This is a genomic window from Thalassobellus sediminis, from assembly GCF_044386045.1.
GTDB lineage: Bacteria > Bacteroidota > Bacteroidia > Flavobacteriales > Flavobacteriaceae > Thalassobellus > Thalassobellus sediminis.
The window spans coordinates 230686-288356 of record NZ_JBISCD010000040.1 but is presented as its reverse complement, the minus strand read 5'-3'; the positions used below and the strand labels follow the sequence as shown (position 1 = coordinate 288356).

The 57671-nt window shown below is 31.5% G+C and carries 43 protein-coding genes and 2 tRNA genes (1 of these 45 running past the window's edge); 18 read left to right on the top strand and 27 right to left on the bottom strand.

The features are described from left to right. Window positions 1-190: 190 nt before the first annotated feature. From bamA to ACH5TW_RS08020, 5 genes are all read right to left on the bottom strand, one after another. Window positions 191-2842 carry an outer membrane protein assembly factor BamA gene (gene bamA, locus ACH5TW_RS08040; RefSeq protein ID WP_439335990.1) on the bottom strand — a complete coding sequence of 884 codons (2652 nt, stop codon included), beginning with the start codon at window positions 2840-2842 and terminating at the stop codon, window positions 191-193. Further along, window positions 2775-3515, bottom strand: coding sequence for an undecaprenyl pyrophosphate synthase (uppS, locus tag ACH5TW_RS08035; RefSeq protein WP_439335989.1), 741 nt, complete (start codon window positions 3513-3515; stop codon window positions 2775-2777). Before uppS ends, bamA begins: the two co-directional genes overlap by 68 nt. A gap of 1 nt (window position 3516) precedes the next feature. Further along, window positions 3517-4203 (bottom strand): type IX secretion system protein PorG, encoded by a 687-nt coding sequence (gene porG / locus ACH5TW_RS08030; protein ID WP_439335988.1) that lies wholly within the window; start codon window positions 4201-4203, stop codon window positions 3517-3519. A gap of 99 nt (window positions 4204-4302) precedes the next feature. After that, on the bottom strand, window positions 4303-5187 hold the full coding sequence (locus ACH5TW_RS08025; protein ID WP_439335987.1) for an NAD kinase: 885 nt from the start codon (window positions 5185-5187) through the stop codon (window positions 4303-4305). 2 nt (window positions 5188-5189) lie between these two features. Beyond that, complete coding sequence (locus ACH5TW_RS08020; protein WP_439335986.1) at window positions 5190-5849, bottom strand: CBS domain-containing protein; 660 nt, start codon at window positions 5847-5849, stop codon at window positions 5190-5192. Window positions 5850-5940: 91 nt separating this feature from the next. Between ACH5TW_RS08020 and ACH5TW_RS08015 the strand changes: the two genes are divergently transcribed. From ACH5TW_RS08015 to clpX, 7 genes are all read left to right on the top strand, one after another. Next, the gene (locus ACH5TW_RS08015) at window positions 5941-6654 is read left to right on the top strand and encodes a pyridoxine 5'-phosphate synthase (RefSeq protein ID WP_439335985.1); all 714 of its coding nucleotides are present in this window, start codon (window positions 5941-5943) and stop codon (window positions 6652-6654) included. Then, a complete protein-coding gene (locus tag ACH5TW_RS08010) occupies window positions 6654-7415 on the top strand; it encodes an alpha/beta fold hydrolase (protein WP_439335984.1) in 762 nt (253 codons plus the stop codon). Before ACH5TW_RS08015 ends, ACH5TW_RS08010 begins: the two co-directional genes overlap by 1 nt. Before the next feature lie 68 nt (window positions 7416-7483). Then, a complete protein-coding gene (locus ACH5TW_RS08005; RefSeq protein ID WP_439335983.1) occupies window positions 7484-8758 on the top strand; it encodes a hypothetical protein in 1275 nt (424 codons plus the stop codon). Window positions 8759-8778: 20 nt separating this feature from the next. After that, window positions 8779-9126, top strand: coding sequence for a phage holin family protein (locus tag ACH5TW_RS08000; protein ID WP_439335982.1), 348 nt, complete (start codon window positions 8779-8781; stop codon window positions 9124-9126). Between the two features lie 128 nt (window positions 9127-9254). Then, window positions 9255-10586: a trigger factor gene (gene tig, locus ACH5TW_RS07995; protein WP_439335981.1), complete on the top strand. Its 1332-nt coding sequence runs from the start codon at window positions 9255-9257 to the stop codon at window positions 10584-10586. Window positions 10587-10748: 162 nt separating this feature from the next. Continuing rightward, on the top strand, window positions 10749-11423 hold the full coding sequence (gene clpP / locus ACH5TW_RS07990; RefSeq protein ID WP_439335980.1) for an ATP-dependent Clp endopeptidase proteolytic subunit ClpP: 675 nt from the start codon (window positions 10749-10751) through the stop codon (window positions 11421-11423). A gap of 73 nt (window positions 11424-11496) precedes the next feature. Further along, complete coding sequence (clpX, locus tag ACH5TW_RS07985; protein WP_439335979.1) at window positions 11497-12729, top strand: ATP-dependent Clp protease ATP-binding subunit ClpX; 1233 nt, start codon at window positions 11497-11499, stop codon at window positions 12727-12729. Window positions 12730-13024: 295 nt separating this feature from the next. Here the strand turns inward: clpX and ACH5TW_RS07980 are convergent, their stop codons facing one another. Then, window positions 13025-14539 (bottom strand): GH3 auxin-responsive promoter family protein, encoded by a 1515-nt coding sequence (locus ACH5TW_RS07980; protein WP_439335978.1) that lies wholly within the window; start codon window positions 14537-14539, stop codon window positions 13025-13027. A 42-nt stretch (window positions 14540-14581) separates the two neighbouring features. On the opposite strand from ACH5TW_RS07980, the gene ACH5TW_RS07975 reads away from it, so the two are divergent. Next, window positions 14582-15376, top strand: coding sequence for a DUF2797 domain-containing protein (locus ACH5TW_RS07975; RefSeq protein WP_439335977.1), 795 nt, complete (start codon window positions 14582-14584; stop codon window positions 15374-15376). A gap of 56 nt (window positions 15377-15432) precedes the next feature. On the opposite strand, the gene rpsU is transcribed toward ACH5TW_RS07975, so the two are convergent. The 3 genes from rpsU to ACH5TW_RS07960 form a co-directional block, all read right to left on the bottom strand. Then, window positions 15433-15627 (bottom strand): 30S ribosomal protein S21, encoded by a 195-nt coding sequence (gene rpsU / locus ACH5TW_RS07970; RefSeq protein ID WP_439335976.1) that lies wholly within the window; start codon window positions 15625-15627, stop codon window positions 15433-15435. A 200-nt stretch (window positions 15628-15827) separates the two neighbouring features. Then, window positions 15828-18509: an AsmA family protein gene (locus ACH5TW_RS07965; protein WP_439335975.1), complete on the bottom strand. Its 2682-nt coding sequence runs from the start codon at window positions 18507-18509 to the stop codon at window positions 15828-15830. Window positions 18510-18599: 90 nt separating this feature from the next. After that, window positions 18600-19304 carry a queuosine precursor transporter gene (locus ACH5TW_RS07960; protein ID WP_439335974.1) on the bottom strand — a complete coding sequence of 235 codons (705 nt, stop codon included), beginning with the start codon at window positions 19302-19304 and terminating at the stop codon, window positions 18600-18602. A gap of 155 nt (window positions 19305-19459) precedes the next feature. Here ACH5TW_RS07960 and folK point away from each other — a divergent pair, with 155 nt between their 5' ends. After that, window positions 19460-20587 (top strand): 2-amino-4-hydroxy-6-hydroxymethyldihydropteridine diphosphokinase, encoded by a 1128-nt coding sequence (folK, locus tag ACH5TW_RS07955; RefSeq protein WP_439335973.1) that lies wholly within the window; start codon window positions 19460-19462, stop codon window positions 20585-20587. Continuing rightward, the gene (locus tag ACH5TW_RS07950; protein ID WP_439335972.1) at window positions 20588-20917 is read left to right on the top strand and encodes a hypothetical protein; all 330 of its coding nucleotides are present in this window, start codon (window positions 20588-20590) and stop codon (window positions 20915-20917) included. On the opposite strand, the gene ACH5TW_RS07945 is transcribed toward ACH5TW_RS07950, so the two are convergent. Beyond that, window positions 20914-21573, bottom strand: coding sequence for a class I SAM-dependent methyltransferase (locus tag ACH5TW_RS07945; protein ID WP_439335971.1), 660 nt, complete (start codon window positions 21571-21573; stop codon window positions 20914-20916). The two genes, ACH5TW_RS07950 and ACH5TW_RS07945, sit on opposite strands and share 4 nt — an antisense overlap. Before the next feature lie 194 nt (window positions 21574-21767). On the opposite strand from ACH5TW_RS07945, the gene ACH5TW_RS07940 reads away from it, so the two are divergent. From ACH5TW_RS07940 to ACH5TW_RS07920, 5 genes are read left to right on the top strand one after another with little or no spacing between them, the layout of a single operon-like run. Beyond that, window positions 21768-22460: an RraA family protein gene (locus ACH5TW_RS07940; RefSeq protein WP_439335970.1), complete on the top strand. Its 693-nt coding sequence runs from the start codon at window positions 21768-21770 to the stop codon at window positions 22458-22460. A gap of 14 nt (window positions 22461-22474) precedes the next feature. Next, window positions 22475-23230, top strand: coding sequence for an SDR family NAD(P)-dependent oxidoreductase (locus ACH5TW_RS07935; protein ID WP_439335969.1), 756 nt, complete (start codon window positions 22475-22477; stop codon window positions 23228-23230). A 21-nt stretch (window positions 23231-23251) separates the two neighbouring features. Beyond that, window positions 23252-24550 carry an MFS transporter gene (locus tag ACH5TW_RS07930; RefSeq protein WP_439335968.1) on the top strand — a complete coding sequence of 433 codons (1299 nt, stop codon included), beginning with the start codon at window positions 23252-23254 and terminating at the stop codon, window positions 24548-24550. A 1-nt stretch (window position 24551) separates the two neighbouring features. After that, a complete protein-coding gene (locus ACH5TW_RS07925) occupies window positions 24552-24827 on the top strand; it encodes a UxaA family hydrolase (RefSeq protein ID WP_439335967.1) in 276 nt (91 codons plus the stop codon). Between the two features lie 29 nt (window positions 24828-24856). After that, complete coding sequence (locus ACH5TW_RS07920; protein WP_439335966.1) at window positions 24857-26041, top strand: UxaA family hydrolase; 1185 nt, start codon at window positions 24857-24859, stop codon at window positions 26039-26041. Here ACH5TW_RS07920 and ACH5TW_RS07915 read toward each other — a convergent pair whose 3' ends face one another. From ACH5TW_RS07915 to ACH5TW_RS07895, 5 genes are all read right to left on the bottom strand, one after another. Next, a complete protein-coding gene (locus ACH5TW_RS07915) occupies window positions 26042-27187 on the bottom strand; it encodes a DNA-binding transcriptional regulator (RefSeq protein ID WP_439335965.1) in 1146 nt (381 codons plus the stop codon). Window positions 27188-27241: 54 nt separating this feature from the next. Beyond that, window positions 27242-27676: a cupin domain-containing protein gene (locus tag ACH5TW_RS07910; protein ID WP_439335964.1), complete on the bottom strand. Its 435-nt coding sequence runs from the start codon at window positions 27674-27676 to the stop codon at window positions 27242-27244. 126 nt (window positions 27677-27802) lie between these two features. Then, entirely contained in the window at window positions 27803-29353 is a 1551-nt protein-coding gene (locus tag ACH5TW_RS07905) for a glycoside hydrolase family 28 protein (RefSeq protein WP_439335963.1), read from the bottom strand. Window positions 29354-29477: 124 nt separating this feature from the next. Continuing rightward, on the bottom strand, window positions 29478-30011 hold the full coding sequence (locus ACH5TW_RS07900; RefSeq protein ID WP_439335962.1) for an RNA methyltransferase: 534 nt from the start codon (window positions 30009-30011) through the stop codon (window positions 29478-29480). A gap of 67 nt (window positions 30012-30078) precedes the next feature. Then, a complete protein-coding gene (locus ACH5TW_RS07895) occupies window positions 30079-30519 on the bottom strand; it encodes a DUF1573 domain-containing protein (RefSeq protein WP_439335961.1) in 441 nt (146 codons plus the stop codon). Between the two features lie 202 nt (window positions 30520-30721). Between ACH5TW_RS07895 and mutS the strand changes: the two genes are divergently transcribed. The 3 genes from mutS (at window position 30722) to ACH5TW_RS07880 (ending at window position 33580) form a co-directional block, all read left to right on the top strand. Next, complete coding sequence (gene mutS, locus ACH5TW_RS07890; RefSeq protein WP_439337498.1) at window positions 30722-33301, top strand: DNA mismatch repair protein MutS; 2580 nt, start codon at window positions 30722-30724, stop codon at window positions 33299-33301. 98 nt (window positions 33302-33399) lie between these two features. Beyond that, a tRNA-Gly gene (locus ACH5TW_RS07885) sits at window positions 33400-33471 on the top strand. A gap of 25 nt (window positions 33472-33496) precedes the next feature. Continuing rightward, window positions 33497-33580, top strand: a tRNA-Leu gene (locus ACH5TW_RS07880). Between the two features lie 239 nt (window positions 33581-33819). Here ACH5TW_RS07880 and ACH5TW_RS07875 read toward each other — a convergent pair. The 12 genes from ACH5TW_RS07875 to ACH5TW_RS07820 all read right to left on the bottom strand — a co-directional run. Continuing rightward, window positions 33820-38142, bottom strand: a complete 4323-nt coding sequence (locus ACH5TW_RS07875) for a LamG-like jellyroll fold domain-containing protein (RefSeq protein WP_439335960.1) — start codon at window positions 38140-38142, stop codon at window positions 33820-33822. Between the two features lie 111 nt (window positions 38143-38253). Then, entirely contained in the window at window positions 38254-38424 is a 171-nt protein-coding gene (locus ACH5TW_RS07870) for a hypothetical protein (RefSeq protein WP_439335959.1), read from the bottom strand. Between the two features lie 155 nt (window positions 38425-38579). Then, the gene (locus ACH5TW_RS07865; RefSeq protein WP_439335958.1) at window positions 38580-39830 is read right to left on the bottom strand and encodes a DUF2264 domain-containing protein; all 1251 of its coding nucleotides are present in this window, start codon (window positions 39828-39830) and stop codon (window positions 38580-38582) included. Continuing rightward, entirely contained in the window at window positions 39823-41841 is a 2019-nt protein-coding gene (locus ACH5TW_RS07860) for a DUF2264 domain-containing protein (RefSeq protein ID WP_439335957.1), read from the bottom strand. The genes ACH5TW_RS07865 and ACH5TW_RS07860 overlap by 8 nt, the downstream gene beginning before the upstream one ends. A 96-nt stretch (window positions 41842-41937) precedes the next feature. Next, window positions 41938-44733: a LamG-like jellyroll fold domain-containing protein gene (locus ACH5TW_RS07855; protein WP_439335956.1), complete on the bottom strand. Its 2796-nt coding sequence runs from the start codon at window positions 44731-44733 to the stop codon at window positions 41938-41940. 275 nt (window positions 44734-45008) lie between these two features. Next, complete coding sequence (locus ACH5TW_RS07850; RefSeq protein WP_439335955.1) at window positions 45009-47177, bottom strand: glycoside hydrolase family 43 protein; 2169 nt, start codon at window positions 47175-47177, stop codon at window positions 45009-45011. A 6-nt stretch (window positions 47178-47183) separates the two neighbouring features. Then, window positions 47184-48353, bottom strand: coding sequence for a glycoside hydrolase family 88/105 protein (locus tag ACH5TW_RS07845; RefSeq protein WP_439335954.1), 1170 nt, complete (start codon window positions 48351-48353; stop codon window positions 47184-47186). Window positions 48354-48357: 4 nt separating this feature from the next. Next, window positions 48358-49683: a BNR repeat-containing protein gene (locus tag ACH5TW_RS07840; protein WP_439335953.1), complete on the bottom strand. Its 1326-nt coding sequence runs from the start codon at window positions 49681-49683 to the stop codon at window positions 48358-48360. Window positions 49684-49694: 11 nt separating this feature from the next. After that, on the bottom strand, window positions 49695-50720 hold the full coding sequence (locus tag ACH5TW_RS07835) for a family 43 glycosylhydrolase (protein WP_439335952.1): 1026 nt from the start codon (window positions 50718-50720) through the stop codon (window positions 49695-49697). A 2-nt stretch (window positions 50721-50722) separates the two neighbouring features. Continuing rightward, the gene (locus ACH5TW_RS07830) at window positions 50723-52297 is read right to left on the bottom strand and encodes a glycoside hydrolase (RefSeq protein ID WP_439335951.1); all 1575 of its coding nucleotides are present in this window, start codon (window positions 52295-52297) and stop codon (window positions 50723-50725) included. Window positions 52298-52311: 14 nt separating this feature from the next. Continuing rightward, complete coding sequence (gene lacZ, locus ACH5TW_RS07825) at window positions 52312-55476, bottom strand: beta-galactosidase, LacZ type (protein WP_439335950.1); 3165 nt, start codon at window positions 55474-55476, stop codon at window positions 52312-52314. A 145-nt stretch (window positions 55477-55621) separates the two neighbouring features. Further along, a protein-coding gene (locus ACH5TW_RS07820; protein WP_439335949.1) for a glycosyl hydrolase 115 family protein crosses the window boundary here: on the bottom strand, window positions 55622-57671 show its 3' portion. 857 nt of this gene lie beyond the right edge of the window; 2050 of the gene's 2907 nt are visible here — the last part of the coding sequence; the start codon falls outside the window, past its right edge; it ends in the stop codon at window positions 55622-55624.

Below are 57671 nucleotides of genomic sequence, written 5' to 3'. Positions count from 1 at the left end.
AGAACGTTGTTTCGCATCTGTTTAATGTTTTTTATAATTTATCAACTCATAAATTCTAAAAAAGACAGATGATTAATTATATATCTGTTACTTTTTTGAATTGTGTTTTCAAAATTAACGAATTTTAATCTTAAAAATTTCAATTCTCATTTAAATCATCATAATGTTATTAGAAAATATCGTGCCAAAATTAAAATTGTTGTCCAATTATGAAGTGAGTTTCCCAATTATTACTAGAACCTGGTTGTCCTGGAATATCATCGAAACGATGTCCAAAGTCGATACCTAATAGTCCGAATGCAGGCATGAAAATACGAATACCTAATCCTGCAGATCGTTTAATATCGAAAGGGTTATAATCTCTAAAATTATTATAAGAAGTACCACCTTCTAAAAACCCTAAAGCATATATTTTTGCAGAAGCAGCTAGCGTTATTGGATAACGAAGTTCTAATGAGAATTTATTATAAATAGTTCCTCCATCTTGATTTGATAAGGATTGATTTGGATAACCTCTAAGAGCAATTACTTCTCTACCATCTAAACTGAAATTACCAAGACCATCACCACCAAGAAAGAAGCGCTCAAAAGGAACTACACCTCTTGCATTATCATATGCTCCTAAGAAACCAAACTCTACACTTGGTCTTAAAACTAGTTTTTTTGCCAATTCTGTATACCATTCACCTTTAAATTTTACTTTATAAAATTCTAACCATTTATAACGTTCTTGATCTATTTCAGCTATTTTAGTTGAAGCATTACTTCTTTGAACATCAGTAGAAGTAGCATCATTAATGATAGATTGTTGCGCTTCACGATCATCTGCAATTGCTTTGTAATCTATACCATTAAATAAAGAATAAGGGGCTGAAAATTTTGCTGTTGCAGAAAAACTAGATCCACCAGTTGGAAAAATAGGATCTACACTCGTATTGTTTCTACTAAGGCCAACGGTATAGGATAAATTGTTAGAATACCCATTTCCGAAAGTAAATAAACCGGTGTTATAATTTTTTAAATCGTAACGTTGAAAACTGATGGCTTGAGATAATGTAAAGAAGTCATCTGGAACTTGTAAGCGTTTTGCTAAACCAAAAGTAATTCCTGTAATATTAAAGCTCTTGCTCTTATCAGCATTTCCAGTTTGAAAATCAAATAAAAATTGTTTAGTATGCGATATAGATGTTGAAAACTGTACCGGACGTTTACCTCCCATCCATGGTTCTGAAAAAGAAAAACTATAGGTTTGATAAAAACGACTTGCTTGTAAACGTAGTGATAGTTTTTGTCCGTCACCCATTGGTATGGGTTTGTAAGCTTCTTTTTTGAAGATGTCTTTTATAGAAAAGTTATTAAATGACAAACCAAGTGTTCCAATAAAACCACCGCCTCCATAGCCACCTTGTAATTCTATCTGGCTAGATCCTGTTTCTTTTACAGAATACTCCATATCAATTGTTCCTTCGTTAGGATTTGGGTTGATAAAATCTGGTGATATTTCTTGAGCATCAAAAAAGCCTAATTGTCCTAATTCTCTAACCGTACGAACCACATTCGCTTTACTATATAATTGCCCTGGTCTTGTGCGTATTTCTCTGTAAACAACATGATCATTAGTTTTGTCGTTACCTACAATAGTTACGTTATTAAAATAAGCTGGTTTACCTTCAGAAATTCTAATTTCTAGGTCTATGACATTATCATCTGCACTTACTTCAACAGCATTGATACTTGAAAATAAATAACCATTATTTTGGTATTGATTTGTTATATCAAAGGCATCTGGTTTACTATTATCTGCAATTCGTTTTTGTAATTCAACACCATTATAAGTGTCACCTTTATTAATTCTTAAAAGTCTACTTAAATACTCATTACTATAAACAGTATTACCTATAAATGTAATATCACCAAACTTATATTGTTCTCCTTCTATTACATCAATTTTAAGTGATATAGTTTTGTCATCATTTACAATAATACTATCAGATAAAATACGGGCATCTCTATAACCGTTTTCTTTATAGGTGTCTATAACATGTCCTAGGTCTGCTTGGTATGCCGAATCTATAAATTTAGATCGTTTTAATAATCGGATTCGATTGATTTTTTTTGTGGTTTTCATGCTCTTTCTAAGCTTTTTATCGCTTAAAACATCATTTCCGTTAAAAACTATATCTTTTATTTTAACTTTTTCACCCTTATCAATATTAAGTACCATATTAACTCTAGCTGTTTCTATAGAATCTTTTACATCTATAGTGTTAATATGTACTTTGGAGTTTAAAAATCCTTGTTTTTTGTATTTTTTTTCAAGGAAATTTTGTGTAGTTGTAATGAGGTTTTCGGTAACTTTAGTTCCCTTTTTTAATTTATTGTCACTAATAATACTTTCGAATTTAGATTTTTTTACTCCATTTATTTTTAATTCATTTAATTGTGGTAAATCTGAAAGACGTATTTCTAAATAAGCAACATTACCTTCAATTTTAGTAATATAAAGTTCGATGTCGCTAAAAAGTTTTGAGTTCCAAAGTTTTTTAATAGAGGCGCTTATTTCTTCACCCGGAATGGTTATTTCTTTTCCCTTAGTTAACCCTGAATAGGCTACAATAGTTTGTTCATTAAAACTTGTGTTGCCTAATACAGATATACCTCCAAGTGTGTATTTTTTTCCATTACTATATTCCAATTCTTGTGCATGAATATTAACACTACAAGCAAAAAAGAGCGTAATTAAAAAATACTTTAAATATGTTAAAGGTAAAATGCTAGTTAAGTTGTTCACTTGTTTTCCCAAATCTTCGTTCTCTTTTTTGATATTCAATAATAGCTTCATACAAATGCTGCTTTGTAAAATCCGGCCACAATACACTAGTAAAGTACAATTCAGCATAGGCAATTTGCCAAAGTAAAAAGTTGCTTATACGTTGTTCGCCACTTGTTCTTATAAGTAAATCTACATCAGGTAAATTTTGCGTGTAAAGATGCTCATTTATAATTGATTCATCAATTTTATCGGGCGAAATTATATTATTTTTAACTTTAATACTAATCTCTTTAACAGTATTTATGATTTCCTCTCGCGAACCATAGCTTAATGCTAGTGTTAGAGTCATTCTATTATTGTCTTTTGTTTGTTCAATAACTTCATGAAGCTCTTTAAAAACCTTCTTTGGCAAGGTGTTTAAATTACCAATAGCCGCTAGTTTTATGTTATTGTCTTGTAATGTTTTAATCTCTTTTTTTAGTGAAGAGACTAATAGTTTCATTAGTGTTTGTACTTCTAGTTTTGGTCTATTCCAATTTTCTGTAGAAAACGCATATAGTGTTAAATTTTTAACACCAAGTTCAGCACAAGCTTCAACAGTTAGTCTAACCGATTTTGTGCCATTTTCATGCCCAAAAGCTCTGAGCATTCCTTGTTGTTTAGCCCAACGACCATTACCATCCATAATAATAGCGATGTGCTCTGGAAGTCTTGTAATTATTATGTTTTCTTTTAAATCCATTTTAATTTACGCAATAGCATGGGTTTTCTCCAAAGGTGTAAGTTAGTGTAATACCAGAAAACACATACCAATCGTTATTGTTTATATTTCCAAATCTAAAAGGTTGAAGCGACTGGGTATCTGGAAGGCTACCGTCTAATTCATCTGAAAACGTATAGCGTGCACCTACTTCAATTCCTAAAATAAAATTACCAATAAAATTAGACTTAAAGCCTATAGCCATGGGAATACCAAAAGCCCAACTTGAATTGTTTTCTGAAGTTTGTACTCCATTTAAAAAGTAATGATTGTCATGCTGTGCAACACTTATACCTGTGTATAGGTAAGGTGTTGCTATTTTTTGTCCAGAATGCAAATTGAAATCAAGAAAAGTAAATTCCATACCTGCTGAAATCTCCATTATTTTACTTGAAAACTCATAACCTCTTTGAATACGTCTTGGGTCATCTGAATTCACGTCAATAGCTTCTAAATCGCTGAAAATTATTGAGGCTCTCCATGAATGTCTGGAACTAGCGTTCCACTTATAAATACCACCAAATGCTAACTGGTTTGGTGAAATATAATCTGTCGCTCCAACATCTCCAATAAAATTACTACCACCTACAAATATACCAATTTCGTTAATTTGAGAGTGGCTTAATTGGATGCTTAAAATGCTTAAAATCAATACGGTTAAATGCCTCATAGATATTCAAAAGTTTGCAAATATAATAAATAAGATTAGCCTATTATAATTTGAGCTAATTTGTATGAGTTTAAAACAGTATTTCTATTAAATTATTGTTTAATTTCTTTTGTCTTCGCCCCAAAGTAGTTTTTTACGGAGTGTAGAAAAAAAGCTTTCATCAAGTAAGTCAATCATCTTAATTTTAAAACCGGCTTTTTTTATTTTAATGATAGTACCATTTTCTAAAGTTGCAATTCTAGAATCTAAAGACATTAAATGGTGTTCTTCTCTTCCATTAACTTTAAGTAGTATTTCGGTAGAATCAGGTATAATTAGTGGGCGTGCGCTTAAATTATGAGGTGCAATAGGTGTTAAAACAAAATTGTTTGCACCAGGTGTAATTACAGGGCCACCACAACTAAGGGAGTAACCTGTAGAACCTGTTGGGGTAGAAACAATTAAACCATCACTCCAATATGAGTTTAAAAATTCATCGTCTAAATAGGTGTCTACAGTAATCATAGCAGTGGTATTTTTTCTGCTTACTGTTATTTCGTTCAATGCAAAATTCATTGAAACGATATCATCATTTTTTGGAGATGTTTCAACAGAAAGTAAGGTTCGTTCTGATATTTTATAATGGCCATCTAAAATATTTTGGATGGCTTGCTCTATAACATCTACCTGAATGGTGGCTAAAAACCCTAAACGGCCTGTGTTAATACCTATAATAGGAATGCCTAAATCTTTTACAAAGATGGTCGATCTTAAAATAGTACCGTCACCTCCAATACTTACAAGAAAATCGAACGATTGGTCTAATTCACTAAACATCTTATAAGTATCAAAGTTTTTTATCCCGTGAGATTCTATACTTATAAGTTTGTGAAATTGAGTTTCAATATAAGCATCTACACCTTGTTTACTTAAATAATTGAAAAGCGTTTCTACAGATGCAGAAGTTGTATCGTTATAATAGCGTCCAAAAATAGCAACCTTCATCATTACATGTTTAAATATTTATTTAAATAATCCGATCGTTCTTTCAAACTTTCAATATAGCCATCTTCTTCGTGTCCAGATATTATGTTGTAACTATATCTTCTAAATGTTTGAATAATATCGTTAAGGCCAGTGTTGCCAATTTTTAAAGTAATTTGAACTAAATCACTAGTCATTTTAGATACAAAGGCACCAAGAAGTTTACCATTATTAGATTCTATAATTTGGCTTACTTCACTAAATGAATAATCATTAACGCCTTTTTCAACAACTAATATGCCTCCAGCTTCAGAGAAGAAAGGTGATTCGCTAAATAAACTGATAATATCATTAAGCTCATAATAACCTAAATATTCATTGTCATTACTTAAAACAGGCATAATATTGGCAGAGTTTGTAGCAAAAGCTTCTAAAACATCTAACCATAAGGTGTTGTCACGTACAAAAAAAGTTTCAAGAGAATATAGATGTTCGCTTAAAGATTTTTCGCTATCAAAACAATGGGCGTCTGTTTCAAAAAAAGAGCCTAAAAATACGCCTTGATCATTTTGAACAGGGATATGAGAATAAGTTAACTGATTAAATAATAATTGCAAATCTTTAATTTTACTATTGCTATTTAATGGCTTAATGTCGTTAATAATGTATTCTGAAAGTTTCATTGTGTCGCTTTAATACCTGTTGCAAATTAATCAAAAAAAAAGTACATAAGCCTGTTCTACTTTGTATTTTTGTCATTTAAAACAGCGATAGATGACAAAGTTAAGTGTAAATATTAACAAGATAGCAACTTTAAGGAACTCTAGAGGAGGCGATATGCCTAATGTGGTTCAGTTTGCAAAAGATGTGCAACGTTTTGGTGCAGAAGGGGTAACGATTCATCCTAGACCCGATGAGCGTCATATTCGTTATCAGGATGCACGCGATTTAAAACCAGAAGTTTATACCGAATATAATATTGAAGGTAACCCAGTTGAATCCTTTTTAAAATTAGTACTTGAAGTAAAGCCAACACAGGTTACTTTAGTGCCAGATGCTGTTGATGCTATAACAAGTAATGCCGGTTGGGATACGTTGAAACATAAAGACTTTTTGGTTGATGTTATTAAAGAATTTCAACAAAACGGTATTAGGACTTCAATTTTTGTCAATCCGGTTTTAGAACAAATTGAAGGAGCAAAAGCAACAGGAACCGATCGAATTGAATTATATACAGAAGCCTTTGCGCATCAATATGGTTTAGGAAATAAAGAGGCTATAAAACCGTATACCGAAAGTGCTGTTTTGGCAGAAAGTTTAGGATTAGGTATTAATGCAGGACATGATTTATCACTTGATAATATTAAGTTTTTTAAAGACCAAGTTCCTAATTTGTTAGAAGTATCTATAGGGCATGCGCTTATTTCAGAAAGTCTATATTTAGGTGTAGAGAATGTTATTCAAATGTATTTACGTAAATTAAAATAATGCTGTTACATTCAAATATTATAGGAGAAGGCAAGCCATTTATTATTCTGCATGGTTTTTTAGGAATGAGTGATAATTGGAAAACACTAGGAAGGCAATTTAGCGAACAAGGGTTTCAGGTGCACTTAGTCGATCAGAGAAATCACGGACGTAGTTTTTGGAATGAAAATTTTAATTATGATCTTCTTGCTGAAGATTTAAAAGCCTATTGTGAGGCTCATAAACTTGAAGATGTTATTGTATTAGGGCATTCTATGGGCGGAAAAACAGCTATGACTTTTGCTTGTGAATATCCCGAATTAATTTCAAAATTAATAGTTGCCGATATTTCTCCGCGTTTTTATCCTATTCATCATGATGGTATTTTAAACGGATTATCTGCTTTAAATTTTGATGTTATAAAATCTAGAGGTGAAGCCGATAAAGTTTTAGTCGATTATGTGAGTGATTTTGGAACCCGTCAATTTTTATTAAAAAACTTGTATTGGGTTGAAAAAGGCCAATTAGGGTTACGTATTAATTTAGAAGTTTTAAAAAATGAAGTAGGCGAGGTAGGAGAATCATTGGCTTCTCATGCTACTTTTAATAAAGATACTTTGTTTTTAAGGGGTGATAGATCAGAATATATTGGTGTTGGAGATGAAGCTATTATTTCTAACCACTTTTCAAAAGCAAAAATAAAGACAATTTCAAATGCGGGACATTGGTTACATGCCGAAAATCCTAAAGACTTTTTTGAGGCTGTAATACAGTTTTTATAATAACTATGTTTTTAAATTTTCATAAAGAAAATTCTTATATTTACTTTTTACTAAATTAAAATTATTACATGAAAATCGTTACTGTATTATTTGTTTTTTTAGTCTCAATTAATAGTTTTTCTCAAAAGAAGCATCCAGATGGTCCTTATAAAGAGTATCATAAAAATAGTCAATTAAGAAAAGTAGGTGCTTATAAAAATGACAAAAAAGTTGGTCTTTGGAAACATTATTTTGATGATGGAAAGTTGCATAAGCGTTATCTTCATGATAGTAATGGGAAATTTACGGGTGTTGAAGAGATTTTTTCTGAAGAAGGTACTTTACTTAGTGACACAAAACAAAATGAGGATGGGGCTTTAATAACTAAAAAGTATTTAGAGAGTGGTGAGTTGTTTGCTGAATATAGGTTACTAACAACAGAAAAAAATAATGTATTTATTAAGGAAGGTGTTTATAAGGAGTATTATAAAAATGGGGCTTTAAAAGTTGAATGCACCTATGTAAATAATAAACGTTCTGATGTTTATAGACTTTTTTATGATACAGGAGAGCTGAAATCAGAAGTTGTTTATGTTAAAGGGTTAAAACAAGGTGTGTTTAATCAATTTTTCAAGAATGGAAAACTTAAATTAGAAAGCTTTTATATTGATGATAAGCTTTCTGGGCTATGGAGTCAATATTATGAATCAGGAGAGAAGAAATGGGAAGTAGAATATTTAAATGATTCTAGAGAAGGGTTTTATAAGCAATATCATGAAAACGGAAAGCTTAAAGTAGAAGGAGTTAATATTCAATATTATAAAAATGGAAAAGAAAAACAGTTTGATCAAAACGGTAATTTAGTTTGGCAAGGAAGCTACATAGATGGACAATTTGATGGGGTTTGGGAAGAAATCAATCTAGATGGAGATGTAATAAATAAATTGAAATACAATAAAGGAGAGTTTAAAAAGGGGAATGTTATTGAAAATTTGCACAATATAGAAATCCCAAATGCAATACTTGATCGTGTACCTATTTATCCTGGTTGTGAAAATATGCTTGGAAATAAAGATAAAAGAGTGTGTATGTCTAAGAAAATATCAAGTTTTATAAGCAAAAAATTCGATAAGAGCTTATTTCGTGTATTAAGATTAAGTGGAAAGCATAAAATAAACCTTTATTTTAAAGTTACTAAATCAGGTGTGGTAAATGATTTTGAAGCAAAATCTAAATATAGATTACTAAGTATAGAAGCTGTGCGTTTAGGTGCTATGTTGCCTGACATGAAGCCAGGTATTAAGGATGGAGAAGCAGTTACTGTTCCTTATTCAGTACCAATCATTTTTCAAGCTCACTGGTAAAATCAATAAATAATTAAATTATGAAACTAATAATTAAACTCCTATTAAACGCCATAGCCGTATTTATAATTGCTCATTTTTTAACAGGTGTTAGTGTCGATAATTATACTACAGCCATTATTGTAGCAATTGTTTTATCTGTTCTAAACTTATTAGTAAAACCCATATTAGTAATTTTAACTTTGCCTATAACCATTGTAACATTAGGCTTGTTTTTATTAATAATTAATGCTTTAATCATCTTATTAGCCGATAATTTAATTGATGGATTTTCAGTAAGTAGTATTTGGATTGCTGTATTATTTAGTATTTTACTTTCCATCCTGCAATCTTTCTTACATTCTCTTTTAAAAGAAGCTAAAAAATAGCTTATAATCAAGCGATTAAAAACTTTGTTGGGATGTAAAAATATATTATTTTTGCATCCCAATTTTGGTAACAAAAATTTAGACCAAAATCATTTGTTAAATGCCTGTAAAGGTTTTATATCATTAAAATGAATATTACAAGAGAAAACGTAGATGCATTAAATGCTGTAGTAAAAGTAGATATCGCTAAAGAAGATTATAGTGATAAAGTTGAAAAAATCTTAACAGATTATCGTAAAACAGCAAATATTCCTGGTTTTAGAAAAGGTCATGTGCCAATGGGAATGGTGAAAAAACAATACGGAAAAGCTGTTTTAGTTGATGAAGTAAATAAGCTTTTACAAGATGCTTTAAATAAATATTTAACAGAAGAAAAGTTAGATGTTTTAGGGCAACCATTACCAAAAACACAAGATGAAATTGATTGGGATGCTGATAAATTTTCTTTTGAATTTGAATTAGGTTTAGCTCCAGAATTTGATGTAGAGTTAAAAAGTAAAAAAGCTATTACACAATATCATATTATTGCTGATGATAAAATGATTGATGAGCAAATAGAACGTATTCAAAAACAATACGGAAAATTAGTTTCTCAAGATGCTGTTGAAGCAGATAGCGAAATAACAGGAGCTTATACAAACGAAGAAAAAGAAATAGATAATACGGTTACAATCACTTTAGATAAGTTTAAAGGAAAAGCAACTGCAAAACAATTTATTGGTGCTAAAGCAGGCGATGTTATTGTTTTGAAAACAAAAGGACTTTTTGAAGATGATCACGATTTAATGCATGCTTTAAAATTAGAGCATGATGCGGTTCATGGTTTAGATATTGAAGTGTCTTTCACTATTTCTGAAATTAATAAAAGAGAATTAGCAGATTTAGACCAAGATATTTTTGATAAACTTTTTGGTAAAGACGGAGGTGTAACTACGGTTACAGAATTAAGAGCAAAAATAAAAGAAGATGCTGAAAAGCAATTTGTTCAACAAGCCGATCAAAAATTATTAAATGATGTTACTGAGTATTTAGTTGATAATACAAAATTTGATCTTCCAGCAGAATTTTTAACCAAATGGATGCAAACAGCAGGTGAAAAGCAAATTGATGCAGATCAAGCTAGAGAAGAATATGAGAAGTCAGAAAAAAGCTTGCGTTACCAATTAATTGAAGGAAAGCTAATTGAAGGTAATAACATTCAAGTAACTATTGATGATATTAAAGATCATGCAAGAGAAATGATTAAAGGTCAAATGGCTCAGTTTGGTCAAATGAATCCTTCAGATAAAGAGTTAGATGATATTGCAGCTCGCGTATTATCAAATCAAGATGAAGCACGTCGTATATCAGAACAATTAATCAGTCAAAAGTTAATTACTTTATACAAAGAGAAAGCAAATATTAAGGTAAAAGAATTAAGCTATGAAAACTTTGTAAAAGAAGTTTATGGTGATAAATAATAAGCCTTTTATATAATAATTCCTTATATTTAGGCGCTTCAGTTTAGGAATTGAAGCGCCTAATTTATTAAGTGAATTCTCATTATTCTTATTAAAGGAATTTTATAGTTAAGTCACTTATTTGAAAATTAGAATCTTAACCTAAAAAGAATAAATAAAATTATGGATTACACTAAAGAATTTGAAAAATTCGCGATAAAAGATCAAGGTATAAGTAGTACATATTACAATAAAATTGTAAGCAGTATGTATCCTCAAAGTATGACTCCGTATATTATTGAAGAACGTCAATTAAATATTTCTCAATTAGATGTGTTTTCTCGTTTAATGATGGATCGTATTCTTTTTCTAGGAACTGGAATTAATGATAATATTGCAAATATTGTACAGGCACAGTTGTTGTTTTTAGAAAGTGTTGATGCTAATAAAGACATCCAAATGTATATTAATTCTCCAGGAGGAAGTGTATATGCTGGATTAGGTATTTATGATACTATGCAGTTTATAAAGCCAGATGTAGCTACTATTTGTACAGGTATGGCAGCATCAATGGGCGCTGTATTATTATGTGCAGGAGCTCAAGGAAAACGTAGTGGTTTAACACATTCTCGTGTCATGATTCACCAACCTTTAGGTGGTGCTCAAGGACAAGCAAGTGATATAGAAATTACTGCTAGAGAAATCTTGATATTAAAAGAAGAACTTTATAAAATTATCAGTAAACATTCAGGTCAAAGTTACGATAAAGTATACGAAGATAGTGACAGAGATTATTGGATGAAGGCAGATAAGGCCAAAGAATATGGCATGATTGACGAGATTTTGGCACGTAATTAAATAAAAATTTGTAATTTTAAAGAATTGTTACAGAGGGATTTGTGATACTTTCCTTTCGAAATAGATAAGATTAATGGCAAAAGAAGAGTTAGAATGTTCCTTTTGTGGTCGTAAAAAACCAGAAACGAACTTATTAATAGCAGGATTAGATGCTCATATATGCGATAGATGTATAGAGCAAGCACATGGTATTGTTGTAGAAGAATCTAAACAGACAGATAGTAATGATTTATCTGCAGAGTTAAAATTACGCAAACCACAACAAATTAAAACATTCCTAGACGAATATATTATTGGGCAAAACATGACTAAAAAAGTAATGTCCGTTGCTGTGTATAATCATTATAAGCGTTTATTACAACCGCCTACTAATGACGATATTGATATTCAAAAGAGTAATATCGTAATGGTTGGTCAAACGGGAACAGGTAAAACGTTAATGGCTAAAACAATAGCGAGAATGCTTAATGTGCCTTTGGCTATTGTTGATGCAACTGTTTTAACAGAAGCTGGTTATGTTGGTGAAGATGTAGAAAGTATTTTAACACGCTTGTTACAAGCTGCCGATTATAATTTAGAAAAAGCAGAAAAAGGTATTGTGTTTATTGATGAAATAGATAAGATTGCTCGTAAAAGTGATAATCCGTCTATTACACGTGATGTATCTGGTGAAGGTGTGCAACAAGCATTACTTAAACTTTTAGAAGGTACAGTTGTTAATGTACCGCCAAAAGGAGGTCGTAAACATCCAGATCAAAAATTTATAGAAGTTAATACTGAAAATATATTATTTATTGCAGGTGGAGCTTTTGATGGTATTGAGCGTCATATATCAAAACGATTAAATATGCAAGCCGTTGGGTACAGTGCTTCTATGTCTGATGATGCTGTAGATCAAAGTAATTTGCTTCAATATATTATTCCAAAAGATTTAAAAGATTTTGGTTTAATTCCAGAAATTATAGGAAGACTTCCAGTGCTTACTTATATGGATCCTTTAGATGCTAAAACATTAAGAGCGATACTTACAGAGCCTAAAAATGCTATTATTAAGCAGTATAAAAAACTGTTTACTATGGATGAAATTGATTTTTCTATTACAGATGGTGCTTTAGATTATATAGTAGGGAAAGCAATTGAGTATAAATTAGGTGCTAGAGGGTTACGATCTCTTTGTGAAGAGATTTTAACAGATGCGATGTTTGAATTACCTAGCAGCGAAGAGAAAACACTTAATGTTACAAAACTTTATGCTGAAAATAAATTAACAAAAACAACGTTGAAGAAGCTTAAAGCAGTTTCATAATTAAAGTTGAATTTAAAGTTATAAAAAAACCACGCTATTAGCGTGGTTTTTTTGTTTTATGGATGTTAATTAATAAAGGACATTATGAATAAATCTAAATGATTATTTTTAGTAAATATTTTATGAGGGATTAAAAATAGTTACGGTCTTTTATTTCTATTTGTTTTTTAACACTTCTTCAAAAGTATACTTAATTAGCCCAGATACAAAGTGTTTTGTTTTTGTTTTAGATAACAAGAAGAAATATTCGTTAAAAGACTTTAATGAGTGTATTTAATCGAAATTAGGTATGTCGTTAAAAATTTAACCCTAGTAAATCCTCCATATAATCTCTCGTATTTGAAAGGCGAGGTATTTTATGTTGCCCACCTAATTTGTCATTTTGTTTTAACCAATCATAAAACAAATTTTCACGGGCAATATTAATTTTTGGTTTATTAAGGGTAATATTATTATAGCGCTTTGCTTCATAATCGGAATTTAATGCTTTCAATGCATTATCAAATAATTCATTAAAATAATGAATGTCTTTAGGTGGTGTTTTAAATTCAATAAGCCATTCGTGTCCTCCTTTTTCTTTGCCTTCCATAAAAATAGGAGCAGCAGTATAATCTACAATTTCAGCTCTTGTTCGTTTACATACTTTCTTCAAGGCATCTTCCGCATTTTCAATAATAAGTTCTTCTCCAAAAACATTAATATGGTGTTTGGTACGTCCTGTAACTTTTATCTTGTAGGGATTTGTAGAGGTAAATCTAACGGTGTCTCCAATTTTGTAACGCCATAAGCCAGCGTTAGTAGTAATAATAACCGCATAATTTTGGTTTAATTTAACTTCACTTAGTGGAATGGCTTTTTCAGCAGGAGTGGCATAAATGTCTATGGGAATAAATTCATAGAAAATACCATAATCTAACATTAATAGTAATTCACTAGAGTTGTTTCTGTCTTGAATAGCAAAAAAGCCTTCCGAAGCATTATATATTTCGTAATATTTAAAATCTTTTTCAGGTAGTATTTTTTTATACTGATCCTTGTATGGTGTAAAGCTAACGCCTCCATGAAAATATACTTCTAAATTGGGCCATACATCATGTAGACTTTGTTTGCCAGTAGTATCTAAAACATTATTAAGTAAAACAAGCATCCAGGAAGGTACACCTGCAAGACTGGTTACATTCTCATCAATAGTTTCGTCAACAATAGCTTGCATTTTATGTTCCCAATCGCTCATTAAGGATACTCTATTGCTTGGTGTGCTACTAAATTCTGCCCAGAATGGCATGTTGTCAATTAAAATAGCCGATAAATCCCCAAATATAGTCCCGTTTTCTTTAAGTAGCTCTTTACTGCCACCTAAGCGTAAACTCTTTCCTGTAAACAGTTGTGAATCTTCATTATTATTTAAATACATGCACAATAAATCTTTTCCAGCTGCATAATGGCAATCTTCAAGCGATTCTTGGCTAACAGGTATAAATTTGCTTTTTGCTCGTGTAGTGCCACTAGATTTAGCAAACCATTTAATAGGTGTAGGCCAAAAGAGATTGTTTTCGCCTTTCATAGCGCGTTCTATCACATCCTGCCAACCATCATAATTTTTAATAGGAATGCGTTCCGAAAATTCTTTATAATTTTTTATAGATTCAAAATCATATTCTTTACCAATTTCAGTGTCTTTTGCAATATCTAAAAGACTTAAAAGCAATTCGTTTTGTACTTCATTAGGGTATTTTAAAAACAATTCTATTTGATGAAATCGTTTTTTTAAAAACCAAGAAGCAACAGAATTAACTAAAGGTATTGGCATATTTGTTTTATATTTATTTTTTTAAAAATAATACTTTTTTTTATGACCTACCAAGGTGTTTTAACAAAAATGGAAACAGAGTTTTCAATTCCTATTCAATATTATTTAGTTTTTGAAAAAGACTTTTTAAATATGAATCAGTTATTGAACAAGAATGTTAAGATTGAATTCGTTAAATATCAATGTTTAAATTGTGGCTTAGATAAGCCTATTTATAGACAAGGGTTTGATAAACAATGCTTTTATGAAGTGCCACAAGCTGCAGATTGGATTATGCGCCCAGAGCTAAGTAAAGCACATTTAGGTATAGAAGATCGAGATTTAGAGTTTGAAAAAAAAGCGCAATTACAACCTCATATTGTGTATTTAGCCAATTCTAGTAATGTAAAAGTTGGTGTCACAAGAAAAGGACAAGTGCCTACCCGTTGGATAGATCAAGGCGCACATGAAGCTATTGAAATTGTTGAAGTACCCAATAGGTATTTAGCAGGTGTTACCGAGGTTGCTTTAAAAAGTTATGTAGCAGATAAAACCAATTGGCGCAAAATGCTAAAAAATGAGATTGAAGATGAAAATTTAGTTGAATGGCGCGAACGTTTGAAGCAGTATATTCCTGATGAAGCCAAAGATTATTTTATAGAAAGTAATAGCGAAACGAATATTGAGTTTCCTGTTTTTAAATACCCTGAGAAACCTAAGAGTTTAAATTTGAAAAAGGAGCTTTCGTATACAGGAAAGTTAGTTGGAATAAAAGGGCAGTATCTTATTTTTGAAGATAATACGGTTTTTAATGTGAGGGCTAATGAAGGTTTAGTTGTAAATATTTCTGTAAACTAAAAATCCCATTTATAAGTTATTATAAATGGGACATATATAGTGTAGAGAGTTAAAGGCTAAATATCTTCTTGATCTCTTAAGTTTTGAATGTATTCAGCTTTTTGAATTTGACGACGTCTTTTAACAGAAGGCTTAGTAAAAAACTGGCTTTCTCTTAAGTTTTGCATCACTTTAATGTTTCTGTGTTTACGTTTGTAACGTTTTAAAGCGCGCTCTATGTTTTCGCCGTCTTTAATAATAATTTTTAACATATATAATTTTAATTAATTGATATTTAATCTAAGACGTTTAACTAAAAAAGCCTTTGTTTTATGTGATAAAATGGGTTTTTCTTGAAAAATAACGCGACAAAGATAATACTTTATTTTTGTAATACCCGAAACTAATTGAGTAAACAGCTAAAATAGACCCCATTAATTAATAATAGAAAGGTAGAAAAGCTAAAAAATAGTTATTTTATTGTGTCTTTTTGTTTCTTCTTTCCGTCTAATAAGCCTCCTAATACATTTTTAATAGCTGTATTGGTATTGGTTTTTGTCGTATCTGTTTTAGTAGTTGTTTTGTTGCCACCAATAATGTCTCCTAAAACATCTTTAACAGTATTGTTTTGTTGCTGTTTTATAGAGTCTGTTTTTGTTTTATTACCTCCAATAACATTGCCAATTAAATCTGCTACCTTGTCTTTTCCTTTGTTAAGAAGTTTTTGTTTTTCAATTTCAACAAGTTGTTTGGTCAGGTTTGAAACACCACTTGTTAAATCTGTTTTAACTGTAGGACTTGTGTAAGACCCACCAATACTTGCTGTAACAGGAATTGTAATGTTTTTAGCGTCCTCACTATCAATTTTTCCAATTAATTGATTGACGTCACTTCCTAAATATTTTGCAGGCACATTAAAAATGGCATTGTAATCTAGTGTTTTGTCAAAACCATGACTACCAGAAACAGAGATGGCAATATCTTCATATTTTAAATCGAAAGGTTTTACACTAACTTTCCCGTTTGCGAATTCAAATTTTGTTTTTAAGTCTTTTAAATCAAGTTTATCAAAATCTATAAAACCTAAAGCGCCTTCTAGTTTGTTAAATAATTCGCCTTGATTGGCGTTTATTTTTGTGGCTAATAATTCGGCTAAAGCATTACCTGAAACGGTGCTTAAATTAGGTGTGAATTCTGAATCTAAATCTCCAGATAAATTAATGATTGTATTTAATTTTCCTTGAAGCAGTTTAGCAATGGGCGCTAAGTTTTGTAGCAATTCTAAATTTTTAAAAGATTCACCAATGTCAAACCCATCTATATTGAGGTCTAGATTAAAAGTAGGTGTTTCTTTTTTTGTTGATACATTGCCAGCTACAGATAATGCACCATCAAATAAACTAGATGTTAAATCTCTTAAATTAGCTTGTTGGTCTTTTATTAAAAGCGTTCCATTTACATCTTTTAAATTCAAATTATCATACACAACCGTTTTTGCATTGGCATTAATAGTACAATCTAAAAAGGCTGGTATTTTTAACGATTCTTCAGGAGATGTTGTTTTGTTTTCTGTAGCAACATCTTCATCTGCCGTCATAAAATCACTGACTTTAAACAAATTTGAATTCACATTGAAATCACCTTTTAAAGTGTTATCGCTTAATAAAAATCCTAATAGATTTTTAATGGTTCCTGTCGCATTTAAATCGCTATCTCCCGTTTTTGCTTTAAAATTGTTTAATGAAACCGTGCTAGGGTTAAAACTCATATTGGCATTATAAATACGAATAGGGTTTACAATGTCTTCCGAAGAGAATATAAAATCAGTAATACTCGCAGAACCATTGTTTTTAATGCGCGAGTATGCATTGGTTTCTAGGGCATTCATATCAAACGCCGTATTTATGTTTACTTTTAAAATACCGCTTAGCGTATTGTATAATTCAACAGGATACACTTTTGTAATGTTCGCTAAATTTAAAACGCCATCAATATTAGCATTAACAAACATGTTTTTAGTGATGTTTTTTATAGTTGCCGATGATTTAAAAATATCATCATCAATTTTAAAATTCAATTTTTCTATAGAAACAAAAGTATCATCTACGTTTCCAGTTGTATTTTTTATGGAAGTGTTTATAGAAATGTTTTCAACACGTTTTGGTAAATCTGGATATTTAAAAGAGGCGTTGTTTGAAGCTATATTAATATCTAAATGAGGAATAGTGTTATCTGAACTGACTCCTTTAATAATACCTTTTACTTTAAAATCGCCAGAAGTTTCAACGTCTTCAATATTTTTTGAATAGTCTTTAGGAACTAAGGCTAAGAAATTTTTGAAATCAGATTCCGAGTTTTCAAATGTAATATCCATTTCTTGCCCGTTTTCTAACAATTTCAAATACCCTTGAAACTCTAAAGGCAATTGGTTAATAAAGCCTTTGTTATCTTTAAATGTATAAATGCTATTGGTAAGGTCTAAACCAATTATAGCATCTAGTTTTAAGGCGTTATTGTTTAAATAATTCGTGCTATCCATTGCGATACTAATATTTGCATCACTTTTGGTGTTTAACTCAGATTTATCGGTAGAAAAAATACCGTTTCCATTATGATTAAGTTCAGAAATTTGCACTAAAATATTAGAAGCTTCATCAATATAAGTAAAGACACTATTATTAATACTGTAGTTTTCTAAGCTAAAAGAAAAACTATTTGAGTCTGTTGTGTCTTTAGTAGGGTTTTCATCTTCTTTGGTAATATCGTAATTATTGTTACCAAATTTATCTGTTTTTAAGGTAATTAAAGCTTCATCTATATCAATAGATTTTACAACAATAGGACCGTCACTAGCACTTTTAAACAATTCTTTTATAGACATAGTAAAAGAAATATCTTTAGCCGTAGCAAAGGTTTCGTCTTTAAAAGGTTCAAAATTGGTAATAGCCAGATCATTAACGCTTACATGCGCTTGCGGAAAACTTTTAATAAAACTTAAGCTAACATCGCTAAATTCTACTTGGGCATTTACGTTTTCGTTTATAAAACGTTTCACCATATCTTTTATTTGTCCTTGAAAAGCAAAAGGAATAGCAATTAAAAGGGCTAAAATAATTAGAATGCTAATACCTAAGATTTTTAAAGTTTCTTTCATGAATTTTCGGTTCTTAACTTTGAATTTTACAAAGATATACGTAAAAATGACGATAAAAGCTTACATGTGCGTTAATCTAATGCTAAATTATTAGAGCATATCTATTTCTTCATTCACTTTTAAGTTGAAGCGTCTTCTAAATAAATACACGCCTAAATATAGAAACGGCGTGTCTAAAAAAGCGATAATTACTTTAAAAAGAAAACCACTAATAAGTAAGCCTTTAAAATTTGCCCAATCAATAATGCCAAAAGAGCATAATAGTGTTACAATAGTAAAGGTGTCTACAAATTGAGAAAACCAAGTTGAAAAATTATTTCGCAACCATAAATGTTTGCCTTTGGTTAGTCGTTTCCAGAAATGATAGATTTGAATATCTACAAATTGCGCAAATAAATAGGTAAGCATACTAGCAAAAACAGCAATAGCTGAATTACCAAAAACGGTATTAAACATATCGTCTTTTACATAAGACCACGAAGTTGCAGGAACATTGCTGGCTGTGTATATAATAAGAAGGGAAAACAATGAAGCAAAAATGCCAGTAACAACAACATCGTTAGCTCGTTTTTTACCATAAATTTCGCTTATTAAGTCGGTTATTAAAAAAGTGATAGGATAAGGTAAGATGCCAACGGAGATTTCGAAAAGTTTACTTCCAAAAATCTCAATATCAAACGGGTACCAATAAAAGAATTTTTGGAAAATTAAGTTTGAAACCACTAATGATGTTATAAACAAAGCTCCTAAGAGGATGTAAATACGTTGTGCGGCAAGTTTATCTTTTAATGACATACAATTTGTAAATAAATATTTTTGTCAGTTCGATTTCTTATTATGGTATTAGTTAGAGCTATATGATATAAGAATATTGTTTCGATATAATTTGTGAATAAATAGCTTCTGTAAATATAAAGGAAACCATTTACTTTTCATTATTTTGTCTTTCTATGGTGAAACCAACAACATATCATATCGCATTAGGAAGTAATAAAGGCGATAAATTGAAGCATTTACAAGCTGCCGCTGATGCTATTTATATACGTATTGGAAATATTAAGTTGATTTCTAAAGTTTACAAATCGCCAGCATTGGGGTTTGAAAGTGACGATTTTCTTAATTGTTGTTTGGTTTTAGAAAGTGATTTGCAACCCCAAGAAGTGCTCGATAACTTGTTGGATATTGAAACAAAATTAGGTAGAACACGAAATGAAGGAGCTGGTTATGAAGCTAGAACGATAGATTTAGATATTGTTTTAGCTGAAGATAAGATTATAGCTACAGAAACTTTGCAAGTGCCACACCAAGAAATGAGTAAGCGTAAGTTTGTTTTACAGCCACTTAACGATATTGCTTCAAAAGTGCAGCATCCAAAATTTGGAACAGAAATATCTGTTTTGTTAGATGAATGTGAAGACGAATCGGTTTTAGAACCTATTAAGATTTGGCTTAAAAATCCGGGCAAAGTTTGTGATTTAGCTAAGTATAATTACATAGCAATTGAGGGCAATATTGGATCTGGAAAAACCAGTTTAGCAACCAAAATAGCGCACGATTTTAATGCGAAACTTGTTTTAGAACGTTTTGCCGACAATCCGTTTTTGCCAAAATTTTATGAAGATGCTCAGCGTTATTCGTTTCCTTTAGAAATGTCTTTTCTTGCAGATAGGTATCAGCAAATTTCTGACGATTTATCGCAACTCGATTTATTTAAAGATTTTATTATAAGTGATTACGATGTGTTTAAATCACTTATATTTTCTAAAATTACCTTGCAAGACGATGAGTTTAAGCTGTATAGAAAACTCTTTTATTTAATGTATAAAGAGTTGCGTAAACCAGATTTATATGTGTATTTATACCAAAACACAGCACGTTTGCAAGCAAATATTAGAAAACGCGGACGCGATTACGAACAAAATATTGCCGATGATTATCTTGAAAAAATAAACACAGGCTATTTAGAGTTTCTAAAAACCCAAACCGATTTCAACGTTAAAATTATTGATGTCTCTGACAGAGATTTTGTTGAGAATCGAAGTGATTACTTGTGGGTTTTGGGTGAGATTTGCGAATAAATGGAAACCTTAATTTTAAATAATGAAGAACGTAAAGCGATCATTTATTTATTAAATATTCGTTTAAAAAGAATACCTATTGAGTTTCCTAAATGGACTGAGAATTCGAAGAGTTGGAAGAACGAATATTATTATCCAATATTGACAACTAGAGGTAAACTTGAAAAAGGTAAAAGTAATTTTAAAAATATAGAAATTGGAATGATGCTTAGTTGTGTTAATGAATATTCACCAGTTGAACATTTTGTAGATGATATTACTGGATTTGAAAACACTAAATTTAAAGAACCTTTTAAGTCAATTTATAAGAAAATCAAGATTTATTATTAAAACACTTCAAATAAAGTCGTTACAATTCTCCCTTTCCTGTCATTTAAAACATGTTCCCCAAGTTCTTTTTTTACTTTAACCTTCAAATTAAAAGGGGCTTCTAATATATTAACACCACTGTTTTGTTTTAGTCTTATGCCTTGTCCCGAAATAATGTCTTTGTTTGGGGTAAAGTTTGCAAATGGGATATGTTCCGTTAGAATAATGTATTTGTAAGCTGTTAATTTTTTTACGACTTCTTCAATCTCTTTATTAGATAAATGTTGAAGTACTTGCCTAAGTATAATACAGTCTCCATGGGGAAGCTTATCTTTTACAATATCCAAACAATAAAATTCTAGGTTTTCTTCTTTGAATATTGTTTTGTTTCTTTTTATAAGATTTTCAACAATATCTAGGGCAATATACCTTTTGGAGTATTTAGTGAGGTGTTTTCCAATATTAAAATCGCCACAACCTAAATCGCAAACTATTAAGTTGTTATTATGCGATTGTAAAAATGCAGTTATAACTTTTAAATAAGGGTTTATAATTTCTGGATTATGAGAACCTGCTCCAGAATAAAAATCGAATTCCTTTCCACCCCAAAGATGCTTGTCATAAATCTGGTTCATGACATCTTTTGTTGGCCAAGGCGTTTTTGTTTTTTTTGTCACTTATTAAATAATTCTATAAACGAAGTTAGATTTTTTAAGCTTTAGAATCAAGTTATTCCATTTTATGATGTTTTTCTACAACAGAATTACACAAAATGGATGTAAAATAACAAATATAGGTTAGTGTAAAATTGTTATGCTTAATTATTTTTGAAGCATACTTATGTTCTAAATACGACACTAAATATAAACAAATGAAATATTACAATAGCTTTAAGGAGCTTAAAGACATTGCACATACAGAACTCTTTACGGCTTTGGTAGGCGATGTTATGGATAAAATGGGGTATTTACATCAGTTTTTACCCGCTGGAATAAAACCAGTAAATTCAAAATCGATTGTTTTTGGTAAAGCTATGCCAGTGCTAGAAGCCGATGTTTTTGGCGAGCAATTAGATAAAACATCTAACAATTATATTAATAAGCCTTTCGGAATCATGTTTGAAGCGCTTGATAGTCTTCAGGAAGACGAAGTATACATTTGTACGGGCTCTTCGTTACGCTATGCACTTTGGGGTGGTTTAATGAGTACAAGAGCTATGAAATTAAAAGCATCAGGAGCTGTTGTAGATGGTTATTCAAGAGATACAAATGAGGTTTTAAGACTCGGTTTTCCTGTTTTTAGTATGGGAACTTATGCACAAGATCAAGGGCCTCGAGGAAAAGTGATAGATTACAGAGTACCTATAGAAATAGGCAATGTTAGAATTAATCCAGGCGATATTATTTATGGCGATTTAGATGGCGTTGTTATTGTTCCGCAAGAAATTCAAGATGAAGTTTTTGAAAAAGCTTTAGAAAAAGCACGAGGGGAAAAATTAGTTTTAAAAGCACTTCAAGACGGTATGAGTACCGTGGAGGCTTTTGAGAAATTTGGTATCATGTAATAAATAGAATGAAAATGAAAGCATTTAGTTTAGAAGGAAAAAAAGCAGTCATTACAGGAGGTGGAAGCGGTATAGGTTTAGGTATTGCAAATACATTTATTGATGCAGGCGCTGAGGTTTTAATAATTGGAAGAAGCGAGCAGAAGTTAATTGATGCTAAAGAAATATTAGGAGATAACTGTAAGTGTAAATCGTTTGATGTAAGTGATTTAGATAAAGTTCCAGAACTTGTTGAAGACATTGAAAGTAATTGGGGAGCTGTTGATATTTTAATAAATTGTGCAGGTGCTCATTTGAAAAAAAATGCAGTTGATACTACTGATAGTGAGTTTTTAGGTATTTTGAATGTGCATTTAATGAGTGTTTTTGCGCTTACCAGAGCATTTTCAAAACGAATGATAGAAAGACAACACGGATCTGTTATTCTTATTAGTTCTATGACAGCTATTATGGGAATGAAACAAGTAGTGGCTTATTCTACTGCTAAAGCTGCACTTTTAGGAATGACGAGAGGCTTGGTTGCAGAACTTGCCGTAGATAATGTGCGCGTAAATATTATTGCTCCAGGATGGATAGAATCGCCCATGTTGCATAAAGCTATAGATCATGATTTACCGAGAAAAACTAAAATTTTAAGCAGGATCCCTACAGGTAAATTTGGAATGCCAGAAGATATTGGTAATGCTGCTCTTTACTTAGCGTCTGATGCTGGAAAATATATAAACGGTGTATTCCTTCCTGTTGATGGAGGTGCCGCTGGAGGATTCTAATAACCAACTAAAAACCATAAAATGCCAACTAAAACCACCACCACAATTAATAACACAAAAGATTCTAAAATAAGATGGGTTATAGTCGCCTTGCTATTTTTTGCAACTACTATTAATTATATAGATAGGCAAGTTATAGGGTTACTGAAACCTTTTATTGAAAAGGATTTAAATTGGACAGAGGCCGATTACGGATACATTGTAACAGCATTTCAGATTGCCTATGCTATAGGGCTTTTAATTAGTGGGAGACTATTAGATAAGCTAGGTTCTCGACTAGGCTATACGTTAGCTATTATAGTTTGGAGTGTTGGTGCTGTATTACATGCCGTTGTAAATTCAGTTATGGGTTTTGGTATTATGAGGTCTATTTTAGGTGTTGGAGAAGCAGCTAATTTTCCAGCAGCCGTAAAAACGGTGGCAGAATGGTTTCCAAAAAAAGAACGCGCTTTAGCGACTGGTATTTTTAATTCCGGTTCTAATATTGGTGCTATTGTGGCGCCTTTAATTGTTGTAGGTATTACACTTTCTTTAAATTGGAAATGGGCATTTATTATTACTGGTTTATTAGGTTTTGTTTGGATTATTTTTTGGCTTTTAATTTATAGAACACCAGAAAAACATAAAAAAGTTTCAGCTAAAGAATTAGCTTATATTTTATCTGATAATGATACAGATACTGTTGCAGAAACAATAAATAGTAAAGAAATCACTTGGGGATCTTTATTTAAATACAGACAAACTTATGCTATTTGTTTATCGCGTTTTTTTACGGATTGGGTTTGGTGGTTTTTCCTTTTTTGGGCTCCCGATTTTTTAAACAAAACTCAAAATATCGATTTAAAAGATTCCATCATGCCACTTATTGTAATTTATACCATGGCTAGTATTGGCGGTATTTTTGGTGGCGGATTATCTTCTAAATTTATAAAAATTGGCAAATCAATCGATTTTGCCAGAAAAACAGCCATCTTAATTTGTGCGATGTTGGTACTACCTTTAATTTTTGCTACTCAGTTTAATAATCTTTGGATTGTTGTTGTTATTATTGGGTTTGCCACAGCAGCTCACCAAGGATGGGCGTCTAATATTTTTACAGTAGTTTCAGATATTTATCCTAAAAAGGCAGTGGCTACTATGGTTGGGCTTTCTGGATTTACAGGAGCTATTGGTGGTGCTTTTGCTGCATCGTTTGTGGGGCTTGTTTTAGATATTAGTGGGAGTTATACCCTTATCTTTGTAATTGCAAGTACCATGTATTTATTAGCTTGGTTGATATTAAAACTAATGATTCCAGAAATAAAACCTATTGAAAACTAAGATGGAAAATTTTGTTCAGTTACATCCTAATGATAATATTGTTATTGCTTTAAAAAACTTTGAAGCCGATACTGTTATTAGTGTAAACGGAAAAGAAATACAATTAAAAGTAGCTATTGGTTTTGGTCATAAAATAGCTATAAAGTCCATTGAAAAAGGAGAGAAAATATTAAAATACGGACTTTCTATTGGAAGTGTTACGCAACACATATCTGCTGGCGAGCATGTACATAGTCATAATCTAGAAACAGATTATTTAGTTGTTAATGAGAAATAATGTTTTTCTATAAAAGTTAAGTTTATAAAATGCAGGGATATTTAAGGAAAGACGGAAGAAAAGGTATTCGTAATGTTATTGTTGTTGCCTACTTAGTAGAGTGTGCAAATCATGTAGCACGTTTAATAGTTTCTGAGTTTAAAGGACAAGAAGTTCATTTAATAGGTTTTAGTGGTTGTGCTCCTAATGATTATGCACAAAATATGATGGAAAATCTTTGCACGCATCCTAATGTAGGTGCTGTTCTTTTGGTGTCTTTAGGTTGTGAAAATTTTAATAGAAATGAATTGTCTAAATATATTTCCGAGTCAGGAAGACCTGTTGAAAAATTAGTAATCCAAGAATCTGGAGGTACACTAACGTCTGTGCAATCTGGAATTGCTATTGTAAATGGTTTTATTTCTGAGCTAAAAAACACGAAGAAAGTCGATTTTAAAATTTCAGACTTAATGGTTGGAACTATTTGTGGAGGATCTGATGCGACGAGTGGATTTACTGCAAATCCATCTATTGGAAAAGCATTCGATAAACTAATTGCAAATGATGCTATTTGTATGTTTGAAGAACCAGGAGAGTTAATGGGTTGCGAACATTTAATGGCAGAAAGAGCCGAAAATGAGGAGGTTGGAAACCAATTAGTAGCCTGTATAAAAAAAGCGGATAATTATTATAAAAAAATGGGACATGATAGTTTTTCGGCAGGAAACGCTGTTGGCGGTTTAACAACTATTGAAGAAAAATCTTTAGGATCGTATTCAAAAAGTGGTAGTTCGCCTATTAAGGCTTTAATTCGTCCAGGAGAACGACCAACAGAGGCTGGTTTGTATTTTATGGATGTGGTGCCAGATGGTGATGCTTTATGGGGATTTCCTAATATTAACGACAATACTGAAATTGTAGAAATGATTGCTAGTGGTTGTCATATTATACTATTTTCAACTGGTAGAGGCTCTGTAGTGGGGTCTGCAATATCTCCTGTGATTAAAGTTTGCGGAAACCCGAAAACTTATGAGAATTTAGCAGGCGATATGGATATAAACTCGGGTAAAATAATTACAGAAGGAGCTTCATTAGATACGCTGGGAGATGAAATTTATATGCTTATTGAAGAGGTAATTAATGGGCAACAAACAAAGTCTGAAATGTTAGGACATCAAGAATTTGGATTAGGCTATAAGTATTTCGAGTATGGTAAGAAAAACTGCGATATGTAATTATAAATTTTCATTTCGCCATTTATTAGGCGGTATGCCTTCAATGGCAGAAAACCATCTACTTACGTGGTTGGCATCTTCAAATCCTAGACGGAAGGCAATTTCTTTAACTGATAAATTCTGATTCTTAAGAAGCTCTTTAAACTTTTTGAGTTTATTAAATTGAATTTCTTCGTAAATAGTATTCTTTGTTACTTGTTTAAACCGCGTATACAAGCTTTTTCTGCTAATGTTGGTGACATCAACAACATTAGTTACTGTTAAATTTAAATGTGTGTTGTTTCTAATATAATGGAGTGCTTTTATAACTTCGGGGTCATTACAGGCAATAATGTCTGTAGAACTGCGCTCAACAATACCTAAAGGTTCTGTTGGAATCATAAAATATTTTATAATTTCTCCATGCATCATGCGGTCTAAAACTTTACAAGCATTATATGCTGCTTTGGAATGATTTCGTGAAATGCTAGACAATTTTGGATGTGTCATATTGCATAATAGTTCATCATCATCAATGCCTAAAATGGCTATTTCATACGGAATTTTTAAACCCCCAATAGAGCAGGCATTAATTAACATTTGTCCAAAATCATCATTACAACATAATATACCAATGGGTTTGGGTAAAGATTTTAACCAAGCTATTATATTTTCAAAATCAGATATTAATGCTTTCTTCGATTTAACTTCTGCTAAATAGCTAGAAATAGTAATACCGTTTAATGCAGCGTGGTTTTTAAAACTTATGAGTCTGCCATCAGACCAAGCTAAATTTTTCAAACCAAAAAAAGCTAGATTTTTAAAACCATGAGATAAAAAATAATCAACAGCCATTTTTCCATCTGCTTCATAGTTACCTTTAAGATATGGCGAGCTATCAATATATGCCATACTGTTAGCCTGAATAAAAGGGACACTCAGTTCGGTAATTACAGACATATTATCAATATTCTCAAGAATACAACCGTCAGGTTTCATGAGTTTAATGAGTTTGCTAATGTCTTTTGTTTGTGATGTTTTAAGGTAGTAGGCAGGTTCAAAAATAATTTCCCAATTAGAAAATTGATTGTTGTATTCATGGATACCTTTGAGTAAATCACGCCCATAACCGCGACCAGATTCTAATTGAACAAAAACCTTTTTCATTTATTATTATTTGGTTTGTTAATTAGTTTACAATTTTATGCTTAAAGAAAGCCCTTATTTCTGGTACTTTTTAATCACTAAATATTTCAATTCGGTATCGCCAACATTTTTAATACCATGCTCCATCCAAGAAGGACAGTAAAAACTTGTATATGCGCCTGCTATTGTAGTTTTGCCATCTAAATAAAATTCGGCAGTACCTTCTACTACAAAAAAGAACTCGTCTTCAACATGTTTGTGAGGTGGATGCGTTGCTTTTCCTGGAGCTACAACGCTCATTTTTAAAGTTCTGCCGTCTAAAAAATCTTTGTCCGCAAACCAATATTGATAACCCACTTTTGTTGGGATGGTTTTGTCCATTGTGAGTGTAGAAACACAGTTTTCAATAGCATATTCTTTTTTAACTTTTTCGTTTTCAGGTGTTTCTTGTGCTGTTAATGAGAAACAAACAGTAAGTAATAAACACAGACTTAAAAATAGATTTTTCATGAGTATAAGATAATTATGTTTTACCCGTCACATGTAACATTCCTTTTATCATTTCCTTGAGTATGGAAAGTTTAGTTATGAATGTTTCATGATAAATGATTTTTAGCTAATTTATCAAATTTTAAATTAATCTTCTGTACTAAAATGGATATCATTAAGTTGAATGGTTTCCTTAGGCATGCTTAATGTTTCAGCATTGGTTTTAAAAACTATATTATCAAGCGTTATTTTTTCACCTCCAACCACATCTACTACAGATTCTGTTGTTTGTATGCTACTGTTTTTAATTTGAATATTTTTAATATCGTTTGCAAGTATAAGTTCAGTGCATTTAGCATCAACATTGTCTATGGTTAAGTTATTAAGTGGCGATTCTGGTATACCATATGCTTTTAGAAAATGGGTGCTATTTTCAATAATGATATTGGTTATTGAAATGTTTCGATAAAATGGCGTTAAGTTATTTACTTCTCGTATTGGAAGTCTATCGGCCAACAAACCTACGTATGAACGTTTTCCTAGCATATCCCATTTGATAGCTGTATATTCCAAATTCATTCTAATTCTATCATAATATAAATTTTCACCACCGCCACCTCTTGGTCGTCGAGTTTTAAATCGGATACCTACACCAGTGCCATCAAATACACAATCATGTACGTATAAATTGCGAATGGTTCCTGCTGTTTCGCTTCCGCAAGTAATACCTCCATGACCTTTTCGAGCTAAGCAATAACGTACCACGACGTTTTCGGTTGCTTTGTTTACTTTTAAACCATCTTCACCACGTCCAGATTTCATAGTAAAGGCATCATCACCTGTACTTAATGTGCAATATTCGATAAGGACATTTTTTGATGATTCAATATCAATACCATCGCCACGAGGAATGCCTTCAGAATTTACAGAAACCCCTCTTATAATTACATTATCACAATACACAGGAACAATATTCCAAAAGGCAGTGTTTTCTAATGAAACCCCTTCAATATAAACCTTTTTACAATTTATAGGTGATATGAATTTTGGAGGAAATATCCAATCTTCTTTCGAGCCGTCATGAATACGTTCTTTAGCAGGTTTGCTTAAATCTATAAGTCCTTCAATAGGCTTCATATAAGAGCGTTTTTTTATTTCTCCGCTGTATGGGCCTATAAGTTTCCCTTTTCCTGTAATAGCTATATTTTCTTGGTTGTTGGCATATATACAAGCTGCAAGCGACATCACTTCTAAGCTTTCTATACGTGTAAATACGGCTGGTTGATAATCTTTTACGTCGGTGCTAAAATTTAAAATGGCGCCTTCTTCAAGATGAAGATTTACATTGCTTTTTAATGAAATCCGACCTGTTTTCCAATCTCCTTTAGGTATAATAACAGTCCCACCACCTAAAGCACTTATCTCATTTATTGCATTTTGGATAGTGGTTGTAACTAGTTTTGAAGTATCTGCACCTTGGTCTAAAATATTAATACTTCTATCTGGAAATATTGGTTTTTCAAATACAGGCATTTTAAAAGGAGCAGATACAGGTGCAATAGTATCTGGCAATACTAACTGTCCTACTTGTTCTTTAGTCGGGATAGATTCTAATTTGCTATAATCTACTCCAGAATGCGTTTCATTTTTACAATTAAAAAATAATAGAATTGAAATTAAGGCAATAAAATGTCTCATTTAAAGTGTTCATTTAGTTTAGAAAGATAAAACTATACTTTTAAAAACTAAAAAGATATTTATTTTGTTCAGCGGTTTATTTTATAAGAACAAAATGTAAAACCTTCTGTTACTAATAAGTGTTTTATAAACTTTTTAATTTACTAAACACATCCCAAACAACAACGCCACAACTCACCGAAATATTTAAAGAATGTTTGGTGCCAAATTGAGGGATTTCAATAATTATATCACTTGCAGAAACTACCTCTTGAGCAACGCCTTTTACTTCGTTACCAAATACTAAGGCATATGTTATATTTGTTTCAGGAGTAAAATCATTAAGCATAATAGTGTTTTCGGCTTGTTCAATAGTACAAATTTTTATGTTTTCGGTTTTTAATTTTTCAATTAAATCTATGGTGTTTTCAGCATATTCCCAATCTACTGTATCGGTACTTCCTAATGCTGTTTTGTGTATGTCTTTGTGAGGAGGCGTTGCCGTAATTCCGCAGAGATAAATTTTTTCAATTAAAAAGGCATCACTTGTTCTAAATACCGAACCTATATTATTTAAACTTCTAATATTGTCTAGTATAATAATAATGGGTGTTTTTTTTGCGCCTTTAAAAGCATCAACACTTAATCTATCTAATTCACTATTTTTTAGTTTCCGCATGTTGCAAATATCCAAAAAAAAACTTCCTTTTTAAAAGGAAGTTTTTATATCATTTTTTAAATAATAATTATTTTTCAGCCTCTACAACAGGAGGATTAACTTTGCCTTTAATACGAAGTACTTTAGTAGGTGCATTTACTGCATTTGAAGTTATTGTAACACTTTTAGAAATAATCCCAGTTCTGTTAGTAGCATATTTTACTTTAATTACAGCAGATGCTCCAGGAGCAATTGGCTCTTTTGGCCATGTAGGAACTGTACATCCACAAGATCCTTTGGCGTTTGTAATTACTAAAGGAGCATTACCTGTATTGGTAAATTTAAACTCTCTATTGCCATCAGCATTGTGCTCAATAGTTCCATAATCTATAGTTTCAGATTCGAATTCAATTTTAGCACCATCTTTAGTGGCAGCTTCTTCAGTAGGTGTCGTTTTTGTAACGGTTTGACCAATGCTTACGGTTGTCATTCCTAGTAAAGCAAAGCTTAATAAAATTACTTTTTTCATGTTTGTATGGGAATATTATGTTGTTATATAGTTCAAAACTAAGAAATCTTATTTAATCTCTTAAGCATTAGCAAATAGAATTTTATTTTTAACATAATTTTATAACATCTTCTGAATTGACTAAATTCGCCTGAGACAAAATCAGAATTAAAATTTTACTTTTTTGACAGCAAAAACCAAAACTAAGAAGGAAACACCGTTAATGAAACAATATAATACCATTAAGGCAAAATATCCTGATGCTTTATTGTTGTTTCGTGTAGGCGATTTTTATGAAACCTTTGGTGAAGATGCTATTAAAACTGCCGGTATTTTAGGTATTATTTTAACTAAACGAGGTGCTGGTAGCGAGAGTGAAATAGAGTTAGCAGGGTTTCCGCATCATTCTATAAACACCTATTTGCCTAAGTTGGTAAAAGCAGGGCAACGTGTTGCTATTTGCGATCAGTTAGAAGATCCTAAACAAACGAAGTCTATTGTAAAACGTGGGGTTACCGAGTTGGTTACACCAGGTGTCGCTCTAAACGATGAGGTTTTAGTATCTAAGTCTAATAACTTTTTGTGTTCGGTTTATTTTGATAAAAAATATATAGGCATTTCGTTTTTAGATATTTCTACAGGCGAGTTTTTAACGTCTCAAGGAAATGCCGAGTACATAGATAAGTTATTGCAAAATTTTAATCCGAGCGAAGTGTTGGTTTCTAAACAAAAACGAACCACTTTTAACGATACTTTTGGAGACGATTTTCATACATTTTATTTAGAAGATTGGATTTATCAAACCGATTATGCAAATGAAACTTTAATAAAGCATTTTGATACTAAAACTTTAAAAGGTTTTGGTATTGACGATTTGCATGAAGGTATTATTGCGTCGGGTTCTATTTTACATTATTTAGGCGAAACACAGCATAATAAATTACAACATATTGCTTCCATATCTAGAATTTCAGAAGATGATTATGTGTGGATGGATAAATTCACCATTAGAAATTTAGAGCTTTATAATTCTACCAATAATAATGCGGTAACACTTTTAAATGTTATTGATAAAACCATTTCGCCTATGGGTGGAAGGCTTTTAAAACGTTGGTTGGCATTGCCTTTAAAAAATGTTGAAAAAATAAAACAACGTCATGAAGTGGTTAGTTTTTTAACTAAGGAAAACACCGTGCTTCAAAAAATACAGAATCATATTAAGCTTATTGGCGATTTAGAACGTTTAATTTCTAAAGTAGCCACAGCAAAGGTGAATCCTCGTGAAGTGATTCAACTTAAAAATTCTTTAGAAGCTATTGTGCCTATAAAATTATTGGCATCTAATTGCGATAATGACTCTTTAAAAATTATTGGAGATACTTTACAAAGTTGTGAAGTGCTTCGCGAAAAAATAAAAGAAACACTTAACGAAGAAGCTCCCGTAAATGTTTTAAAAGGGAATAGTATTGCTGCCGGTTTTTCAGCTGAGTTGGATGAATTACGAGGGTTATCTAAATCTGGAAAAGATTATCTTGATAATATGTTGGCGCGTGAAAGCGAACGCACAGGTATTACATCGCTTAAAATAGCATCTAACAATGTATTTGGATATTATATTGAAGTGCGTAATAGCCATAAAGATAAAGTGCCAGAAGAATGGATTAGAAAGCAAACCTTAGTAAATGCTGAACGTTATATTACTGAAGAACTTAAAGAATACGAAGCTAAAATTTTAGGTGCCGAAGATAGAATTCAGACTATTGAGCAACAATTATTTTCAGAGTTGGTTAGTTGGTTAAGTCAATATATAAAACCAGTACAACAAAATGCATTTTTAGTAGGGCAGTTAGATTGTTTGTGTGGGTTTGCACAACTAGCTAAAGATAATAAGTATGTATATCCTGTTATTGATGATTCTTTCGATTTAGATATTAAAGATGGTCGCCACCCGGTTATTGAAAAGCAATTACCAATTGGTGAAGCTTATATTGCTAATAATGTGTTTTTAGATAGAAGCACTCAGCAAATTATTATGATTACGGGACCTAACATGTCTGGTAAGTCGGCAATTTTACGTCAAACAGCACTCATTGTATTATTGGCTCAAATGGGAAGTTTTGTTCCCGCAAAAGAGGCTAGAATAGGTTTAGTAGATAAAATTTTTACTAGAGTAGGAGCTAGCGATAATATTTCTATGGGTGAATCGACCTTTATGGTAGAAATGAATGAAACAGCTTCTATATTAAATAATATTTCAGATAGGAGCTTGGTTCTGTTAGACGAAATTGGTCGTGGTACGAGTACTTACGATGGTATTTCTATAGCTTGGGCTATTAGTGAATATTTACATGAACACCCTGCAAAACCAAAAACGCTTTTTGCAACACACTATCATGAGCTTAATGAAATGAGTGAAACATTTGAGCGTATTAAAAACTTCAATGTTTCAGTAAAAGAATTAAAAGACAATGTGCTTTTTTTAAGAAAGCTTGTAGAAGGAGGTAGTGAACATAGTTTTGGTATTCATGTTGCAAAAATGGCAGGAATGCCACAGCAAGTTTTACGACGTGCAAATCAGGTTTTGAAGAAATTAGAAAAGTCACATTCAAGTGAAGAGCTTACCGATAAGGTAAAATCAATGGAAGATGAGATGCAGCTCAGTTTTTTTAATTTAGACGACCCTTTACTAGAAAATATTAAAGACGAAATATTACACATTGATATTGATACACTTACGCCAGTTGAAGCGCTCATGAAATTAAATGAAATTAAACGTATGTTGGTTAAGAAAAAGCGCGCTTAAAAATAATTTCATTTATTTTTCAAAAAGGCTTTGCAGTTTCTATAAAAGTTTTAAATTTGCATCCGCAATAGCAATGTTGCTTCGTTCATTAAAAGACTGCGAAAGTAGCTCAGGGGTAGAGCATCACCTTGCCAAGGTGGGGGTCGCGGGTTCAAATCCCGTCTTTCGCTCTGAGACTTTCTTAAAATATACCAAGCTGAAGTGGTGGAATTGGTAGACACGTTGGACTTAAAATCCAATGTCCATTAGGACGTACGGGTTCAAGTCCCGTCTTCAGTACAAAAGCCTTATCTTTTATTAGATAAGGCTTTTTTTGTACCTTTTCTATATACAATTTAAATTTTTCACTTCTATTATTTGGAGTTTGTATTAGATGCGTGGTAGAAGAATTTTAAATAGATATTCAATTTTGTTTTGATATTAAAACAAGTTTTGTAGCCTTAAATAAAAAAGGGTTCAACTTTCTACAAGTTGAACCCTTTTTATAAAAAACTTTAAAGTTTTTGAATACTAACACATTACTTAATAATAACTTTTAGTTTTTTCGAAAAATTTTCTGCCCTTATATCTATGAAATAAATACCATTTGATTGAGGAGCTTTTATTTTTATTTTATTACTAATATTCATTCTTTTTGTTTTTACAAGTTCACCTAAAACATTATAAATAGATATCGTTGCATTTTTATATTGAACTCCTGCGCTATTAAATTTAATATTAATATCCTCACCACCATTGGTTGGATTAGGATAAACTTTAGCGGTATGTTCATTACTGCCATCTAATGCAGTAACAGCAAGGTTTTCATTATTAGAGAGTTTAGTAACATCGGCTTCAGCTAAAGCATAATTATATATTCTAAAATCATCATAACTAAAATTAGTGTAAATATCTTGTGATTGTTGAGATTTTCCTAAATAGTTTTGATTTGTTGGCCCCACATCAGAAGGCGTCAAAATACAATTAGCATCTGTAAAAACTAATTCTCCATTAACAAAATATTTAAAAGTAGTGCCTTCTAATGTTAAAGCAACATGAACCCATTCATCTACAGGGAAATCGCATGTCATGTAAACATTATATCTACTACCGGATAAAGGATCAATTATAAATCTTGATTGTGTCTCATTTGCTTTTGGTATTAATAGCATAAAAGCAGAACCTCCCGATCCAAAATCAAAGAGACGCAAATAATTATCAGTTACTGCAGGCGTTTTAAACCAGGATGTAATAGTAAAATCGGTAAGATTAGCTACAATATTATCTCCAACTTGTATATAAGATTCATCGGTTTCAGATAATGTAACAGCACTACCATTATTTCCTGTAGACCATACAGGAATGTTTTTTAATTCACCATGAAAACCACCCCATTCATCATAGGCTGTTGCTCCAGTATTCTCATTGAAAGTAAATTTAGCATGTTGCCCGCTTTTAGGATTAGCAACTAAAACATTAGATTCTGGACCAGTACCCAGCGTATTAAATGGTTGTACTTTGTAGTAATAAGTATTACCATTTACAATACCTGTATTGTCAACAAATTTTGTTCCTGAAAAATTGTTAGAAACTTCTGTAAATGGACCGTTAGCACTTTCTGATCTTGATACTGTATAAGATGTGTCGAAAACAAAATCCCAGGTAATAATATTTGTAGCATCTCCCGAAGAAATATAAATATTATTTATTGCACCAGGAGCGCTAATATCATTAGTTGTAACTTCAATTGCTTGAGAATATTCGCCTTCTCCAGAACTATTTACTCCAGCAACTTTGTAGAAATATGTTGTTGTTGCTGTTAAGTTTTCATCTTGAAAATTAGTGCCATCGTAATTTTCAGCTATTAATTGATACACACCATCTATAGTGTTAGAGCGCGTAATGTTATATAGTTTTGCATTGGCAGCATTATTCCAATTAAGTTCAATAATTGTTCCTGAAAGCGCTTGCCCTGTTAAAATTGGTGCAGTAGCCGGTTGGTCAATTACAATCTCAACTTCTCTTGAATATGAAGATTGACTGTCTTTATAACTAGTTGCTCTTACTCTGTATTTTGCAGAATTATATGTTAGGTTATCAAAATAAGTTACTGATTCTCCTGCAACGTAATCATCACCTTTAATTATAGTTGCAATAGGTGTAAAGCTTGTTTCTGTATCTGTTTTTCTTTCTAAAATGTAGTTTTTTCCTGTTTCTCCATTATGGTCGTACCAAGAAATTACACTTTGACTATAATCATCAGAAAAACTTGGTTTTAACCATGGCGGAGCAATTTTCCATTGGTGATTGTATTCTTTATATTTTTTAAACCCAGTACCAGAATTAAATTCTCCAAACATTTCACCAGCAGGTGTAATTTGTCCACCAAGCTCAAGAGATCTAGCATCATTTACCCATTGATATAAGAAGTGATGTTCAACTAAATCATTACTTTCAAAGTAAGATAAAATTTGTTCTAGTTTAACCTTGTTTCTTTCTGCATTCGCTGGAGTAAGTGGTAATGAACCTGTTTTTTGTACGCCGTTATCATCTAATATTGGGTCTCCATTAGGATAAATTCTTGGTCCGCTAGCATCTGGCCATTTTGATGCATCTGCACCATTTGTCCAGTTTGCGCCATTATTCCATTCGGTAATCCATACAGGTCTTCCGCCTATAGCAGCGGTTGAAATATTCCAAGACCACCAACTAGTAGGTTGGTCTTGATAAGCATGAAAAGCAATAAAATCTACACGGTAGTTTAATTCATTACAAATTTGCATAAACTCATTTAACCACGAGCTACCTATAGCTGCAGGTGCCGGTGAACCAATTCTTAAACCAGATTTAAAAATTTCTGGCCATTGATTTATGGCAGAAGCTACACTCATGTTTGCTTGGTCTGGTCTTGCTGGTTCATTATACCCTAATACATGTGATACATTTGTTGATGCGTTAATTTTAGTGAATGAATCCCAACCAAGGTTATGTCTCATTGGAACAAAAGTAGCATCTACACTTTCTGTATCGCCTCCTGCAGACCAATTGTATGTTATGGTAGGACTTGCTTGATAATTAGCATCTCCAGCTAATTTATTTGCAAGCCCTTTTTTAGAATTCCATTGCCATTTAAAAACTCTTATAAATGAGACAAAACTACTTTGGTCTGTTGCGCTTGCAATAAAGCCTTCAGGTAATGTTGATACTTCAAGATCTTCATCACTAGCAATATACATTTTACTAAACCCAGTTCCATTTGTGTTGTTTGCTAAAGTTACAGCGAAACCTTTCTTAAGTTTAAAAGATTTTACATTATTATCAAAAGCTCCCAAATTATTATGGTAAGTTTCAACTTCTAAATCCATAGAAGTTCCACCAAAACTTTCTTCAGTATAAATAGTAAGTGCATTTTGCATTGCTAATTTTCCGTTTGGAATAATTACACAACCAGACGCGTAAATACCTATTCTATCTTTATTAGGATCAAATTGTTGTCCATTTATTTTTACAGCATCTAACCAAGGATTTGCTGCATCTAGAAAGATAGAAGGCTTAATTCGTTCAATATATAACCAAGAATCGTTTGATGTTAAATTAACAGAACTATTACGAAGCGGGTTTGTGCCCGTTATGTGTATGTCAGATTTTCCAGATACCGTAATATCAGAATTAATAAAACTAGCTATGGTATAATCTTCATCAGTTATATTTACAGAATTTCTAGGTTCATTTCCTGTTATAACAGGAGCATAGGATCCTGAAGCATCAAAAGTTACAGATGATATTTGCATGTTAACTGCTCCATCTGGATAATTTTTTCCTAAAATAATTCGAGGCTGTGCTCCAAATTTTTTGAGCGATAAGTTTCCAACAAGCCATATTCCTCCACCGTCATTTTCAAATAACAAATAATAAGTTCCAGCTTCTGTTGTTGTAAAAGCCATATTGCCATTACTTAATTTTCTTTGATTTCCATTGGCTGAACTAGTAGAAAATTCTCCTATCAAATTGTTTCCTGTTGTTTCTTTACTTGCGCTTATTTTAAAAGTACCAGAAGAACCATTACCCCAATAAGTATATAATGAACTTAGGTTGTAGGTTGTATTGGCCTCTAGTGTTACAGGATAGTAATAAGATGAGCCATTTGTTACGCCGCTTTCCCAGCGCATCAACATAAAATGATTACTTTCAGTGTATGTTTGTCCATTATAAGTTAAATTGTTATTTAGAAGATTTGTAAATCTTACTCCCGAACTACTATTTGGTGTATTCCATGGAACACTTCCTGTACCATTATTGTTCCAGCCTGCTTGTAATGGTGTTTGAGTTGTTAAGTTTCCAAAGGCATTTTCGGTTATGTTTGGACCTTCTGTCATAGAGGAAAGATCCGGATTCGTGTTTTCAATACCATTTACTATGTCATAAATGGTTTCTAAATTTTTAGATTCAATATAACTACCATTTTGATAAATATGAACCGTATTTCCTTCTATAGCATAGCGAATAGTTTGCTCTTCTGTTGAAGAAAAGTTCATCATATAACTGCTAGATAAAGGTGTTGACCATTGAAGTTTTTCTGTATTCAATGAGGTTCTAAAACCTGTAAAATCTTTACTACGAAGGTCAAAATCTAATCCCCTACCATCTGCAGAATTAATAGTTGCTTTTATTTCTAATGACATGTTTTCATACATATCAATAGGAAGGTGTATTGTGTCTACTACATTAGAACCATTAAATGTTTCTGATGTCAGAAGTGTGGTAGGTAAGCTTGCTTTTTGTGTTAAATTGGGCTCTTGAGAAAAGAGTTGTCCTGTGGTAAGTATTAGAACTATGTTTAAAATTCGTATTAATTTTCTCATTTTCGTTTAGTTTTTTTAATTTATATTTTTACAATAGTTTAAATTTTTATTATTAATCAAAGACGCTTTTTTTAGAGTGTGTAAATCTTGATCAATTGCTTGTATAGCTTATTAATTTATATGTTGAGTAACACACAAATTAATATTATCATAAAATTTAGATGTATTGTTGGTTTTTAAAACTTCAGATTCGGTTTCTAAAAGAAATGATGCTCTGGTTTGGGCATATGAAGTTGATATGCTTATTGTTAATAAGCATATAGAGAAGGCAATTTTTCTCATTTAGTTTAAGTTTTTAATTTAGTTTATGTAAAATAACATTAAATTAAACTTAGTTAAAGGATGAAAATCAGCTTAAAATGGGGGACAAAATGAGTTTCGTTTTTATTTTAATGATTAAAAATCAAATAGTTAACTTATAATAAGTTGTTTAATTATTAGTTTTTTATTGCATGGTCGATTGGAATTTTTACACCTGACCAAATTTTCTTTTGAGTCCATGGCTGGTAAGGGTTACTCCAAAATTCATTATTTGAGGGTAAGCCAAGAATCATAAAAGCTTCAGAACATAAATACAAACTACCTGTAGAAATATAGCCTTCGCCAATATTTGGTTGGTGGCCATATAACCCAATTTGGAGCCAACCTTTTTTATCGAAAGTATCGGGAGCATTTATTTGATTGTTTACCATTGCATATAATGCAGAACGTACTTGAGCAGGAGTGATTTCTTTAGGTAATTCTTGCCAAAGTGCTATTTGAGATAATAATTGAAATGCTCCAAATCTATAAGCTAACGATCGACCAATAGGAGGATAGGTCCCATCTGGAGAAATTAATCGTTCTTGAATTGCGGCATAACGTTTAGCTCGTTTTAATGCCACATCATAATCCTTTTTAACATTTTTGTCTTTTTCATTTAACACCTTTAAAATATCAAGAATCATTGGTTGAATAACGAAGCTGTTATAATAGTCCCAATGAAAATTAGGTCCGTCTCCATACATACTATCACCTAAATACCATTCTTTGTGTTTGTTTAATGGGTAGTCTAATCGCATCATATCTGCCCCAGCATCAAATTTTAGTAATGCAGCTTCTACCATTCCTGAAAAAAGGAGCCAGTTACTATAATATGGTTTTATTACTCTTGTAGATTTTAAAGCATTAATTACATTTTGTTTTGTTTTTTCGTCTAAAGGCTCCCACAATTGTTTTGGTGCTCTAATTAGTGCTTGTGCAAAAAAAGCAGCATCAACTAAAGGTTGTTTATCATTATTGAAATTCATAAAATCTGGTGATTCAGGGTTTGTTGCATTATGAATACATTTATGAGCTAAAGCAATATATTTTGCTCTTAACTTACCTTCGTCTGTTTTGTCTGGACCTAGTTCTAACCAAGGCGCCATACCAGATAATAATCTTCCAAATCCTTCTAAATACGTAACATGTGTACGTTCATCCCAAGCACCCGGAGATTTTTCAACTGGCATTAGTTTTTTTAATTTATTTTTGCTTAAGGCATCTAATAAAGGGTCGCCTATTTTAACTATTGAAGACACAAAAAATGCTCTAACCTCAGCAGGAGATTCTTGTTGTAATTTATTTTCTTGAGAATGTATTGTATTGTTCGTGAATAATGCTAAAGTTGCTAGTATTATTAAGCTGCTCTTTAATTGATTAATCATATTTTATTACAGTTTTTTTGTTATTTTTCAGATGAATAATAACATTGTTAGAATTGTTAAATTGTTTAATGTTTTTAACAGGAAAAAGTTCTTTTTTTGTCCATTTTTCTCCAGATTTTTTCCAAAGCATTAATGTTGCATAAATGTTTAATTCAGAATTTGGATTAAAAGTAGCCGACACATTAATAACCTGACTATTTTCACTTTCAGGATGTAAGTCCTTTGTTGAAACAACTTCAGTTTTATTCCAGCCTAAAAGAGGAATCATGGCTAATTGATAGTTGCCATTGTCTATAATGGTAACTATTTTTCCTTTTACTTTTTTCGTAGTTTTTATAATGTCTTTATCTAATTTTGGTAAGGCATAATGCCCTAATCTCATAGAAATTGGTTCAGTGCTATTGTTCCTGTCAATTCTTAAAATACCATTATCTAAAGGTATTTCAGCGAGATTAAATGTTATATTTTTATTGGTTTCTAAAACGACATCACGGTAATAAACACCTTCTTCAAACTTTTTAAATGTATATAATCTGAAAGCTTCCCAGTCTTCTTTTTTGTTTTTGATTACATAATTCATAGCAACTTCTCCGTTTTCACCATCGGCTTGCCAAGGAAAAGCACTGCTGTAGGATAATCGGTTATAGTTTTCTGTAGAGCGGAATTTTTGCCAATCATCTGCTACTTTTTCATGACACCACGAGCGAACTTCTGAAGCACCAATATTTGGGTAATCGGTAATTAATAGTTCTGAGCCTTTCATGAATTTACTCGACACTTTATCGTTCTTAAATTCTGCTTCCCAAGCGCCTTCATTTTCTTTTGCAGTCCAAAAAGGACTATCATCTGGAACGAGTAATCCCATAAATGCTTTTCCCATCCAAAACACACTACCACGGCAACTGTAATTTTGAACAGCAGGTTCAAATGGACCATAAAACCCTAATGTAGGTACTTGGTCTTTCATGAATTCTGGATGCGTTAAAAATTGTTTTATAACACCCGATGAAATTCTTCGCATCCACCCATAATTAACATTTGGGTCGTTTTCAAACCCCATTAAAGGGAATGGTACAATAGCTCCAATTCTATAGCTAATACTTCGTCCCCACATAATCATATTGCCATTTTTACTAAACAAATACGGGTAGGTAGTTTTTAAATCGTTAAAGTTAGATTTAAACTTATATGCTATTTCTGGATAATGTTTGTTCCCAAAATATTCAGACCAAATGGCACCATACATTTGAAATGCCCACATACTATAATAATCGTAAGCAGGACTGTCGTTATACCAGCCATCTCCTCTATAATGTGTTAATGATTTTTCAAGATATTCAACTAGTAATTTTTCATTTATAACATAACCTTGTTCTTTAAAAAAGCTTAATACAAAAATGTTGAAAAATTTCCAGTTAGAATCTACTGTAGGGCCATCGCCATAGCTAAGCATAGTTTTTGCTAGTGCATCTTTTTTATCTTGCGGTAGAGTTTCCCATAATATTTCAGAATTTATAAGTAATGATAAACCAAGTGCTCCAAACTCTACTAAGTTTTGACTTGGTCCTCCATTTTTAGCACGAGGCACAATAAATGATTCACTTGTAGAATCTACCAATTTTTCAATTTGATATCTGTAATAATCAGCAACTTTAATATTATTAATGATTAATGATGGGTTTTCTTTTAGTAGAGGCGCTGCAACAAATAATGTTCTGCATAAGCCTTCAAGTTTTTCAGTAGGAACCTGTCTATCATCATGAGGGTAACTTTTTCCTGCTTGTTTAGGGAATTTCATAGGGTCATCCATAGTATGGATGTAACTAAAAGCACCTTCTAATAAATATAAAGCTGCATCTTTCCAGTGTTGTTTAGTTATTCCGGTATGAGGACTTAACTCATAATCGGGGTTTATTATATGAAAAGTATTGTCAGTATTTTTTTGTGTTTGAGAAAATGATGATAGGCTTAAAAGTATAAATAGAGCTAAAAGTGATTTCAATTTTTTCATAGTTTAGTATATGCATGATAAAGTTAAGCATACTAAGTATAAACAGAAAAACTTAAAGCAATTAAGATAGTTTTAAGTTTTTCTATTTATAAATTACTAGTGTTTTATTATGAGTTTTTTTACAGTTGATTTTTCTCCTTTACTTAATTTAAGTATATACATGCCAGAAGGTAACATAGAAACATCTACGTCTCCTTTTTTGCTATTTGTAAAGCTTTGGTTTATTAAAATTCGCCCATTTATATCAAAAACATCTATTGATGTTAAACTATTATCGTTCTCTTTAATGTTAAAATGTAAGACATCATTAGCAGGTATTGGCCAGAAGGATAAACCTTCAATACAATTGTTACCACAATCTTTAGTTGATAGTTTGTTATAGAGGTTTGCAATATCTTGAGTAGATAACTCGTAGTTGTACACTCTAAAATCATCAAGACGACCTCTTAATAATGGATCGTTCAAAGATTGGCTTTTACCAACAAAATTTAATGTAGGTTTAAAATCAATAGGTCTTGCTGTTATTGCGTTAGACTCATCAATTAAGTTTCCATTAACATATAATCGAGTTGATGTTGCACCTAAAGTTACTGCTACATGAGACCACTGATTTATTGGGAATGCTTCTGTTGAATTTAAAGTTTGTAAACCACTACCATTATTTATTCCAAATTGTAAATTCCCTGTATTAGAGTTTGGAGACATATACATGAATTCATTTTGGTCGTTACCAAAATCAAAAATACGCTGCCAATTATTACCACCATTCCAGTATATCCATGTTGCTACAGTTATTTCTTCTTGATTAGCTATGTCTGGTGGTAATTGTAAAAAATCATTTCCGTCTAGTGCTACCGAATTTGAACCAATTTCTCCTGTTTCATAAGTTACAGTACCAGATAATGCTGGATAATTTAGATTTATAGATGTATCTAAAATGTTTTGTTCAAATTCATAATGAGCCAGAATTGTATTTGTCCCATTTGCGGTTGCAGAAACTTCATTAGAATATGAAGAGCTATTTAAAGAATTATCGACAGCTTTAATTTTATAAAAGTATTGTCCGCCCATGGTTGTAGTATTATCAACAAAAGAGGTTGTTGTAACATTGCGTGCAATGGTACTGTATGCTCCCCCTGCAGTATCTGATCTAAAAATGTTATAACCTGATAAATCATTTTCAGAGTTTGCATTCCAATTAAGTTGGATAGATTCTGCATTACCTATGGCAACAAGATTAGTTGGAGCGCTTGGTGCATTAAACTCTACTGGAGCATCGATAGGAAGAAAACGCCATTGTTGACTATAACTATTTAATCCATCCTTTTTCTCCCATTGGCGAATATTGGCGTTTTCAGACGTAGAAGCGGCATCTAAAAATTTTCCACTTTGTCGACTTCCTATAAAAAACCAACCATCCTCGTTGTATTCTATAAACCAATCTCTATTTATGCCATCGCTATCCGCATATGTTATAATATTACCATTATTATTAAGATTAGGACCATTAACTGCTATTTTCTTACTTATATTACTACCTAAACCAATTTTATAAAAGGTAAAGTCACCACCTTTGTTCGAAGGGATATGTTTCATTTCCCATTGTTGATAAGTTTGTCCTGTATCTGTACCTATTTCTAGGTTAGCACCATCATTAGTCGAGCCATTTGCAACTTGTATTACTTTGCCACTTTCACGGTTAACTAATTTATACATTCCACTTATGGCAGGTTGTATATCATCTCCCCATTGAATATTTATGATGCGTTCTGCATTTGGTTGGTTTTGGTGGTATCCAGTACCTCCTGGCATTTGCATAAAAAACTCTCTTTGTGGTCCATGTCCATCATAGTAAACTGCTCTATCTTTAGAAATGAATTTGTATGATGTTGCTACTGCCTGTCTTTCTGAAGCACCAAGAAATGCTTCAACATCACCATCTTGGTTACGGTATACAGAAGCCGCTGTCCAATTTGAGCGGTGTTCGGCATAACCTAACCTGAACCCGTTTGATGCTTTTAAAAATTTACCTCCTGTATATTCTGGTGTTCCCCACCAAATACCCATTTGTAAACCATGTTCAAGTCCTACAATAGCTTCTATTACATTATGCAATTCGTCATTATTTGCATAGTTTCCATCACTTTTTACTGTTTCAAAAAAATTCGCATAATTATCAAAACTTCCAGCAAGCTGGTGGGTAATACCTTCATCTAGGTTTGACTTTAGGTAATTGTACCAAGGTAATGCCTGATCTGTATTCAAAGTGCTAGAAGAAATTCGTACTCCATCTAGTTCTGGTAATTTGCGTAGTTCTGTAATAAGTGCTGCGTTAAATGGTTTATCTCCATTTCCACTAGATGTTCCAAGATCGCATTCGTTACAAGGTGCTAATGAAATTACATCATGACCTGCAGCTTCATAATAGCTAATAGTAGCTGCAATATTTGCAGCCCAGGTAACCGGATTATAATTACCTTGAGTGCCATAGCTTGGATCTACAGAGTTACGAACACTATTCATTGTTAGTTGCATGGGTCGACCTAATAAAGCAATGTAATTAAGGCGTTTATCAATTGCTGCTTTAATTACAGGGTCAAGTTCTCCATTAATTAATGCTTTTTCTGTGAAATAAGAAACACGAACTACATCAACTTTATCGGCTCCCATAAAGGCAATTCCTCTTCTAAAATTTTCTTCACTTGGCCATGCTGTATCCAAACCCCATAATAATGTTTTTGGAACTCCCACAGAACTTACATCGTAAAATAATGTTCTGTTAGCTGGTGGTTGAACTACAAGATTACTACTGGTACTGGTTTGTGCATTTATTTGTGATATTGCTAGTACTAGAAGTAGAATTAGTTTAGTAGATAGTGCTTTATTTTTCATTATTTAATAATAGTTGATTTGTTATATCTGTAGAAAATAACAGATATAACAAATCAAGACAAAAACAGTTTTAGTTATAGGGTGTAAATCAGCTAAAATTAGGATATATAACGGTTCGTTTTAGCATATTGTTATTTTTTGCGAAAAAACATGATGTATTGGTATTTTCTTAAGTGAAAAACATAATTATATTTAAAGAGTTTAAAAAGATCTTTTGTCTTTATTAAATGATAAATTTAAATTTGTATTCTGCCTTTTGGTTTTGATATTGAAAATTATTTCAAAGTGTCAATCCCTTTAAGTGTTGGTGTTACAGGAATAATACTGCCATCAGCATTAAATTCTAATAAATCAATACAAACTTCTCTGTTATAACCAGCAGCATCGCCCATTGTTATGCCGTTTGGTCTGTTGAAACGATGGTAAACAATATGCCAAGTATCAGTATTTGGAGTTTGAATAACACTATTATGACCAGTGCCATAAATACCATCTTCTGGTTTTTTTTCTAATATCAAATTATTTTTAGGAATTGTTAAAGGTCCTGTTGGTGAACTAGAAGTAGCGTATCTTACTCTGTAATTAGGGCTTCTGGTATCGTCTTCAGACCACAAGAAATAGTACAATCCTTTTCTATAAAAAACTTCTGTGCCTTCTCTAAAAGTATTGTCTGGAGTCAATATTTTTAATGTGTTTTCTTTAATGGAAACCATATCGTCATTTAACTCTACGCAGGCCATATGGCCATTACCCCAATACAAAAAGTTTTTGCCAGAAATAGGATCAATAAATATATCTGGGTCAATTTCTTGACCGCCTTTTACTCCTTTTGGTGTTGTTGAAACTAATGGTTTACCAGAATCAATAAATGGGCCTGCAGGATTATCAGAAACTGCTACACCTATTTTTTGAGCTGCAGTAAAATAATAAAAGTATTTGTACTCACCATTTATTTTCTTTTCTGTAGTTGCTGGTGCCCAAGCGTTTCGGTTTGTCCATGAAACGTCCTTTTTTAAATCAAGAATAACTCCTTCATCTGTCCAGTTTACTAAATCAATCGAAGAAAAGGTTTTAAAATAGGTGCCAGACCACCCTGTAAAACCATCGCTAGTAGGATAGAGGTAGTATTTATTTGTTTTATTAGAATATATAATTTCAGGGTCTGCATAAAAGCCATCTAAAACAGGGTTGTTATTTACCTGAGTTATTATTTTATAGGTTTTTTGATTATTTTCTGATGTGATTGTATAATTAATGTTTCCATTTGAGAAATCTTGAGGGCCTACAAAAGTTGATGACATCCATGGAACAAGTGTTATATCTGGATTTAAACTTTTTAAATCTGTTCCATGTTTTACGGGGATAAAAATGGATTCATTCACATCATCTATAACCACATTGTTTTTTTTGATTTTTTCTGAATTAAAACCTAGAAATGATGACTTGTTAATGCCTCCCCATTTTTCTAATAATAAATTTGTTTCAGTTTTAGTTATAGGGATTATAGTACCATGTCTTGGGTGGAAATTCATTGAGATGGCATCATCTACAACTTTAAAATTAGTTAAATCTGTACTTTCTGTAAATTGGTATTTACCAGAAGTGTACATGTCGTACATTAGGATATACTTATTGGAATCAATCATTTTAAAAATACCCGAGCCTTCAACGGGCTTATCTGTAACGTTCATATAGCCATTTAGCATTTTGTAACCGCTTGTTAAACTATCTGATACAGCTTGCATAATTCCTTTAGCGCCATCATCTTCATTTTTAAAGAAAAGATGATATTTTCCATCTTTAAGTATAATATCACCATCAATACAAGCACCATCTTTATAAAGTAATTGTTTTGGTTTACTTTCTAGGTCGGTAAAATCTTTGTTAGCATAAGCATAATATATTTTGTCATTATCATTTCCATGTTTCATTGAAAAATAAATCATGTACTTTTTTGCAACAGGATCGTATATAGTTTGTGGCGCCCAAACACGTAATAGATCTTCTTGATTTTCAAATCTTTTTTGAATATTAACCACACTTGAGGTCCAATTAATTAAATCTGTAGACTTTAATAATACCATGGCTCTGTTTGAACTCCATCCATTAGCAGAAACCATATCGGTAACTACCATATAAAAAGTCTTTCCATCTGCACCTCTTAAAATATGTGGGTCGCGAACACCACCTGTAGAGCTTATTTTTTCGGAACTTATAATTGGTTCATCGTTGTTAAGTGCATAATAATTATAACCATCATTACTTAAAGCATATCGAATAGCTTCTTTATTGCCCGTATTTCCTGTAAAATAGGTAAATAGATAATTTTCATATTCATTACCATTATCCGATTTTGTGTTGCATGATATTAGACTTATTATAAATACAAAAAGTATTAAGTGTTTAAAATTCATTTTATTTTGATTTGTTATTTTTAAATTCATTCGTTTTTATTCTAAAAATCTATGCATTTCACTTGCGGCTAATAAAAAAGCTCCAACTCCAAAGTCTGCTGTAGAATTAACATCTACAATTTGTCCTGGAATGGCTTTTTCGCCTATAGGTTGCACATAACCAACCGTACCATTTTCTTGCAAGGCTTTATTTTTTAAATAATTCCACGATTTTTTAATTACCGGAGTGTAGGTTTCTTTATCTAAAATATTATTATTTATTCCCCATAAAAAACCATAAGTAAAAAACGCTGTCCCGCTGGTTTCTGGCCCAGGAGCATGTTGTGCGTCTAAAATACTACGGGTCCAATAACCTTCTTGTTGTTGTGAGTTTGCTAAAGCTTTAGCCATAGCTTTAAACCTATTAATATAGGCTTGTTTGTGTTTTGCATTATCGGGCATATCATGAATAATTTTCGCATAACCAGCAAAAACCCATCCATCACCACGAGCCCAAAAATCTTTTTTACCATTAGCGCTTTTATGTTTAGGGTATACATATTTAGCATCTCTGTAATAAAGTTTTGCTTCGTTATCATACATTATACTATCAGAATATGTTAAATATTCTTCTAGTTTTTCTAAATACTTTTCATTACCTGTTGCTTTGTAAAGTTTTGTCATTACAGGCATTACCATATATAATCCATCTGCCCACCACCAATAATCATTATTATTGGTACTCATTTCATGTTCCATAACTTCACGAGCACGAGCTATTTTATAAGCATCATTTTTACCTGTAAAATTGTATAAATCTATATAGGTTTGAAAGCAAATTTGCCAATCTCCAAATAGAACATGTGCATCATTTTCGCCGTAATTATATTTCCATTCTAATTTGTTTTGAGATTTAGCTCCCATCCATTCGTTTTTATCTGCCCAAGCTAAAGAGTAATCAAGGAATTTCTTGTTTTGAGTTACTTTATAAGCTTCCATATTTCCAGTATGATAGGCAGATACATGCCAAAAAGAATTTCCTGGATTTGGATGACTTTCTTGCCACTTGTTATTTACTTTATTAATAATGGAGATAACTTCTTCTTTAGATTGGTTAATTGAAGTTTCTTGTTTTAATTGATCCTTGTTTTCTTTTGTGGGGTTTTTACATCCACTGCAAAGAATAGATATTAAAAGAAAGGACAAAAACCATTTTTTTTGATTCATAACTTTATTCATTTATTAATTTTGAAAGATTTTTTATTTGTAGAACCTTTATATCTGATGGTTTATTGTTAGCAATACCTTCACCATCTATTTGAGTTACATTTTGAAAAAAAATATTTAGTTCTCTTTTTTTGTTCCATAAGGAAATATCATAATTAGGCTCCCATTCTCCTAGAGGTTTTTCATCTAAATCTAATACATTCCAAATTGCTATGTCTTTTATATCTGTATAAGCTAAAGATGCTTTGTTGTTTCTTGCTTGGTCTCTAAAAAGTAAAACGATTTTAGAATCATTTATTAAAATATCTGGACGAGAAATAGGGGTCTTTTTTGTGCCACCTCCACCTAAAGTAAAAGATGTTTTTCTAAAGGCTGAATTTGTTTTTTTCCAATAACCGTTTTCTAAATAAACAATTTGATATTGAGTGATTTCGTTTTCATTAAAGTAGGTTGCTATGTATGGTTCTCCATTTTTATTGGTACACATAGCTGTTTGATTAATAAGGTTGCTGTTTTGAGGGATTTTCCAAGCATATTCAGCCGATGCTAAAGTTATAGGTAGTTTGTATTTTTCTCCAGTAGATTTTTCCCAAGTTTTGCCACCATCTAGCGATCTCGCATAGCATAAATCGTGGTTCGTTTCAACATCCCAAGTTTCTCTCCAAACCCAAGAAATATGTATAACTCCTTTATTGTCAACACATGCTTGCCAATAAGCATTTCTTTTGTTTTCGCCGTCAATTAAATTATGATGTAACTGTGTCCATTTTCTGCTTTTAACATCATAAGCGTTAATCACTAAATTACCTCTTCCCGATTTGCCAGAACGGTAGAAAAATATTAAATTTCCATTGGGTAAATTATAAAATTCAGGATAGGTTACTTTGTCTTCTTGTTTAACAGTCATTATAATTTCTTCTCCTAAATCTAAACTTAACGGTGTTTTAGAAATGGCGTATCTTAGTAATGTGTTATGATGATCCCAACTAACATGTAAAAAACCATCACCATCAACAGCAATACTAATCGCATTGTGAGCGTCTTTTATGTTTCCTTTGTAAGGTGTTTTTACTGAAATCCATGATGGAGAATTTAACTTTCTTTTTCCTAAAACTAAAAAACTATCGTTATCGTAGTAAGCTGTAAATTGGATGTCTTCAAACGTTGTTAGAGCATTTTTTCTAAACTTTACAGTGTTTATAGAATTGTTACTCCAACCTTTACCAATTTTAGAATGCGAAATAGTTTTTGAGCATGAAACTAAACAAATAAAACACACTATCAATAATAGATGATTTTTAAGGTTGTATGTTGTTTTATTTTTTTTCATTAGTAATTCACTTACTTTTTGATAAAACTAATAATTGCACCTTTAGGATTTACTTTTGATATAACATCTTTAGATTCAATGTTCAAACTATCAATTGCTATTTCACGTAAAAGAGTTTCGTTGTTGTCTGTAATTCTGTGATATAAAATGTATTCTTGATTGTTTTCGTTAAAAATGGTGTGATGACCTGGTCCTAATGTTGTTGAATCTTTTGATGTTGATAAAATAGGGCTATTCTTACCTTCTTTCCATGGTCCGTAAGGAGTGTTGCCTATGGAATATCTTACTTTATAAGTACTGTTGGTACATTTTCCATCGGAATAGGTTAGGAAATATTTTCCGTTTTTCTTTAACATAAATGGCGCTTCAAAATAATTTGGAGGTGTAATATCTTTAATATCGTTTTCATTAAACGAAACCATATCTTCATTTAATTTAACAATAAAGCAATGACCGTTAACCCATTTTAGTCCAGAACCCCAATATAAATAAGCTTGTCCGTCATCATCTATAAAGGCTTCAGCGTCTATCATGTGGTATTTAGGAAACATGTCGCCTTTAATAAAAGGGCTGTTGTCTAGTTTAGCATTTTTCCAAGGACCTAAAGGGGTTTCACTAATTCCAACCCATATTTCACTGCCTACCGAAATATACATATAAAACTTCTCGTCCTTTCCTTGAATAACAGAGGGTGCCCAAACTCTACTAGAATTTGATGTAGGACTTGTGCATGCTTCTTTTGTTGGCCAATTAATATGTTTTTGTTGCCAATTAATAAAATTTGAAGATTCAAAAACAGCCAATTCTTCACCTCCCCAAGGGTCAATAGTTGCATATATATAATATTTACCCTCAAATTTAACGATGGAAGGATCTGCAAAATCACCTTTAATAACTGGGTTAGTTATTTTAATTTCTTCAGTACTTATAATTTTAGATACTTCTTTTTGTTTACAATTACTAAATATTAGTATTAGAAAAAAACACGAAAGTTTTATTATTTGAGTATTTTTCGATTGTTTTATAAATTTGAACATAATTATTTTTTTAAAACACAGGTCATTAAAGAATTTTCAGGAAGGTTAAATACTTCATTAAGATTTAAGTCCTCTATTTTCTTTAAATTAAAATCTTTTTCTTTAGTTGTTTGGTATGCTTTCATTATTTTGTATTCTTTTGGTATTCCTGAAAGCTTAATTTTTTGTGTTTTGTTAAGTTGATTTACAAAAACAATTACAATTTCATTGTTAGACATGTAAGCTGATTGTAAAACACCTTTTATGGTTTTTGTTGCAGATTTATTATCTAACCTCGAAATAGAAATACGTTTCATTTCTGGTTTAATAAACCTAGAATAATGCCCAAGTGCCCATAGCATTTTAGATTCATAATAGTTTCCTCCAAACTTGTCTTTATCTATATAAATTAATCCATCTTTATACTTATATGGACTAATTGCTAACCACCAATGCCATGCAGAGGCATTTGCATAAACTAAATCAGAATGTATAACTCGTGCAGTGTATAATGCTGAATCGATGCCTAAATCTCTACCATTGCCTTTAATTAATTTATTGTTTTCTAAAATACAATATTCTGTCATCCAATATTCTAATTCAGGATTTATATCTTTTATTTTATTGTTTAATAATGTTCTAGTTTTTATTGAATTATTTAAATCCCATGTAGAAAAATAACTATGCCCAGCAATTTTTTGAGATACTGATTTAATGTTTCCTAAAAAACCTTCCGAGTTTTTATCGAAAAAATATGAGATTTGATTGCTTCTTTTTGGGTTCTCAGTTTCTGTATATAAAGCGTTTATTTGACCAGCTTCTGTAACTTCAATTTTGGAAGAAATATTATTATTTTTGAAGGAATTATCAATTTCTTTTACGGCACTGAATATTTCATTATTATTCCAAGGGGTTCCTTCTTGTTTACAGCATTTCCATTCCCACTGAGGTTCGTTAAATGGACTTACGTAATTAAAAGTAACACCTGTTTTATTAGCAACGCCTTTTACTACTTCTGATAAAAAATCGGCATATTTTTTATAATAGCCTTTTTTAAGGTTAGATGAAAATCCATTGTTAGACCAAGCTTTTTCGTTTTTAGTATATAAAACAGGTGGGCTATTTACAAAGCCTATAAACGTGTTGACTCCATAGTTTTTTGCAGCTTTTAAAAACCATAATTGTCCAGATTGCTTATTCCAATCGTAACTACCATTTTTAGTTAAAAAAGATTCTGTTCTTCTCCATTCATCTTTTATTTGGCTTTCATTTTCTTGTTCTGCACTTCCTGCACCAATATTAAATCTCCAAGCAGTTAAACCAATTCCTTCGGGACTTCCGTCCTTTTTTTTTGATTTACTAAATAAAAGTTTCGCTATCTTATTCTTATCTTCTTTTGGCCAATTTTTTCCTAAAAATTGAGTTGACCAAGCATCAGATGCTCCAAAGTTTTTAATAGTTTGGAATGTTTTATTTACATCTAGTTCTAATTTTAAAACAGAAGTTTTTTTTGTTTTTTTTTCACAATTAACGAAGCTTAATAGGATTAATGCTAATAGAAAAATTAATCTTACTTTATTAATTAGAAATATTTTCAACTCTTTAATTTGTATTAATTCTGAGGAATAATTAAAAATGAATACGTATAAATAGTATCTAATAATTTATACTCATCATGTGTCTGTGCTCCCCAACTAGTATCACCACCTACACCCATTTGTTTGTAATCAATATTTAAACTTGTTAAGTCTCTTTTTTTAACATCAATGGAATGTCTGTTTTTTACTAAGTCGCCTTCTTGTTGTCTGCCATCAGTACGTTCTAAAGATTCGAAATCTTCCATGATTGAATGATGTACACTAAAATCTATTGTTGGTAAACCATAAATTTTTATTCCTTTTCCATTATTATTATTAATGCTAAACCACCTCACATCACTTTTGTTTCCATTTTCTTGAGGACGAATATAATCCCAGTTTACATTTTCTACTTTATCGGAATATAATCCAATTTTAGCACCGGTTTTTCTGTCCCAGTAATTTTCAAAGGGCCCCCTTCCATACCATGAAATAACATCAAATTCTTTTAAAAGCTCAATATTCATTCCTATTCTAGGTAAATCAGGTAAATTATTCTGTTTCTTTTTAAAAGTGTTTTTTATTAAAACAGAGCCATCTTCATGTATAGTATAATGAGCTTGAAACTCTGCTATTATGATATTTTCTTTATTAAATAAGTCGTATTTTACCGTAATAAGAGCATTGTTTCTTTTGTTTTTTACCTCTATGTTTGCTAATTTTCTGTTTTTAGTAGCATATCTCCAAACACGACTTCTTTTATGTAAATCATTTCCAAAATCATTATCAATTGGTGCCCTCCAGAAGTTTGGAGTAAAGCCTTTATTATCTTTTATGATGTTTAAACCATCTTCATAACTTAAAGTATTTATAATTCCTGTAGTTTTATTAAAAACGACTTTAATATGATCATTACTTACTATAACACTATCTACATTATTTTTAATTGTTGTGCTAGTGCCTTTTTTAGAAACATTTATGTGTTTTGGAGAATTGATAATAAATTGTTCCCAAGCTATTTCATGGTTGTTTTCAAGTAATCCAGAATTGATTTTAGTAAGTGCTGATATAGTTAATATGAGTTCTTTAGATTTATCAAATATTTTTGGAGTTTTAATATTTAATGTCCCTTTTTTTGAAGGATCAACATCTATATTAATTAAAGTGTCTTTTTGAATTATTTGGCCATCTAGTTCAAATTTATAAGCAAATTTGAACTTGTTTAAGTTTGTAAAATTGAAGTTGTTTTCAATTTCATAATTTTCTAAATGTTTTTTAAACTTAATATTTTGGTATACTTTTTTTACTTCCCATAATGATGGTTTTGGTGCTCTATCTGGATTAACTAACCCGTTTAAGCAAAAATTACCATCTGATGGGACATCTTTAGGTCCAAAATCCCCTCCGTAAGCCCAGTATTCTGTTCCATCTTCAGCCTTTTTTGTTAAGCCTTGGTCTACCCAATCCCAAATAAAACCACCTTGAAGCACAGGGTAAGATTCTATAACATCCCAATAATCTTTTAAGTTTCCAACACTGTTACCCATAGCGTGTGCATATTCACACATAATGTATGGTCTGTCGGTATTATTTTCTGCGTACTTTTTTAAACTATTAATACCAGGATACATTGGGCAAACAATATCAGTATTTCTATTTTCACCTGCCTGTTCAAATTGAACTAATCTTGTTGTATCTCTTTTTTTAATCCAATCATATCCATCATAAAAGACTTTTCCATTACCACATTCATTTCCTAAAGACCAAACAATGATAGATGGAATATTTTTATCTCTTTCTACCATGTTTTTTATTCTATCTATATGAGCAGCTTCCCATTCTGGTAAATAAGCAACATGTTTTGTCTCATCAAATGGAGCTTGATTAGTGGCTCCCATACCGTGAGATTCAATATTTGCCTCATCTACAATATATAAACCATACTGATTGCATAATTTATAAAAAGCTTCTGGTTGCGGATAATGTGATGTTCTTACAGAATTAATATTAAAACTTTTCATAGTTTTAATATCTTTTAACATGGTTTCTTTATCTACATAATGGCCTGTTTTATCATGATGTTCATGTAAATTAACCCCTTTTACTAAAATAGCTTTGCCATTTACAAGTAATTGTCCGTTTTTTTGTTCTACACTTCTAAAACCAACTTGAGTACCTAATCGTTCTATAACGGTTTCATTATTATCTTTAAGAGTAATAACTAATTGATATAGATATGGGTTTTCTGCATTCCATGAGTTTATATTTTCTATCGTTTTATTAAATTGAACCGTTTCTTTGTTAACGGGCTTTTCTTCATTTAATACTTCATTACCATTAGCATCAAAAAGTTCAAACTGTATTTTACTATTATTTTGAGCAGCTTCAGAAAGTATTACGTCTAAAGAGTATTTACCATCATTATAGTTGTTTACAAGATTTGCTTGAGACCAAAAATCTTTAACATGCAGTTTATCTCTAGATAATAAATAAACATCTCTTGTAATACCACTCAATCTCCAGAAATCTTGGTCTTCTATATAACTAGCATCAGACCATCTATAAATTTCTACTGCTAATTGATTTTCTCCTTCTATAATGTATTTTGAGATATTAAATTCTGCTGGTGTTTTACTATCTTCGCTATAGCCAACTTTTTCTCCATTAACCCATACATACATGGCTGAGCTTACAGCGCCAAAATGTAAAATCACATCTTTTTCTAACAACTCTTTAGAGATATTAAAAACCTTCCGGTATGAGCCTACTGGGTTGTAATTAGATTGGATTTTGGGCGGAGTTTTATCGTGCGGATATTTTACATTAGTATAAATTGGAATATCAAAGCCTTGTGTTTCCCAATTGCCTGGTACTATAATGTCTTTCCAGTCAGAAATATCATAATCTGTTTTAAAAAAGTAAAAGGGTCTTTCTGATGGACTGTTAGCTAAATTAAATTTCCAAATACCGTTTAAAGAGTTGTAAAAAGGTGAATTTGCTACCTCATCTTTTTTAACTTGTTTAATTGTTTTATAAGGAATAAATGAAGCTCTTGGTGCTTCTTTGTTAATTCTGAAAACTTCTGGGTTTTCCCAATCGTTAGGAATAGTTTCATCATAAGCCACACCTTCATATTTGTGTTTGGTAGAACAGGATAATAATATTAATAATAAAGGTAATAGTAGATGTCTAGATTTCATTTATATTTTTTTACTTTTATTAAAAGTGTTTTAAGTAGTTAGCATTTTTTTTCGTTTTTAACGAATATGAAGAGTAAAAAAGAGAATTAATACTTCTTTACTCTTGTGTTCATATTCTACTAAAAACAACTACTACTAAAAATCATTATTTAATTTTATTTTGATTAATAATTGTGGTATTTGGCCCCATATATGACTGTTTCATACCACCAAAATCAATAACTATTTTTTGTATAACCATTCCTGGGTTTCCAGAAATTAATTTTAATGTATGTTTCCCTGGTTTTTTAATTAGAATTTTACTTTTGTTAATAATGCAGTTTCTAATTACATTTTGTTTCCAATTAAAAGAGTATTCTGCTGAAGCAGTACTTTCCCAACTTGTCATGCTATCATCTATCTGAATACCATAAAAAGTGCCGTTTTTTTCATCTTTACCAAAAACTGGTAATGCGTAGGTGTAAACCGTAACATATCCTGAGTTTTCTGAATAAAAATCGTATTCAACTACGGCATTCCTCCACCCTCTATCTTCAATGTTTCCTAATTGTATACTATTACCTTCGTAACCTAGTTGTTCTATAACTTGAAGTTCTGTGCCTTTTCTTTCGTTTTTTCTTGAAAACTTGGAAGGTGTAATTGATACGGTACCATTATCTTCAGCATATAGAACATTTAAATCGTCTATTGTTGTTTTAGGATTATGAAGTGATATATGTATTATTTCGTTTTGTTCTCCTGCTTTAATATCAATTGTACCAGTAATATTGTTTCCGATAGGAGCTTTAGTCCAATTAATAGAAACTTCTATAGTTTCTTGAGTATTGGTTTTGCCTTTATTCTTATTAATGAGAATCCAAGAAGCATTTGATTGTGCTTCCCACTTTAATGTTTTTTTACCTCTATTGAATACTTCAAAATTATGAGATTGTTTAGTGAACTTATTAAATCTTGGTAATACATTAACATGGGTTAATGATGAGCCACTAGTTATAAATATACCCATTTCTGGATCTTCAGGTAAATCTATTTTTTCTGTTGGAGGTAATTGAATTTCAGGTAGTCTTTCTGGAGCAGTCATTATTCCTGTCCATTTTCCATTTTCTAAACTATTATAATGTTTGGTTATTTCTGTTAAACGCGTGTCGAAAGCCTGAACATCATCAATTAAATTATTTGTAGCTGCTCTACCTTGATTTGCATACCAACGATTTTTTTGAGCAGTAAGCATTTTATTATTCACTAAAGCCGACCCAACAACAGGATAATAAACTAACTGGTAAAAGGCAGATTTATATTGCTCGGGTAATTTGTCAAGAATTTCTTTTGATTTTTTTGCTATTCTATTGTATTCATTAAAACGGTTTTGTGCTTCATTATAATTAGCGAATGAAAACTCTGTATCTGAAATTCGCTCCTTTGCATCTAAACTGTTCCATCTCCAATCCCAACCCATATATTCTGGCTTGCGCTCGAAACCTAAATGGAAATAACTATTGTAAATATCTTTAAAATCTGCTTTATATTTATCACCAAAAATGGATGCTAAAAAATTACTATTATAATCTGGAATTGTATTGTAAGTCACAGAATTTATATCCCAAGCTAAGTCTAAGAAAAATTGCATTCCTAATTCTCCTGGTTTTATATCGCCAACATTAACTAGCCAATAACGGTCTGCACCATTAAGGTATGCTTTATACATCTCTTCATATATCAAAGCAGGAGGTGTTGTATTTAACCAAAGGTAATCGTTTGGTTCACCTAGATATGATATGTGATAATAAACACCCGCACCTCCTTTGCGTTTAGCTTCTTCGCTATTACTTAATTTTTTTATGTAACCAAAGTTGTCATCTGGCCATACAATGGTAATATCTTCTGGTAATTTCATACCACTTTTATAGATGTCTAAAACTTCTTTGTATGGTACAAATATTTGTGGAATTTCATCTTTAGGCTTTTCTATATACTTTGCTAATATATCTCTTTCGGCATCTATAACTTGCTCTAAAACATTAGCTTTTGTGTAGCCTTCAGGAACATCTTTCATTCCTGTATCGTGAATACCACGCATGCCTACGGTGTAAATGTTTTCATAAGGAGCGGCTTCTTTTACTCTGTTGTCTAGTGCAGAAAGCACACCCTCTTTATTTCTTACATAATCCCAATCTCCATTAATTTTTTTATCCCAT

What these genes read in the sequence shown, in the direction of transcription:
- bamA (WP_439335990.1), bottom strand. Translation starts at nt 2,842, where the DNA reads ATGAAGCTATTATTGAATATCAAAAAAGAGAACGAAGATTTGGGAAAA.
- uppS (WP_439335989.1), bottom strand. Translation starts at nt 3,515, where the DNA reads ATGGATTTAAAAGAAAACATAATAATTACAAGACTTCCAGAGCACATC.
- porG (WP_439335988.1), bottom strand. Translation starts at nt 4,203, where the DNA reads ATGAGGCATTTAACCGTATTGATTTTAAGCATTTTAAGCATCCAATTA.
- ACH5TW_RS08025 (WP_439335987.1), bottom strand. Translation starts at nt 5,187, where the DNA reads ATGAAGGTTGCTATTTTTGGACGCTATTATAACGATACAACTTCTGCA.
- ACH5TW_RS08020 (WP_439335986.1), bottom strand. Translation starts at nt 5,849, where the DNA reads ATGAAACTTTCAGAATACATTATTAACGACATTAAGCCATTAAATAGC.
- ACH5TW_RS08015 (WP_439335985.1), top strand. Translation starts at nt 5,941, where the DNA reads ATGACAAAGTTAAGTGTAAATATTAACAAGATAGCAACTTTAAGGAAC.
- ACH5TW_RS08010 (WP_439335984.1), top strand. Translation starts at nt 6,654, where the DNA reads ATGCTGTTACATTCAAATATTATAGGAGAAGGCAAGCCATTTATTATT.
- ACH5TW_RS08005 (WP_439335983.1), top strand. Translation starts at nt 7,484, where the DNA reads ATGAAAATCGTTACTGTATTATTTGTTTTTTTAGTCTCAATTAATAGT.
- ACH5TW_RS08000 (WP_439335982.1), top strand. Translation starts at nt 8,779, where the DNA reads ATGAAACTAATAATTAAACTCCTATTAAACGCCATAGCCGTATTTATA.
- tig (WP_439335981.1), top strand. Translation starts at nt 9,255, where the DNA reads ATGAATATTACAAGAGAAAACGTAGATGCATTAAATGCTGTAGTAAAA.
- clpP (WP_439335980.1), top strand. Translation starts at nt 10,749, where the DNA reads ATGGATTACACTAAAGAATTTGAAAAATTCGCGATAAAAGATCAAGGT.
- clpX (WP_439335979.1), top strand. Translation starts at nt 11,497, where the DNA reads ATGGCAAAAGAAGAGTTAGAATGTTCCTTTTGTGGTCGTAAAAAACCA.
- ACH5TW_RS07980 (WP_439335978.1), bottom strand. Translation starts at nt 14,539, where the DNA reads ATGCCAATACCTTTAGTTAATTCTGTTGCTTCTTGGTTTTTAAAAAAA.
- ACH5TW_RS07975 (WP_439335977.1), top strand. Translation starts at nt 14,582, where the DNA reads ATGACCTACCAAGGTGTTTTAACAAAAATGGAAACAGAGTTTTCAATT.
- rpsU (WP_439335976.1), bottom strand. Translation starts at nt 15,627, where the DNA reads ATGTTAAAAATTATTATTAAAGACGGCGAAAACATAGAGCGCGCTTTA.
- ACH5TW_RS07965 (WP_439335975.1), bottom strand. Translation starts at nt 18,509, where the DNA reads ATGAAAGAAACTTTAAAAATCTTAGGTATTAGCATTCTAATTATTTTA.
- ACH5TW_RS07960 (WP_439335974.1), bottom strand. Translation starts at nt 19,304, where the DNA reads ATGTCATTAAAAGATAAACTTGCCGCACAACGTATTTACATCCTCTTA.
- folK (WP_439335973.1), top strand. Translation starts at nt 19,460, where the DNA reads ATGGTGAAACCAACAACATATCATATCGCATTAGGAAGTAATAAAGGC.
- ACH5TW_RS07950 (WP_439335972.1), top strand. Translation starts at nt 20,588, where the DNA reads ATGGAAACCTTAATTTTAAATAATGAAGAACGTAAAGCGATCATTTAT.
- ACH5TW_RS07940 (WP_439335970.1), top strand. Translation starts at nt 21,768, where the DNA reads ATGAAATATTACAATAGCTTTAAGGAGCTTAAAGACATTGCACATACA.
- ACH5TW_RS07935 (WP_439335969.1), top strand. Translation starts at nt 22,475, where the DNA reads ATGAAAGCATTTAGTTTAGAAGGAAAAAAAGCAGTCATTACAGGAGGT.
- ACH5TW_RS07930 (WP_439335968.1), top strand. Translation starts at nt 23,252, where the DNA reads ATGCCAACTAAAACCACCACCACAATTAATAACACAAAAGATTCTAAA.
- ACH5TW_RS07925 (WP_439335967.1), top strand. Translation starts at nt 24,552, where the DNA reads ATGGAAAATTTTGTTCAGTTACATCCTAATGATAATATTGTTATTGCT.
- ACH5TW_RS07920 (WP_439335966.1), top strand. Translation starts at nt 24,857, where the DNA reads ATGCAGGGATATTTAAGGAAAGACGGAAGAAAAGGTATTCGTAATGTT.
- ACH5TW_RS07915 (WP_439335965.1), bottom strand. Translation starts at nt 27,187, where the DNA reads ATGAAAAAGGTTTTTGTTCAATTAGAATCTGGTCGCGGTTATGGGCGT.
- ACH5TW_RS07910 (WP_439335964.1), bottom strand. Translation starts at nt 27,676, where the DNA reads ATGAAAAATCTATTTTTAAGTCTGTGTTTATTACTTACTGTTTGTTTC.
- ACH5TW_RS07905 (WP_439335963.1), bottom strand. Translation starts at nt 29,353, where the DNA reads ATGAGACATTTTATTGCCTTAATTTCAATTCTATTATTTTTTAATTGT.
- ACH5TW_RS07900 (WP_439335962.1), bottom strand. Translation starts at nt 30,011, where the DNA reads ATGCGGAAACTAAAAAATAGTGAATTAGATAGATTAAGTGTTGATGCT.
- ACH5TW_RS07895 (WP_439335961.1), bottom strand. Translation starts at nt 30,519, where the DNA reads ATGAAAAAAGTAATTTTATTAAGCTTTGCTTTACTAGGAATGACAACC.
- mutS (WP_439337498.1), top strand. Translation starts at nt 30,722, where the DNA reads ATGAAACAATATAATACCATTAAGGCAAAATATCCTGATGCTTTATTG.
- ACH5TW_RS07875 (WP_439335960.1), bottom strand. Translation starts at nt 38,142, where the DNA reads ATGAGAAAATTAATACGAATTTTAAACATAGTTCTAATACTTACCACA.
- ACH5TW_RS07870 (WP_439335959.1), bottom strand. Translation starts at nt 38,424, where the DNA reads ATGAGAAAAATTGCCTTCTCTATATGCTTATTAACAATAAGCATATCA.
- ACH5TW_RS07865 (WP_439335958.1), bottom strand. Translation starts at nt 39,830, where the DNA reads ATGATTAATCAATTAAAGAGCAGCTTAATAATACTAGCAACTTTAGCA.
- ACH5TW_RS07860 (WP_439335957.1), bottom strand. Translation starts at nt 41,841, where the DNA reads ATGAAAAAATTGAAATCACTTTTAGCTCTATTTATACTTTTAAGCCTA.
- ACH5TW_RS07855 (WP_439335956.1), bottom strand. Translation starts at nt 44,733, where the DNA reads ATGAAAAATAAAGCACTATCTACTAAACTAATTCTACTTCTAGTACTA.
- ACH5TW_RS07850 (WP_439335955.1), bottom strand. Translation starts at nt 47,177, where the DNA reads ATGAATTTAAAAATAACAAATCAAAATAAAATGAATTTTAAACACTTA.
- ACH5TW_RS07845 (WP_439335954.1), bottom strand. Translation starts at nt 48,353, where the DNA reads ATGAATCAAAAAAAATGGTTTTTGTCCTTTCTTTTAATATCTATTCTT.
- ACH5TW_RS07840 (WP_439335953.1), bottom strand. Translation starts at nt 49,683, where the DNA reads ATGAAAAAAAATAAAACAACATACAACCTTAAAAATCATCTATTATTG.
- ACH5TW_RS07835 (WP_439335952.1), bottom strand. Translation starts at nt 50,720, where the DNA reads ATGTTCAAATTTATAAAACAATCGAAAAATACTCAAATAATAAAACTT.
- lacZ (WP_439335950.1), bottom strand. Translation starts at nt 55,476, where the DNA reads ATGAAATCTAGACATCTACTATTACCTTTATTATTAATATTATTATCC.